Consider the following 57,671-nt stretch of genomic DNA (forward strand, 5'->3'; position numbering starts at 1 on the left):
TATGTTTAAACCTTTATTTTCATTGTGAAGTGTTAAAATGAAATAGCCTTCTTGCTTTAAACCGCTTCCGATTTTCTTTGCTAAAGACTGTTCATTTTTAATTACCAACACTTGCTTCACCTATAGTTCACCTCTACTTCATTACATAAAATAATTTATTACAAAAAAGAATATCGGATTTATAAATCTTAAATTCCTAAAAAAGTATTATAATTCAACTTATAAGGATAAATTTGAGATATTTCGCAATAAATATGTATAAAATGCATTGGATATGGTTTAACGTCGCGACACCACCCTCATTTGTGTATTAGGCATCTTCTTCATGCTGGCATGAATTAATCAAATCCGCTGGAATGCGAAAAAGTGGACATGTGGATTCTAGTCTACTTCCACAATATCGATAATGATTATCATTGTCAATTAAAATCAGAACCACTATTGTTTCATAATTCGTCGCTATGGCGGGCTATCCACGTCTTTGATGATTCTATCCACGAATTGGGCAGGGCTATCCACGTTTTTGATGGTTCTATCCACGAATTGGGCGGGGCTATCCACGTCTTTGGCATCTCTATCCGTCGCTTTGACGATTCTATCCGTCACCTTGGCTCTTCTTTCCGTCACTTCGACTATTCTATCCGTCGCTCTGACCATGCTATCCGTCACTTCGACCGCTTTCCGTCGTTCTGACTATTCTTTCCGCCGCCTCTGACCTTACTTTCCGTCGCTTCTGCCACTCTATCCGTCGCTGTGACCTTACTTTCCGTCGCTTCTGCCACTCTATCCGTCACTTCAACCACTTTCCGTCGTTCTGACTATTCTTTCCGCCGCTTTGACTACTCTATCCGTCGTTCTGGCCATACTTTCCGTCGCTTCTGCCACTCTATCCGTCACTTCGACTGCTTTCCCTTGTTCTGACTAGGTCGAAATTTTTCAAAACCATCACCAACTTTTTTCCCCTTCATATTCTATAGAATCAGATCGAATTTTGAGGGGGAAACGTATGGGGATTGAATTCACAGCTCTCCATTGGATTTACGTTGTTTTTATTGTCCTTATCATTGGATTTATGGTTAAACGTCGCGATACCACCCTCATTTGTGTACTAGGCATCTTCATGCTTGCAATCTTTGCTACAGGCGATTTAACTGCATCCATTAGTGGTGTTTTTAACAGTTTTATTTATGCCATTACAGAGCTGTTGTCGATCATTCTTATTATTTCTATTATCGTTGCCATGAGTCGGGTGATGATGACTTCTGGTATTAATGAGGTCATGATTGCTCCTTTTACAAAAATCATTAAAACACCTGCACTCGCTTATTGGACGATTGGTCTGTTAATGATGTTTATTTCGTGGTTCTTTTGGCCATCACCCGCTGTAGCACTGTTAGGGGCCGTTTTATTACCTGTTGCTCTACGTGCTGGCTTACCAGCACTTGGAGTGGCGATGGCGATGAATTTATTTGGTCACGGAATTGCTCTCTCGAGTGATTTTGTTATACAAGGGGCTCCGAAGCTGACTGCTGACGCTGCTGGTATTCCAGTCGGTGAGGTAATGTCTGCTAGTATCCCTCTTGTGATTACTATGGGCGTTGTTACTACGTTGGTCGCCTATATTTTATTGCGACGTGATATGAAGCGTGGATCACTAAATCTATATGCTACAAACGATACAAATGAAGACGTAGAACAAGTAACTGCTGAAAACCTGCTGACACTCGGGCAAAAACGCTTTTTCGCAGTACTTATTCCAATCGCCTTTGTACTCGATGTCATTGCAATGTCTATATTAAAATTACAAGGTGGAGATGCAACAGCTTTAATTGGAGGGACAGCTGTCTTTATCCTACTGTTGCTTTGCCTTGTATCTCACAAAAAACAAGGGCTTGAAAAGACAACAAGCTATTTAATTCAAGGATTCCAATTCGGTTTTAAAGTGTTCGGACCGGTTATTCCTATTGCAGCTTTTTTCTATCTAGGAGATTCCGGATTTACACAAATTATTGGTGATTACTTACCAGCCGCTTCACATGGTATCGTCAACGATCTCGGCGTAGGTCTAGCTGCGGTAGTTCCATTAACGAAGGGAATTGCAGTCGTCACTTTAGCAGTCGTTGGCGCCATCACAGGCTTAGATGGTTCTGGTTTCTCAGGTATTTCCTTAGCAGGTTCCGTCGGTAGTTTGTTCGGTAATGCTATTGGTGGCGGTACTGCAACTTTAACGGCTTTAGGACAAATAACAGCGATCTGGGTTGGCGGAGGAACAATCATTCCCTGGGCATTAATCCCGGCTGCTGCCATATGTAATGTTAGCCCCTTCGAGCTTGCAAGACGTAATTTACTGCCCGTAGCTATTGGTCTTATTGTTACAACCATTGTGGCGGTGTTTTTAATATAACATTATAAAAGCAGGGAACTCTTTTAGTGGTTTCTTGCTTTTTCTTCTTCCACACAATTCCAATGGTATAATTTAACTATATCAATTTAAAAAGTAGGTGATTTCAATGAAAATTTCCTATTGGTGCGGAGATAAAATACGGTTAAGAGCGCCCAAGCCAGAGGACATTCATATGTTTGAAAATTTAGATGATGATATATTAAAAAACCATGACTCCATCGCTTTTCCTCGGACAAATCAGCAAATTGAAGTATGGATCAATGAAATATCAAAAGGGGCATCTACAGAGAGTGATGATTTTTACTGGATTGCGGAGGATACTTCGAACAATGTCGTGGGGACAATTGAGGTTTCTGGATGTGATGCAAAGAATGGGACCTTTGATTATGCTATAACGATATTTCCTTCATATAGAGGAAAAGGATATGCAAAAGATATGATTTTAACCATTTTAAAGCATTATTTCTTTGAACTTCGCTATCAGAAAGCAACCATTTGTGTTTACTCCTTTAACGCATCTTCTATAGCTCTACATAAAAAACTACGATTTGTGGAGGAAGGCCGCTTAAGGAATATGATTTATACAAATGGTACCTTTTACGATGAAGTTTATTTTGGAATGACTAAGGATGAGTTTACTAAAATACACTCTAATTAATAAGAGATGGCTTCTGTACTTTGCAGAAGTCATCTCTTTCTCTCTTAACGCTTACAATAATATTTAAGCAAATTTTCATGAAACATCTGTTGTAGTTGATGTTCGCTAATACCTAAAACATAAGCTTCACACATTATTTGTTCGACTTTTATAGAAATTTGTTGAAGGTCAACCAACTTTGCTTCAGCGGATTTCTTAACAATTGCTTTTGAGTTAGGTTTTATAGCGATTATTCCCTTCTTTTGAAGCTCCTTATAGCTTTTATGAACGGTATGAAGATTGAGGTTTGTTTCAGCCGCTAAATCACGAATGGAAGGCAGTGGATCACCATTTTGCAAATTCCCACTCGCTATTTCAAACAGTAGTTGCTGGATTAACTTCTCATCAATTTCGCCTTGGCGTAATTGCGTCCGGATTTTGAATTATGCCTGCATAATTCATTCCTTTTAAAATCCGTGACATCCGCCGGAGGCTGTATCTTCATTCAGTAGGTGTTTGGACACCCACTGAATGAAGATACAAAGGAATGTTACTCTTTGGATCTATTTTTACATTCAATTGTTTACGTATCCTTTCAAATTCTTTCCTTCAAAAAACATTTTATAGATTACTGTAATTGTACATAGAGTTACAATTACCAAAATAATTAGGGCTGTCATCGCTGGAGAAATATTAATAGCAAGCAAGCTAAAATGGAGAAGCCCAACAATAATCAATAATGGTAATCCATATAGCAGGCTTATTAATACTGTAGGATTTGATTTTATTGCCTCTGATGGATTAGACCATTCAAGTAATGGATGCTTTCTATCATAAAGCGGAGACAATAAATTATAAGTAATGACTAATAGTAATGTAATCAATAAATGCAGTCCCGTTATAAAATCGACTCTACCAAATAGCATGTAAATGATATAGCTTATTACAACCGATATTGTGCCGATGCTTAATGAAGTCACAACTTTTGCCAGATAAATCTTTTGTGGATCGAATGGTAATGTCATGCTTGATGCATAGTATTTCCCCTCTCTTGAATAGGGAGTTCCACTAATATTGTTCATACAACTCAGCAACAACACCATATAGGCAAATAGAAAAGATTCATTGTTCACAATCCATTCAACCTTTAAAATACTCGACTGTACGAGAAAAATGATTGTACAAATAGGCGTTAAAATGATCCCTAAAATAGCTTGCATTTTAAAGTATGGTTCAGACTGGATAATCCAATATTCACGTTGCAAATAATTGACCAAACTGCTTTGAATATCTCTCCCCCAAACTTTAGTCGTTTTTTCTACTCTGCTGACAAGCAAGCCATGTTCATAATACTTAGACGCGATCATTTTTATAATTGCTTTAAACAATAAATAACATAGTGCGAATAAAAAGATAAAACTAATTGCCGTATTTAATGACAAAAGTGTCTCCACTAATGACTGTTGCATTACAAAACGATAACCTATTTCTAGAAAATCAGAAATTGAAGCACTTAAGGATGATATTGTTGAAACATCTAATTTCACTAAAACAGTGCTGATTGCATGATGATTTTTTATTAAAAAGTACAGTATTGGGCTTATTCCAATACCTACTATAAGCGTCATCCTAACAAGCAGATATACGGATGTATTAGTAAATACACTGCGAAAATGATTCAAAATGGACAACACAAATAGAAGGAACAATACAATTAAAACGTTCATGACAAGTAAAAATGCAAGTGATTTTAGAGCAACACCTAGCTTAAACTCTATCAGGAATATGAAAAATGTAGGTATTGATAAAATACTTACCGCCATTATCGGTAAAGTTACCCCACTTATAATTTTCGACATTACAACCCGCTTCGCTGAAATGGGCAAATGAGCCAATATAGCAAAATCACTTTGACTAAACACTACCGAAATGGCAAAATACGAAATCAATAAATATGTCACACCATTTGAAAGAAGAACATTGTAAAATAAATACTCCTCTGGGGTCGCTATGAAATAGATAATGAAGGTAAGTACAAAATACTGAACGGCTACATAAATAAATGCAATAATTAGGAGTACTTGAATTACTGGCTGCTTTGGCTTTGCATAAAAGGATGTTAAAAAGAATTTGATTAATTGCATATTATCCTTCATTAGCTTGTTTCTCCATAAAAATAGTCTCTAAGCTTCCATCTACTAACAAACTCTCAACACGCTCATGCAAGACAATCTTCCCATCTTTTAAAAATGAAATGGATTGACAAATTTTTTCGGCAACATCTAATAAATGAGTGGAAAAGAGAACGGTCCCACCATTTTCAACGTACTCTTTCATGCAATTTTTAAAAGCAACGACAGCAAGTGGATCCAATCCATTTAATGGCTCATCCATAATTAGGATAGGCGGACTAATTGTAAAAGCAGTAATCAATGCCATCTTATGAAGCATTCCATAAGAATACGTTCCCATCGGTTTATAAATACTTTTTTCCATCTCAAAGACATTAATAAAGTTTTTTAGTTTTTCATCATCAGTCTTTTCATACAGCTTCAAAACAAAATGCATCCAATCATATGCAGCTATATTTGGAAATACATGAATTGTATCCGGTATAAAATAAAACTGCTTTTTATATTCGAGTGACTGTGATTTCGCAACATCATTAATCATTATTTCCCCGCAATTTTGTTCTACTAATCCAGCAATACAATTTAATGTCGTTGTTTTACCTGCACCATTCCCACCAACAAACCCCAGTATATCTCCCTTTTCAATATTTAAATCTACGCCCTTTAAAACCTCATGCTGGCCATACGATTTCTGTAAATTTTGTATCGATAACAAATTTTTTCACCTAATTTCATTTAAAATTTCTTTTTCGCAATGAAACTTTGCATAGTAACGATCATCAATACAACTAACAGCAGCGTTACTACAATATTGATGCCAACCCACGATCCCACATCACCCGACATTAGAATATTTGTTGCATACATACTATTACTAGCAGGATTAATAACGTCTATAAATGGATGTAGACCAGCGATAAAACGACAAATTAATAGGCTAACGATACTTATTAGTGCTATAAATGCAGGACTATTAAAAAATGTACTCATCATCGCAACAAACGTTATGATGAATAATAGCCAAACACAATAAAATGCAAAAGCCCACATAGCTTGCGTCATAGGAACAGTAGTAAATAAATACGCTGAATAGCCATAGGACACTGCATAGCCAAGAGCCATACATATAACAGCCAAAATATAATGGATGATGATTTTACTATTTAAATAAGAAGATATCGATACTGGCCTTGTTAGGATAAATGCCATCATGCCATTTGCTTTTTCTCCTTGAATAATGCTCATAGTGGCTACGACCAGAATAATAATGCCCAACTGATCAAACTGAGAATTTAATGTTGAGGCAAGTACCGCCTGTCCCACCGGCTTTGCCATCGTAGGATCAATTATTATACCTTCAATACCACCCGCTGATTGTAAAATAACAGGTAAATAATACATCATAATCGGCTGAGTTAGCCCTAGTAAAATAAATACGATTGGGAGCCAAAATATTTTAAATTCCCTTGCCATTTGCTGTACTTCTTTTTTGCTTAATGCCATAAAAGCACTCATTCTCTTACACCACCAATTCTAAAAATATTTCTTCTAGATTGTCTTGAATACCAACTTCAAATTTAGTAAACATCACTTTTGAATCCAGTCCGTGTTGTATTAGTCGATTAGCATCTGTTTCCAAATTTTTAACGTGAATTTTGAAGCCATCTCCACAGTTTTCGATTTTCTTCACATAAGATAATTGTTCAAGCATTGTTAACCACTGAAAATCTGCCTTACGAATCATTAGGAAGATAGCTGATTCTTGATGGCGTTTAAGTAACTCTGACTTTGTAGCATCTTCTATTTTGTGACCATTTTTAATCATCACAAAACGCTCACAAATTTCCTCCGCATCGCTCAATATGTGCGTTGATATTAAAACTGTCGTTTCATTTTTGATCTCTTTTAATAGATTTAACACCTCTCTTCTCCCTATTGGATCTAGCGCTGATACCGGTTCATCCATAATCATTAAAGCTGGCTTATGCAATAATGCTTGTGCGATGCCAAGGCGTTGCTTCATACCACCTGAAAATGTTCCGACATGAACATGTGCTTCTTTCCCTAGACCTACCTTTTCTAAAAGTAATGGAATTTCTTTCTGCAATTCACTTTTTGCTATGCCAGAAAGTGTTCCCATAAAGGACAATGTTTCAAATGCTGTCATCCATGAGAAAAAATTAGGATACTGAGGTAAGTAACCAATTTGATTTCTCATAGATGAAATCTTTTGACCATCAAGCAGAATTTCCCCTTTGTCTGCATTCAGAATGTCGGCAATGATTTGAATTAACGTGGATTTCCCCGCTCCATTTGGTCCAATTAATCCAACACACTCATTAGCATCAATGACCATCGAAAAATCATTCACAGCCGTTTTTTGTTTAAACTTTTTCGTAATATTATTAATTTCTAAGCGCACGTTTATTTACATCCTTCCTACCAATAATGAAGTATAAAACAGAACCAATTGAATTAAAGAACAAAATAATAATTGTCCACATAAGTATGTTTTCTCGCGTATCTCGGTGCCGATATAAATCGAATAAAGCAACAATGATTAGAACAAATCCTACGAGTATAAATGGCAAAATGATTGGAAGTATACTTGCCCAATCCAGTTGTTGTAAATCATCGAAACCATAGTGTAATTTCATTCCTATAACCTCCATTCATTATCATTATCGATAATGATAACAAAAGGCTGTAAAAATTGCATTACCTTTTTACTGTACATCTTAAAAAAATTTCTTTAATATATTTTATGATAATGTTCTCACATTGATAACATTTGATTTCTTTCCTTGATACCATCTCATTTTTTCTAATAGGAGGATCGGTTTATGCGTAATAAAGCAGAGGTATTAATGCACCCTGTGAGAATGAAAATTTTACAAGCTCTGATGCACGATAAAGAAGAAGGCTTAAGCACTTTGGAGATGATTTCTGTTATTAAGGATGTACCTCAAGCCACTTTGTATCGCCACATCCAAATTTTAGTAGATGAAAACATCATAAAAATTGTGAAAGAGCGAAAAGTACGTTCTGTTACAGAAAAATTTTATGCAGTAAATGAAGGAGCAGCAAAACTTAGTAAGGAGGATTGGACACAACTAACTATCAAACAAAAATTAAATTACGTTTCCTACTATCAATTAGCTTTGCTATCTCAATATCAAAATTATTTACATTCAATTGATGAAGAAGATCTTACAGATTTAGCAACTTTTTCATTTATTGATTTAACGTTAACGAATGATCAATTCAAGAACTTTGAAAATGAATTAAACGATTTAATAAATAAATACTATAATATGGCCGACTCTAATAAAGAGATTGATACTGAGACAAAAACAATAGCTATAAATATTATTCCAAAACCTTAAGTATTATTTTTACGTAAAGAAATGGAGAAGATTTATGAAAAGAAGAAAGTCAGTTGAAAACACACGAAAATTTATCATGATTATAATTGGTGCCATCATCGCAGCATATGGACTAGAAGCGGTATTAATTCCGAATGATGTCATTGATGGTGGCGTGACGGGGCTTAGTATTATGGGCGCAACCCTCTTTGGTATTCCATTAGGCGCACTGCTCTTTGTATTAAACATTCCGTTTATTTTTATTGGCTACAAACAAGTAGGTAAAACTTTTGCATTGATGAGTACTGCTGGGATTGCAGCTCTATCTATTTCCACAGTGCTTATGCACGATGTTAAAACAATTTTAGGTCCGAATGATCCACTATTAATTGTTTTATCTGGTGGTATGCTACTAGGTGTTGGGATTGGGATTGTCTTACGTAACGGTGGCGCTTTGGATGGCTCTGAAATTTTAGCCGTGTTACTTTCACGTAAGGTTCCGTTTTCAGTCGGGGATATTATATTATTTATTAATGCCTTTATTTTCTTAGGGGCAAGCTTTATTTTTGGCTTAGAGAGCGCACTGTACTCAGCTTTAACATACTTTATTGCGAAAAACGTTATCGATATTATCCAAGATGGTTTAGAAAAATCAAAAGATGTTCGTGTTGTCAGTGCAAAATCAGAGGAAATTGGTGATGCGATCCAAGCTCGTTTAGGACGTGGTGTTACATATACAAAAGGGCGTGGCGGTTTTTCCAATGAACCAACTGATATATTAAACTGTGTTATTAACCGTATGGAAGAAAATAAACTTGTATCGATTATTAAAGATATTGATGAAGGTGCCTTCATAGTTATTTCTGATGTTTCAGAGGTACGTGGTGGGAACTTCAAAAAACGTGATATTCACTAAAGTCTACTACTCACTATCCAAATACAAAAACGCACATTGCTAAATGATTTTAGTAGTGTGCGTTTTTATTTTGGCGAATGCTATTTTTTATTTTTTAGCCTTTCTTTTAAATCATTAAAGTCTTTGATTACATCTTCCATTGATAATTTTTTAACTAACGAAATTCCCTTTTGAATCGATTTAGATGCTTCTTCAAATTTATTTGCTTTGATTTGGGCATCTGCAAGGCAATACCAATAAAACCAGGCATCCATTTCTAAAATTTTTTCTTTATAAAATTTTTCGATGATTGGATAGTATTTGCTATATAGCTCTTCATCATAAACCAGCTTTTCACCATTCCATTTTAGTACATCCACTAAATAACTATCGCCAATATACATTTGCCAAATTGCTAAACCAACTTTTTGTTTTCCATTCACAAAATCCATTTTATGATAAGGAACATCAGCAATCTTTTTGAATGAATTATTGATCCATTGGAACACTTGAAGTTCGCTACCCATTGCTGCACCAATTGTAACACCAAATAAATATTCTTTTGTGCCATCACCAGTAATATCTACCAAGCCTGAAAAATCCAAATCGACTCCTTGCATTGTTGTTTCCCAAATCTTTCGCCAATCCGTATTGTGTTTTTTTAGCACGATTGATCCAAACTGAGAAGGAGATGGTTGATTTTTTGCTTTAACTTCAAAAGTAAATATAATTTCTTTCTGTCCATCGTGGTCAAAGTCATAGAGTTGAATTGGGAGTGTGGAAAAAGGATTTTCAGGGCTTTTAAGTGACGCATTCAATGGCATAAATCTGCTTACAATTTTCATTAAGTCTTCTTTCTGGTTCTCGTTAGCGTGAACAAATAACGGTCTACAGCAAACTGCAAAAAGTAGCAATAATGTAAGCAGCACTATTTTCCTCATCAATATGTCTCCTTTTTACAGTCAGATATAACTTCTAGTATTGACGTAATTAGAAAAGAAATTCTTGAATAAACTTGCATAGTAGTTCTGATAACCTCAATATTGAAAATACCCCTTTGAACGTAAATAAGGTTGAAATAGCATAGAAATCAATACAATTTCTCACATAGCTGTATCGCTGTGCAAACTTAGTCCAAAATCTCGACAACAAACCAAACAGAGATAGTTTCGCCATACTTCATGTCGTAGGGTAGGACAACAGCAGCATATGGAATTTGCACCCTCAACAGAATCATTGGCTACATTGTTGCTGTGCTAGGTGTAACTTTCCCCACGTGCAATCGCTCAAAGATTTGGATACACAGTCATTGCCGCTACACATACTAGCAACAACACATACTCAAAAATACCGACTTGATTTATTTAGGCAATGACGAAGTACAATCAATTGCGTTAAAATATATTCTAGAGACGATTGATGCATGTGATTATCATCATTTTGAAGGGTTATATCCACCATTTTGACGGTTCTATACTTCATTTTGACGGGTCTATCCATCAAATGAAAGATTCTATCCATCACTTTTAACATCATGATATAAAAAAGGAGACATAAATGGACTTATTTATCGCAAGTAATCGTCAATTACCTATCCGTTATTACGTCAATGAAGCGATTTGGATTCGTCGCGGTTGCTTAAGTTTACTTCAATTAACACTGCCCTTTTTTGTAGAAGTAGAAATAAAAGACCCACATCATTTATTGAAAATTACAGAATATGTTCAAGAAGTCCAACAACAATATCGCTATACGGAAATTCAAATTGTTATTAAGGACAAAAATATTTTTATGCACTTACAAAAGAGCCTCCCCCACTCTAATGCCAATCATATTCTCACTATTGAGCAACTAATTCGCCCATAAAAAAAGGTAGCATGCTCTAATGCTACCTTTCTATTTTTTATAAAGCTGTAACAGGAAGTTCGATGATAAATTGCAACATACCATCCTTGTACTTCGCGTCAATTTTGCCACCATGTAGTTCTACAATGCTCTTAGCAATAGCAAGTCCAAGCCCCGAACCTTCCGCTACACTTGTTCTGGATTGATCTTTTTTATAAAATCTTTCGAATAAGCTCGTTAGCTCCTCGGATGTAAATTCATTACTTTCATTTGCAACACAGATTTGAACATTATCTTCTTTTCTTTCAAGAGAAACAAAAATCTCACCGTCACCTGTACTATATTTAATAGCATTCATTAATAAATTATCAAAGACCCTAACAATTTTTTCAGAATCTACTGTAGCAAAGATCCGCTCCTCCGAGAAATTTTTAATAAATGTACGCTGGTTCTCCTCCGCTTGCGGAATCAACTCCTCAGTTAATTGATCGAGAAGTTCATTAATACACACCTTTTGTTTCTCAAGGACAATGCTTTCATTTGTTAGCTTCGTATATTCAAATAAATCATCAATTAGGTTTTTTAACTGTTCGGATTTTGAAAAAGCAATCTTTAAATACTCATCATATTGCTCCTTCGTGTCGTACCTTTCATCTCTTAACAATCGTAAATAGCCCATAATTGAGGTAAGAGGTGTCCGTAGGTCGTGTGATACATTTGTAATTAATTCATTTTTTTGTTTTTCAATCCTTCGTTCCATTTCTATATTTGTCATAATTGCTTCAGCCATATGATTTACATTGTCTGTTAATACAGCAATCTCATCTTGCCCTTTTTTCTTAATGCGATAGGCTAAATTTCCTTTAGCGATTTCCATAACCCCCTCCGCTAACACCTCAATTTGATTCATTTTTCGTTTCGTTATGTAGAAGAATGAAAATGTAAAAACAACAATTGCACTAAATAATGGGATAAGGCCCTCAGTCGAACTTGCGATAACCATCCCCTCAGGAATACCGCTGACAAACAAATATAAGTTTTTATCTTCTATAGTTAAAGGATAAAATGCAATGAATTCTTGCCTCAATTGCTCGATTGCTGGTACCTCATAATTATTGAGTGGGTGGTTAATCGCAAAGTCCATTACATTCCGAATCTTATAATGCAAATTGATTTGTTTCTCTTCCACTTGCTTTGTTTTGTATAAAACCTTTCCGTTCTCATCGGTAACGATTACTTTTAATGCACTTTGTTCCATTTCAAATTTAAGATTTTCTGATTCAATCATTTGCTGTAATGCTTCTAAACTATTTTCATTGCTGGCTAGATCTGCGGCACGCTGCGCTTGATCATTTATTTCCTGCATCCCTGGACTATAATCAATCCTAACTGCCGGGTTGATATTCAAAGCAAACGAAAGTGATGCTTTTGCTCCAAGTAAACCTAAAAATGCACAAAGAATAAAAGTCGTCAATAATTGAATTCTAATGCTTCGCCGAACTTTTGTTATGGCAGTTACAATGAACATTTTTAGTTTGTTTAATAAGAAAAGTAATGGCTTAATGATCTTTCTCAATTTTATAACCTACTCCCCATACGGTTTTAATATATTGAGGATTTCTTGGATTTGTCTCAATTCTTTCTCGTATTTTTCGTATATGTACCATTACCGTGTTTTCAGACTGAATAGCCTCTTCCTTCCAAACCTTTTCATAAATTTGTTCAGCGCTCATGACTATGCCTTGATTTCTTGCAAGTAACTCAAGAATTGAAAACTCCCTTGGCGTTAGCTTTACCTTTTCATTGTTGACGATTACTTCATGTGTGTCGGTACTGATTCGCATTTCACCAATTTCTATCTCATTTTCATTCATCCTATCTAGTCGATTCATTTTGATATATCTACGAAGCTGAGATTTTATGCGCGCAATTAGCTCTAAAGGGTTAAAGGGCTTTGTTACATAATCATCTGCCCCTAATGACAATCCAACGATTTTATCCATATCCTGAGACTTTGCTGACAGCATAATAATTGGCATCTCGGCTATTTCCCTTACCTTCATACACATTTCAATGCCATCCACGTTCGGCATCATAATATCTAGGACAATTAGATGTACTTTATGTTTCTTTAAAAGACTTAAGCCCTCCTCCCCATCACTTGCTTCTAAAACATCGTAGCCTTCATTTTTTAAATAAATAGCAATAAGATTTCTAATCTCTTTTTCATCATCAACGATTAGTATTGTTTCTTTCGTCATCTAATCCCACCAAATTTCAAAGTATTTTTAATTATCAGATTCACATTAATTAGACCCAGCACTATAACATGAGGTTGATTGTCGTTCCAACTTGGCGCTTTGCTTTCGTAACAGAGCAAAGCTGCCCGGGGGCGTTTAGTCTTCGCTCCAATCAACCTATTTCATGCAAAATATTCCTATTCATAATTACAATTCCTAATTTTAACTATTTTTTTATTTTTCGTATATAAAAATAATAAAACATTCTACGATACCGACTTTAATTTTCGTGTATAAATATAATAAAAACACCCTGCAATACAGACGAAAGCGCCAAAGTATATACCGTATTTTGTTGCAAGCATGGAAATACTTTCAATGTGTTTTCCAAAGAACAAACCAAGTGTAAAGTAAATCAATGTCCAAACAAAACCTGCTGTGTAGTAATACAAAGCGTATTTTTTAAACGACATGTTATTCATACCTACTAAGTATGGAAGTATATGTCTCACTATTGGTATGAAATAGCTTATAACTAAAGCAAAATGACCATACCTATCTATTAGTTCTTTTGATTGTAATAAATATTTAGCTTTTTTCTTTTTCACCAATTTATCAAGTATTTTATGGCCAAACACTTTTCCAAGGATAAATCCTAAGGAAAGTCCTGAAACTGCGCCAAAATAAGTTAGTACAAAAGCTTTCAACACACTCATTTTTCCTAACGATGATAAAAATCCACCACTCATCACAATCATCTCATCAGGAAGGGGCATACCAACGATTCCTAGCCATAAGCTGAAAAATAAAGCAAAATAACCGTATTGCTCAATATATGATAAAAGATCTTGTAACCCCATTTAACTAGCCCTCACATTTCCAAGTTTGCAGCTGAGCACATAGGCAGGTGGAAGGTTAATCCATACTTTTTCATGTGAAATATCCTCAAAATAATGTTGGATAAAGGATTTCCTAATAAGTGAATATTGGAATGTGATAAATTCTCCGTCCTCTAAGCATTCCTTTACATTTTGTAAAATACGTGATGAAATGGCAGGATTCAATGATGTAAAAGGTAACCCAGATACGACATAGTCAATTTTTTTGATATTTAATGCTGACATATATATGCATAAATTCTCAGCTGATCCATGTATTACGATTATACTCGGCTCATGTTCAAATTGTTCACGTAGCTTGTCACAAAAAACCTTATTATTTTCAATAAGAATTAACTTTGTTGACTGCTCTTTTCTTTTCACTAATTCTTTCGTAAATGAACCCGTACCCGGTCCTAGCTCAACAATACATCGGGCGTTTTCAAAACAAATTTGATCGACCATTTTTTTTGCTAATTTTTTAGAACTAGGTGAAATCGCACCTATCGTTTTTGGATGTTTTATAAATTCAGTAAGGAACGTTAACATACATTTTCTCCCCGATCAAAGTATTATTTGAATACTTTTAATATAAAGAGCATTTCTTAAAGATTTCCGAGGAGATTTCTTAAATTTTTCTTAAGAGTCCTAAAGTGAAACTTTAATCCGTGGGGGTTCTTTATCCCAACGGATTATTAGTCTTCACCAATCGGGCTTTTATGGACAGATAACCTCCCACCTCGTTGCATTGCTTTAATTCTTTGGTGGGAGTCTTGTACTTGACGCTTCGGTATAGATAAATTACCGACCGTTAAAGCGGGAGAAAAGGTTTTTAGGTCATTTGTTCTAATAATTATTTCCTTCACAAAATAGTCATACAATTGCTTCCAGTGGAATAGAAACCTATATAGGGAACAATTGATACGGAAAAATAAAGTGGGGTGTAAATGGATGCTTAAACTAAATAATGCAAAAGAATTGGTACTCGGAATGGTACAACATGACCCATTGTTTGTCGTAATACAAAAAAATACGCCATTAGAAGAAATACTCTACAATGACGACTATTTAGCGTATATTGAGGAAACAAATTATTATTCTACTTCAGAAGTCGCTAGCTGGTTTGAAATAACGGAAGCGAAGCTTCGCTATTACATTAAACCATTCGAACAGTATATTTTTGATAATGTTACGAATAGCCCAAACACTAATATTCGTTTGAACCTCCCTGCCATTTTAAGACTGCGTATGATTTTACTGCTAAAAGATGAACTACGTGTCAAAGGCTTAAAACTTTTATTAGGAATTGATGATAATGGTCAACTCATCAAACATCAAATAACTGCAACAACTATGGGTACTGATGATTTAGCCAATAAAGTTGATGTTCTCGGAAATGTTCTTCAGCAAATGATACAAACTGGGCTTTTTAATTTTCTTCCCAATGAAGAACATGGAGCCATGCAAGTGACGATCAATCAAGACTTTCTCGCACAAAAAATTCAATTAGTATCCTCGGAATCGAATCTTCAAGTAGAAGAAATTCAAAAAGAAACATCTGAACTTAAACAAGAAAATGAAAATTTAAAAAAACAAATATCCGAACTTCAAGAGGAGCATAGCGTAAAGGATATTGTTCAAAAAATTCGTGAGCGTCATATTGAAAATGAAATTGTGTCGACATTACGGACAGAAGCATTACAGCAATTTTCGATAGACAATAAGGCAGGCTATTTCAAAAAATTTTTCCGTTCCATTCAAATTGAGATGGAAAAGGAGCAATTTGTATTGAGCTATATTTCGAAGCACCTAGAAGAACGTTTAGAAGTAGCACTGAATAATTATTATGGAGAATAAATATCTTCAAGCTGTTATAACATGTAAAATTGTCATCACTTGGCGGAGAACATGAAGGAGTCTTTTTAAAGAAGCCATTCATGTTCTTTTTTTATATCGAATTAGCCTTTGGCCCCCACTGATTAGAGTTGCATTGTATAGTAATTTATTTTTTGAAAATTAGCCTTATAATCATTATAAAGAACAGTCGAAGGGGTGAAATGTATGGCCATGATCGAGGTCAATAATTTAACTAAAAAGTTTGGAGATTTTTATAGTGTACAAAATGTGGACTTACAAATCGAAAAAGGTGAAGTGTTCGGATTTTTAGGTCCCAATGGCGCAGGTAAATCTACAACAATTCGGCATTTAATGGGCTTCTTACAGCCTACACAAGGACAGTGTTTTATTAAAGGTTTAGATTGTCGCCAATCTACGGCTGACATTCAAACATTTGTAGGCTATTTACCTGGTGAAATTGCGTTTATCGATAAAATGACTGGACAACAATTTATCAAATTTATTGCCCAAATGCGAGGGTTACATGATTTAACAAGAGCTCATGAACTCATGCAATACTTTGAATTAAATGCCACTGGGCTTATTAAGAAAATGTCAAAGGGTATGAAGCAAAAAGTAGGTCTCATTTGTGCATTTATGCATAACCCAGAGATAGTCATTCTTGATGAACCGACAAGTGGATTAGATCCTCTTATACAAACTAAGTTTATCGATTTTATTTTAGCTGAAAAAGAAAAAGGAACGACAATATTCATGTCCTCTCATATGATTGAAGAAATTGAAAAAACTTGTGACCGTGTAGCGATCCTTAATGCTGGGAAAATTGTTGCAACAGAAACAATTGCGGACTTAAAAAAGCGAAAATCTAAAAAGTTTTTAATTGAATTTCAAAGCGAGCAAGAGCTATCTCGTTTTTTAAGCGAGCAACATACTATAGAACAGATCGGACCAACACAAGCAATTATAAAAGTTCAGGGTAATGTCCAAACATTACTTCATACATTAGCAGATTATAAAATTATCGACCTCGATATCATTTCACAATCACTTGAAGATATATTCATGCATTACTACGAAAGTGGAGGGAAAGAATCATGAACTTTACTTTGCTCAAACATGAGATGCTCGCTACTATTAAACTTTTTAGTATTATTCTCGCTGTATTAATGCTCTATATCATTAGTATTGTTTATATGTATAACCCTGAAATGAGCAATACTCTTAATAAGCTTACCGAAACAATGCCAGAATTGATGTCAGCATTTGGTATGAGTAACATAGGTAATTCGTTAATTGAATTTCTATCTACCTATTTGTATGGATTTTTATTACTAGTTTTGCCGTTAGTCTTCATTATTATGTTGGCAAATAAACTAGTGATGGGCTATATCGATAATGGTTCTATGGCATACTTAATTGCAACACCGAATACACGTTTTAAAATTGTCTTCACGCAAGCATTTTTTTTGGTTGCTAGCATCTTTATTCTGCTCACGGTAACAACTTTGATAGCCATCATATTTTCAGGGATTCTATTTCCAAATGAATTAGATTTAAGTGCTTTTTTGACATTAAATGGCGGTCTTTTTTTCTTACATTTTGCCATTAGTGGCTACTGCTTTTTAGTATCCTGCAGTAGCAAGGATTTAAGAACCTCTTATGCGTATAGTACAGGAATTCCTATTCTTTTTTATTTAATTCAAGCGCTTAGTAATATGGGTGGTTCTTTAGAAAAGCTTAAGTACTTCACGATTTACTCATTGTTTGCACCTGAAAAATTAATGACTCAAGATAGCTCGTCTCTTTGGATGCTAGGGGCATTGTTTGTAATTGGGATGCTATGCTATATGCTGGCTATTCGTGTTTTTGTTAAACGTGATTTGTATTTATAAATGCTAAAGGTAAAAATCTGCTTGCTTTCTTAGAGCAAGCAGATTCTTAGATTTAGAAATCTTTGTTAAAACTCATTGCTGCAAAGATGCCAAATTACCAAGGAAGCGCAATAATCGAAAATGAATCATGGCTAACTCTTCCACGTTTAAATTCTCATCGCCACTGTCTAACCACTCTTGAATAACACCTAAAATTGCGGAAGTTAAAAAAGCCTCAAAATATCGTTGAAATTCTGGATCAAGTCCTTCTTCCCGCATAACAGAGATTCTGTCCAAAATATGATTACTAAAAACTTTCTTCATCCTCTTGCTAAAGGCAGGACTCCCCTGCTCCCCTAAAATAATTCGGAAGGCTGTCGCATGCTCTTTAATATATTTAAACACCGCAATAAATGGCTGATAAAGTTGACCTAATTTTATCGTTTGAAAAGCATCTAGTGGTTGCACGTTTTTTACATAGCTTTCTAGTTCATTTAATAATTCTTGCTGCAAATCCTCCATCACTTCAAATTTATCTTTATAATGTAGATAAAAAGTTCCTCGATTAATGTTTGCAGTAGTAGCTAAATTTTTTACTGTTACCCTTTCAAAACCTACTTCTTCTATTTGTACAAGTAATGCATTTTTTATAGCTCGTTTTGTTTCAAAATTCATCATATCGTGAATAGACATTTAGAACCCCCATTGAATTATCACTTATTCCGTTTGTATTTAGCAATGTTGTTAGATAGTTACCTCAATGATTACAACAAGGTCAAAAAGTAGTAGTCATTACAGCATTTACCTTATTTATCGGCATTCTTCTTAGTTATTTCCATTAATTGAATTTAGTAAAATGGCTATTTTAAAAATCCTTAAGTGTCTGAGGGAAAAATGTAGCACCGAAATGCACATCCGTACTTATCACAGAAACCCCAAAATAAACCAATACGATTCATTTAAATTAGCATTAGTCCATTTTTTGATTGATTTAGGTAGTCTGATTTTACCTTGCTCGAAAACGTAGAAATCCAAAATCACTTAACACTTTTTAGTTATTTGTTTATTGTAATTACCAATTCACTACCTTAAAATTTCAGGTATCAACACTGTGTTTAGTAAAGGAGAGATGGTTAGATGGGAAACAATGCAATTTCACTCAACTCCATTGAAAAAAAGTTTCATCAAAAACAAGTAATTGCCCCGCTTTCCTTAGAAATTCCAAAGGGACAGCTAATTGGCTTACTTGGCCCTTCAGGCTGTGGGAAAACGACATTAATTAAAATGATTATGGGAATGATCAAGCCCGATAATGGTCATATTCAAGTGTTAAATTATACAGTCCCCCATAAGCAATTACTAACGGATATCGGCTATATGGCACAATCTGATGCACTGTATTTGGATTTAACCGGTGAAGAGAATCTTCATTTTTTTGCTAAGCTTTATCGATTATCAAAAAAAGAGCGTGCGGAACGTGTAAATTATGCTGCAAGCCTTGTTCATTTAACGGATGATTTAAATAGTAAGGTGTTGAATTATTCTGGGGGGATGAAACGAAGATTATCCCTTGCAATTGCCCTTATCCAAAATCCAAAGTTGTTGATTTTAGATGAGCCAACTGTTGGTATCGATCCCGTATTGAAAAAAGAAATTTGGCAGGAGCTAATTCGTTTAAAAAACGATGAGCAAAAAACAATTTTAGTAACGACACATGCAATGGATGAAGCCGAGCGCTGTGACCAGTTGGCTATGCTACGTAATGGTCAGATCATTGCACATGGAACACCACATGATTTGAAAGCTCATTATCAGGCAAAGGATTTTGATGAAGTGTTTTTAAAGGCTGGAGGTGAAGCACTATGAGAATCGGCGCAATTGTCACAAGAATAATGCAGCAAATGATACGCGATAAACGTACACTTGCCTTATTATTTTTTGCCCCTCTTCTTGTGCTTTCGTTAATGTATTTTGTTTTTAATAGTAATGAACCTGACATGACACTAGTCGTATCAAATGGTCCTGTATCACTAATTGAAAAGCTTGAAGAAGCAGATTTTCATGTTATCGAAAAAAATGATTTCAATATCGCCAATTTAAATGATGAAAAATATGATGGCTGGTTAGCTTTTCAGCAAAGTCAATTGAAGCTCACTTTATTAAATGATGATCCGTCAACAGCCAAGGCTTTAAAGATGAAGCTTTCTCAGGTTGTGCAGCCTGAACAATCTGCAATGATGAAGTTGACGACTGATTATGTATATGGCGATGAAAATACCGCTATTTTTGATATTTTCAGCCCGATGCTGACAGGCTTCTTTGTTTTCTTTTTCGTCTTTTTGATTACAGGGATAGCGTTGTTAAAAGAACGAACTTCAGGGACTTTGGAACGCTTACTAGCGACACCGATTAAGCGTTCTGAAATTGTAGCTGGTTATATGATTGGCTATGGATTGTTTGCTTTTATTCAAACGACTATTATTGTAGTATTCGGGGTTTATGTCCTTGATATTGTACACGTCGGCTCCATTTGGCTTGTGCTACTAATCAATATTATCGTTGCACTTGTTTCATTATCATTAGGAGCTCTGTTATCAAGTTTTGCTGCATCAGAGTTTCAAATGATGCAATTTATCCCGCTTGTCATTGTGCCGCAAATTTTCTTTTCAGGTATTTTCCCACTGGATAATATGGTGGAGTGGCTGCAAAATATTGGCCGAATTATGCCACTATACTATGCCGCTGACGCGTTGAATGGGGTTATGTATAAGGGTTATTCCTTTAGTGAAATTCTAGTAGACTTAGTGATTCTTGCTTGCTTCGCTCTTGTATTTATGACATTAAATATTGTAAGTCTAAAAAAATATCGATCATTATAATTGAAACGGTTCTGCTCAAAAAAATTGGGCAGAACCTTTTCATTATAAATTAGGACCCATCAGTATAACGTGGAGTTGATTTTCGTTCCGGCTGGGCGCTTTGTTGTTGACGCTTCGCTTTCGCACAGAGCAAAGCTTCCTGGGGACGTCGGGGCAACAGAATGTTGGTCACGAAGGCGTTATCACAGGATGTGATGATTTTAGCCTTCTTTCCTCTATTGCTGATCCCCAAGGAGTCACCCAGCCTCCACTCCAATCAACTAATATATATACATTTACACAAATATCATCTTCAACATCCGAAACTTTCTCCAAAAATAAATAAATAAGGTAAATTACACCAAAATTCTATTAGCAAAAGTACTAATATTCATCTATACTATTTTACAGATAATGGTCTTGAATTTCGCAAGTACGGACATATAGAAACGAAAATGACTTACAAAAAAAGCCTAAAAAAGGTGTGTAAAGATGAATACGATTATGGAAATACAGAACATCTCTAAACAATATAGAGGTAAGACAATTTTAGAAAGTGCTACATTTTCTATTTGTGCCAATCAAATTATAGCCCTAGTAGGAAAGAATGGGTCCGGTAAGAGTACTCTTCTAAAAATCATTGCGGAATTAGTGGATGCTGACAGTGGTTCTATTGTAAAACATCGACAATCTTTAAAAATTGGCTATGTGCCAGAAGTGACTCCTTCACATATTTTATTTACACCTGAAGAATATCTTTATCATATGGGTAGGATTCGAGGGATGACCAAAAAACAACTACAGCAAAAAATAAATGAGTTACTTGAATTATTTCATTTACAAGAAGCTCGGAACACTCGGATTGTTAATTTTTCTAAAGGTATGAAGCAAAAGGTTATGATTATGCAAGCAATGCTTGAAGACACAGATCTATTAATCTTAGATGAACCGTTATCAGGACTCGATCCTAAGGCCCAAAGTGATTTAGAAGAAACACTTTCAATTTTAAAGTCCAAGGGGTTGAGTATCGTTTTAACATGTCACGAAACAAAATTACTGCAACATCTTGTTGATACCGTTCTTGTTATTCAAAATAGTAGGGTCATTCAAGTGGAATCATTCAATGAAAATGATATACCGAAAAATAAATTAATTTTCGAAATTTCAAGCGCGAAATTATTAGATAATCTATTCCCTTTTCTTGAAATTCAACAACAATGTCTTTTAAACAATGGTTGTCATGAGGTAATTGCCGTTATGAAGAACGAAGATACAGATCAAGTATTATTGGATCTCCTTCACAAAAAAGCTTCTATCAAGCAATTAACCCCTATCAATCAGAAGGAAGAACAATTTTATACCCATTTTTAAGGAGGATTAGACGTTGTTATGACAAGTTTATTGCGCTATCAATTTTTCAATTATGTAAGGACCTATCAATATGTTCCACCTTTTTCAATTTTCATTTTATGCCTTGTTGTAAATTATTCCTTTGTACCAAATCCAATATTAGATAGTTATTCGTTTACAGCTATCATTCTATTTTTTCTAATGGGATGGTTTACAATTACACTATTTCACGCTGAAGATGAAGGCCAAAAAGTAATTACAACACTTCATGCCAAAAGTCGAACGCAATATAATTTAGGAATTTTTATGATTTGTGTACTAATTGGGTTTTTCTTAAGTTGGGTATCAGTAGTCTACCCTACTCTTATTGGCGCCTTTGGAGAAAAACCAAGATTGATACATCAATTACTAGGATTCCTCTCACATTTTAGTCTATCTGTACTAGCGATTGCACTTTCAGCTATATTTACGAGAGAACTCGTTAAAAACAAGCAAAATACTTGGTGGGGTGTACTTGGCATCTTAATTATTTCTGTCGTGATTGCTACTTTAAAAGAAACAATTCTTCAGATCAAGGGACTCATTTGGCTACTTCCCCCTGTCCGTTTTTCATTGGAAATGATGGGCTCAGAAGACTCTATAAAATCAATACCAAACAGTTTTTATTGGCAATTTGCTTGGATTTTCGTCTATTCGACCTTTGTCATCATGTTGTTCTTCCTCCTTTCGAATCGAAAAAGGAGATAAATTTCTAAAGAAGGAGAGTTCTTATGGTTAATAAAACAAGGGTGCTAATTATAGAAGATGAAGGTGATATTGCAAATATCATAAAGGACTATTTAAGCGTTAACCACTTTGATCCCCATATCGCTAGAACTGGTCATGAGGCACTCCATTATATGAAAGAAATCTCTCCTGACTTTATCATTCTTGACCTTTCTCTCCCTGATTGCGATGGAATCGAATTATGTCGCCAAATTCGTGAAAATAGTAATGTTGCTATACTAATTTTAAGTGCTCGGAACAGTGATACTGATAAAGTTCTTGGTTTAGGCTTCGGTGCGGATGATTATATGACAAAGCCTTTTTCTTTAAGTGAGCTTGTGGCAAGAATAAACGCCCATTTACGGAAACAGGATAGATGGCTGCAGGACAATGCGAGCCAGATGGATATTATACGAATCGATCATATGGAAATCAATAAAAATGAGTATACTTTTTCCTGTGATAAAAAGCATGTTCCTCTATCTGCAAAAGAATTTGAGCTACTATTTTTTCTAATGAAATATCGTAATCAGGTTTTCTCCAAAAATCAGTTACTCGATGCTGTTTGGGGCTATGACGCATATGGTGATGAAAATACGATAACCGTTTACATTAGGCGTCTACGCGAAAAAGTTGAAAACGATCCATCTTGTCCTATTTATATTCAAACAGTTTGGGGCGTTGGCTATAAATTTACTACTCAAAACCATTCGTAGGAGAGCACAATGTATTTAAATAATTGGATGAAGAGATGGTTGTGGGCGATTATCTCTCATGAGTGTTGTGGTAGCCTGTCTTGGTTGCTGGGTATCTACGAAAATTATCGCTAAAACCTCACCGCGAATTTTACTTGTTGACTAAAAAATGCCCCCTGATCTACTTATGTAGTGGGGGCGATCATTTTGATATAAAGATGGTCTTTAATCAAGCTAGTCTTTTAATTTATTTATTTTCTTATATATCATCACTTTTGACTCTAAAAAAGCCAAGTTTAAAGAAGCGACAAACAATACTGGTTGGGCAATATTTCGTGCGTTAAATGATGATAACACTATATAATAAAAGAAATTCAAACTAGATTGGATGTGATGACATGGAAACTGTTCATATTCCTATCGATGCTGAACAAATTATTAGCACCTCTAGTAAAGGCGATCAATCGAAATGGCGTATCGGCAACATGTGGTTCAAGCAAAATGCACGAGGTTCCTTTTGATATCGAAAGGAATTCAACTTTTCATTACTTACAATGATTAAATTATTTGATATCTGTAAAAAAATCTTCTTCAGAAAAGACCGCAATATTGTTTCTTCTAAGCAGGGAAGTTGTTACGCCCATGCCAACTAATTTTGTACCATTGAAATCCCCATTGTAAATCATTGCACTGCCACAGGATGGACTATACTCTTTTAAAATAACCTTAGTCGCACCTAGTTCGAGTGCTTTTTTTAATGTTGCATATGCGCCCTTTAGATAGAGCTCCGTTACATCACGGCCGGATTTTTCAACCACTTTCGCTTTTCCATCAAGAACGTCTTCACCATCTCCACCAACAATTTCAGCGGGCTCACGAGGCGTCGAAAAACCTCCCATAAGTTCAGGGCATACAGTCACCGCCTTATTTTCTAACACAAGCTTTTGAATTCTTTCATCTAAACTATCTTTTCCGTTATATCGTACCTTTAATCCCGCTAAGCAAGAACTTATTAAAATCATATGCGCACCTCATTTTTTCGTAATATTGTATAAGTAAAACTTTAGCTCATTAAAAGAGTCTGTCAACAGCTATTACATAACTTGCTTACTTGACCTACTCTATTCTCTTTTTAATGAACAACCGATGCAGGTCAGTTATCCGTTATCGTCATGGATGCTATGATTTCAGGCTAACATCCTATGTGAACTCCTTTCCGATTCCACATCGATTACTATAATAACAAACGGATTAAACAAAAATTGACTGGCTTAAGTCCCGTATAAATACCGAACTCAAACCAGCCAATTCTCTACATCAACCAAACTCAAACTTTAAGGTTTTACTACCTCATGATTATGACCCTCAAAGTCTATTCTGTAATTCCCAAAAGTTTCTTTTCTTTCTTCTGAGCTTAAATCTCCAAATCTATTATAACCAAAAATGTAGATGCCGTTACCATCTATTTTCCAGTTATATGGATTTGCTAAAGTATCAAAACCATAGTAAAATCCTGGCTTACCTAAATAATCAGAAACCCACTGCCCATTTTTAAGCGTTGCATACTTTAAATTACTCGTTTCATGAGCATTTACTACACCACGCTCATATCTTGTTAGGTAATAGACATTATTCTGATAAGTTTTCACAGCCTTAATCGGTGCTTTTTCAATGGCTACTCTTGAAATGTCTTGTCCATCCACATAATATAAAATAAATTCTCCCGTAGTGGCATAAGCGTAGTCCAAATAAAAATTGCCCCTATCTGTTTTAAACCACAAATCTCCTAACTTAACCACATTTTTATCCTCTACAAACTCCTGATAAACAAAGGGTTCGAAATAAGAAAAATCATTGCTATAGAATAATTGACCTTTTTCTTTAATCACTGCCATAAAACGATCACTATAGACGACAGATTTTCCTTGATATAGCAATTCACAGAGGCGTACTAGATTAAGATTTTCAAGCTCTGTAGCATTTACATCCCTTATAATGATCAAACTATACGGTTGTATGACTTCATTCTTTAAATATACTACTTTTTTATCAAAGGCCTCACCAATATATCTTAACGGAATATAGGTTGAATTATGATAAAGGTTTGCAGCAACGTCCATTTGAATATGTTTCCCATTAACAGCAATAGCCTTGTCCCCTATTTTCAAGGTTATTGATTTATCTGAATGTTTAATAGTTATGGTATTATTTTTAGCGTTAAAATCTACTTTTGCACCAAAGCCTTCAGAAATAAAGCGAAGTGGCACTAAGGTTCTCCCATCTTTTACAATTGGTTGTACTGCGGAAACCATATTACCATTTATAAATGCTTTTGTACTTTGAGGCGACATAATGATACTGTTTTTAAGATCTTTTTCTGTAACATCAAAATACTGTTTACTAAGATTTGCTGCTTGAGCAGTTTGACTAAAAGGCAAGATCAATGAAAAAGTTAATAATGTTATAATAATTTTTTTCCTCATTCTATTCTCCTCTCCTCAACGATGATTTGCTTATTTTAGAGATGCATATACGTCAGCATTACCAATATAAGATTTATCTACATTATATACCTTTTTCATCAGGAATTTCCACGAGCAATAGCCATTCCTCAATAGTTACTTTACTGTCCGTTGTAAAAGAAGCCTAGGTATTCGAGCTGTTTATATATTCTTGGAAAAAACAATACAGTAAATATTTTTTTGGGAGATAATCATATGAAAAGAGCCCATACTCATGCGTTACTACTACCCCTTTTACTGTCTAGATAATACAAAAACTCGTAAACGCGACAGTGCGTTTACGAGGCATAAATTATTTTATTGGGTGTGTAAATCTCATTTTGCACATCGACCAGTTAAATAGGCCGCAGCTTGACTAATTGAAACCTGTGAAATTGCCACTATTTTTTCTGTTGTGCTTGCTAATCCTTTGGCAAGCATCTCTATCATTTTTGAACTATAGTAAAAAACGTGCAGGTTCCTCTAAATAGCCTGCTACACTACGCATAAATGCATTTACTGGCTCGCCATCAATAACACGATGATCAAATGTGCAAGACAGTGTCATTGTATGGCCAATTTGTATTGTATCTTCTACTACGATTGGTTCTTTTACAATTTTATGAGTGCCCAGGATTGCTACTTCAGGATAGTTAGTAATCGGCGTCGCAAATGTTGCCCCGTCCTTTCCTGTACTAGAAATCGTAAACGTACTACCTGTTAAATCTTCTACCGTTGCTTTTTTAGAAAGAGCCTTTGCCAATAAGCTTTCTAGCTCCTCTGCAATTTCAAAAATACTTTTTTTATTTGCATGCTTTATCACTGGCACAAGTAGACCGTCTGAAGTAGCAACTGCAACGCCAATATGAATATAAGGTAAAATCACAAGTGCTTTTTGATCTTCATCTACCTTGGCATTAAACTGCTCATGTTCCTGTAAAGCTGTAGCAACCGCCTTTACAAAAAAAGGTAAGTAAGTTATTTTTTTGTCCTTCATTTCCGGCAGCTGTTGAATACTTTTTCTAAAATCCACTAATTTCGTTACATTAATTTTTTCCATTCCTGTACATAATACTGCTTTAGAAACGGCTTTTTGCATATTTTCAAAGATTGCTTTGCGCAAGCCACGAATAGGGATGATTTTATTTTCATTAACTTCATCTTCACTACGTTTTGACTTGTTTTGTACTAGTGCTATCGGGGACGATGATTGTTTAGCATGTCTATCTAAATCACATCGCAACACCCGTCCGTTTGGTCCACTGCCCTGTATTTCTTCAATATTAATGTCCATAGTGCGCGCTGCTTTTCTAACTGAAGGAGCTGCCTTCACTCTTCCTAATACTGAAAATTCAATCTTCTCTTTCGGCATACTCTCCACTTTTTTCTCTCCAAGTGGCTGTGTTTGCTGGGGTGGTGACAAATCTGAGGTTTTACTAAATTGACAAAGCAGACTACCTACCGTAATGGTATTTCCCTGCTCGCCTCCAAGCTTCTCAATCACCCCTGTAATTGGAGCTGTAATTTCTACAACGGCTTTATCAGTTTGAACCTCTACTAAAGGCTCATTAATCGCTACTTTTTGCCCTTGCTTTACAAACCAGCCAACAATTTCTGCTTCATGTAAACCTTCCCCTATATCAGGGAGTAAAAAATCATACATTACTATCCCTCCCTATTCTTTCATGACATTTTGTACTGCACTAACAATGCGCGCTACGGTTGGCATCCATTCTGCCTCAATGCTCGATACTGGGAACGGTGTATCATAACCTGTGACACGTAAAATCGGTGCGTGCATAGCATACATACAGTTTTCGGCAATAACTGCTGCGATTTCCGCCCCTACACCGCCTGTTTTTGCCGCTTCATGAACAACGACTAGTCTGCCAGTTTTATCTACCGACTGAATGATGGTTTCATAGTCAATAGGTGCGATTGTTCGTAAATCAATAATTTCCACAGACACACCCTGCCCTTGTAATTGCGCTACTGCCTGTTTAACCGTTACGACACTCGGACCATATGTAACGATGGTCACATGCTCCCCTTCTTGAACAATCGACGCCTTACCAATTGGCACTTCATAATATTCTTCTTGTACTTCCTCTTTTATCGTTCGGTATAGCTTCAACGGCTCTAAGAACAATACTGGGTCTGGATCTTTAATCGCCGCTGCGAGTAACCCTTTAGCATCGGAAGGCGTACTTGGCATGACTACTTTTAAACCTGGTGAGTGTAGAAACAATGCTTCTAAACTATCTGAGTGTAATTCAGGTGCATGAATCCCTCCTCCGTACGGTGCTCTAACAACCAGTGGCACGGTAACTGTGCCTTCCGTTCGAGAACGAAGGCGTGCGGCCTGTCCTACCATTTGATCCATCGCCTCATAAATAAACCCTAAAAACTGTATCTCTGCTATTGGTTTAAGTCCTCTAGTGGCTAAACCTACTGCAGCTCCGATAATTGCAGACTCAGCAATCGGTGTATCAACTACACGCCTTTCTCCAAAACGTTCCATGAGCCCATCTGTCACACGGAAAACTCCACCATTTTTCCCGATATCCTCACCGAGACAGAGGATTGTTTCATCATTTTCCATTGCTTGGGTTAAGCATGTATTGATTGCCTGTACTATTGTCATCTCCATCATTACACCTCTCCTCTTTGTTGCAATTGTCTTACTAAGTTTTGAGGCATTGTTTCATACGTTGCTCTTAGTACTTTTGGAATCGTTGTCTTTTCGATTGTAAGTGCCTTTTCATAGGCTTTTAAAACGATTTCTTCGCAGTCATTTAACAGCTCCTCCTCTTGCCTCTCATCCCATAGCCCAGTAGTAATAAGAAATTTTTTCATTCTTTCTATAGGGTCATTTGTCAGCCATTGCTCAACTTCAGCTTGGTCTCTATATTTCGTCGGATCGTCTGCAGTTGTATGCGGTCCTTGGCGGAATGTAACAGCTTCAATCAGCACAGGCTCTCCATTTTTAGCTTTTTCTATAGCAAGCTTCGTTGCCTCATAAACTGCTAATACGTCATTGCCGTCTACTCTAATTCCTGTAATCCCATAAGCCAACGCCTTCTGTGCGATTGATTGGCTAGCGGTTTGTTTATGAATTGGATTACTAATTGCCCATTGATTGTTTTGAATAAAGAAAACCACTGGTAATTTATATACACCTGCAAAATTTAATGCTTCATGGAAATCGCCCTCAGAGGTACCTCCATCACCCATATAAGCAACCGAAACACTATCTTCCCCTTTATATTTACTAGCCCATGCCCCACCTACCGCATGTAAAAATTGCGCTCCAATAACGATTTGAATAGGAAAAATAGATAAATCAGTTAAATGCTGCCCAGCCATCTTACCCATTGTGTAACAAAAGAACTTATCGATAGGCATCCCGTGAACAAATGAAGCCGCAATATCTCGGTAACTAGGATAAATCCAATCATTCGAATTCAATGCGTAAGCGCTTCCAACCTGTGCCGCTTCTTGCCCTCTAATTGGCGGATATGTTTTTATTTTTCCTTGGCGTTGAAATTTCAATGCAATCCCATCAAAGATTCTTCCTTGTACCATATGTTTATACATTTCGATACATTGCTCATCAGTGGCAGTTCTTTTAAAGAAAGTTTCCGAAAGCGAACAATCTTCCTCCAAAACTGACGCGGTGTCAATTTTTAAACATGATTGATTTAACCACATTTCAACTCCGCCCTCTAAACATGACTGATTTAACCACATTTCAATTCCTCCCTTTATAACATTATTTTAATTATAAATAAGAAATAGACGCCGCGTCATTAGCTAATTTTGTTATTATTTAGCATTTCTTCGCTTTGAACAGAATTATTTAAACAAACCAAATGTATACATTGTTGCCACATCACGCGCAATTTCCTCAATTGGAATGTCTGTTTTGTCCAAAATAATTTTCCATAAATACCGCTCTGCAATGTAATACAACGAACTCGCAATAACCTCCGCATGATAATTTTCATTGCGGATCAGCCCTAGCTGTCGAACAATTTCTACGTTGGCAGACACCCTCCTAATAAATTGATCCGTGATTGATTCCCATTTCTCCCCAATTAACGGTGACACACCTTTTGCTTCATGTATCAATCTAAATATTTCCTTATTTTCAACTGCCAAGGATAAATAATTATATATATTTTTAAACGTAAAATTAAAAGCCTCTTGCTTATTTTTAGGTGTATAATTTAGCTCTGCAATTTTATAGAATGGGCTCATAACATCCTCAACTAAAGTTGCCAAAACTTCCTCTTTCCCTAAGTTAAAATGAGAATAAATCGTCCCGTAACCTAGCCCTGCTTCCTTGGCAATTAACTTGATCGTCGTTTCCTTATACCCATTTGCTAAAAAAACATTTTTTGCCGCTACTAATATTTGTGCTCTCGTTCGCTCACGCTTATCCACCTAATATCCTCCTCCCATGTTTTCGTTTAACTAAACATAATAAATAATTTCTTTTATAGTCAACTTTTAGCTAGCGTTCACTCCAAAACCATCTATTTTACTTTCCTTTCCTTTCAACATAAAAAAACCGGTGAGGTAATTGCTTACCTGAATTATTTTTTAAGTAAAAACAAAAGCCAGAAATCCCTAATCGAATTTCTGGCTTTTCTTATTTAAGGACTGGATTGAGTTTTGATAGGCAATACATTGTCTAAAGTGGCCTGCCGTTTAACCGTGATCCATCTTCCACATAACATGACAATCAATGCAAAAAATACAATGACTCCTGCAAAGACAAGCGCTGCCTTATAGCTACTATAAACCGCCACAAGCTGGCCCGCGATGATCGGTCCGATAATTTGTCCAAAAGCATAAAACGTTGTTAACAATGATACGACTGGACCGCTTTGCGTTGGGAATAGCTGACGTGCATAAGAGGTCGTTAACGTTACAATGCCTACAAATGTTAAGCCGAATAAAAATGACGATAATAATACGCTCCATACTGTTTGTGAAAATACTGGTAATAAAATGCCTACTACTTGCAATACGTAGGCGATAAACAAAATTTTGATGGCAGAGAATTTTTCTAATAAGACAGTCCAAACAGGTGCTGACGGGATAGCCGCTACCCCAACAATAACCCAGCTATATGAAGAGTATGCTTGTAGTGAAGGAATATTATGAATGATATCAACTAAAAAAGTACCTGTAATAATATAGCCTAACCCCTCAAAGCCATATGCGACGATTAGCCATGGCATAAAGCCCTTTGTCATTTTTGTATCAGAGGATTTTATGGTTTTCACACTATCCTGCACATGCAAATCTCTCCAAAGTATATATGTCGTCACTAAAAAAACTGCAGATAAAATCCCTAAGCCTATCCATGTACCTTGCCAAGCAAAACGTGCTTCAATAGCAGGGACTAATAAACCTGAAATAGCAATTCCTAATCCAATGCCACCAAATAAATAGCCTGACCATTTTGTAAGTGAATGCTTTGCTAAATAATCCATAATAATACTACATGTTAATACAAAAATTAGTCCCCCTGTAATGCCCGCAATCAGACGAAGCACAAGCCAAATACTATATATTCCAATGATTCCCATAAGAACAACAGAAAGGACATTCAAAACAACACTTAACAATAAAAAGTTCTTTTTTTGGCGATTGATAAATCCTGCCCACAATGCACCAATGAAATAGCCAATATAATTACTCGATGCTAAAAATCCTGCAACTTCAAACGAAAACCCGACATCATGACGCATAAATGGCAAAATTGGTGTAAATGCAAAGCGGCTAATCCCCATAGCCACTACAAGTAATAGCACCCCACCAAATAAAATTCCGATGTGTTGTCGATTCATTTTGTCCCCACCCCCAAAAAACTTGTTGTAATTAAAAGGATACAGAGTAAAAATTAATAAATCTAATATATAATTTATATAAAAGGATAAATAATTCTTATATAAGGTGGGATACATAATGAATTTACATGCTCTTAGATTATTCACAAAAGTAGCCGAGCTCAATAGTGTTTCGAAGGCCGCGCAAGCTCTAATGATTAGTCAACCTGCCGTAACCATTCAAATGAGAAATCTGGAAAAAGAACTAGGCTTAACTCTTTTAGAATCAAAAGGTAGAGGAATTACCTTAACACAAAATGGAGAATTTTTATTTAAACAAGCCCAGCGATTATTTGATTTAGAATTGGACATTGAAAACAAATTAGAGCAATTAAAAAACACAGGTAATGAAGAATTACAAATTGCTTCTACCCATGTTCCATCCCATTTTTTATTACCAAAATGGCTCGCAAAATATAAACAAGCCTATCCGACAACTAACATCCACATAAAAACGGCTAATTCCCAGCAGGTTATTGAAGAATTGCTTCACTATAAGGCTGATATGGCTTTTATCGTAAAAGAGGATGGCCATCATCCAGATATTAATTATCAATTTCTCATGAATCTCGATTATTGGTTTATCGTCCCATTTGGCCATCCGCTGGCAAATCAGAAAGTGACATTAGCGGAATTAATGCAGCAGCCATTTGTTTCACGAGAAGATGGTAGCTCAACAAAAGAATATTTAAATGCTTTATGTAAAGTTCATAAAATCCCACCACCGAGAGTAGGGCTACAACTGGACGGTATCAATGAATCCATTCACGCCATTGCGGCTGGATATGGTACGATGTTAGCTCCTTCCATAGCGGCTTCTAGCTTTATTCAACGACAGCAAGTAGCGCGAGTTTTTATAAAAGACGTCGACATTCAGCGTCCTATTTATCTTTGCACAAGAAAAAATGAACAAAATACCTCTTCGACCTTTAATACTTTTATTAACATCATCAATGACTCCATTTCATAACAGTCATTTTTTAAAAGCTTGAACTACACAAAATTTGTACAACAACGAATTGAAGTGTAGTCTTTTTAAAATTTGTAACTAACTATATCTCAATGTCTCATCACCAAAAGTTAGGGATTACATTTGTTAAAACGTATGCTTTGTATATAAGTTGATTGGAGTGGAGACTGGGCGACTCCTCGGGGATCAGCGATAGGGGAACGAAGGCTAAAACCATCACATCCTGTGATAACGCCTTCGTGACCAACATCGTGTTGGCCCGAGACCCTGCAGCGAAGCGAAGCGGCTCATCGGACGCCCCCAGGAAAGCGCCCAGTCGGAACGGAAATCAACCACACGCTGTGACAACGAACCATCTTAATGCTTGTAAAAGCTGTAAAAAAATAGTGAATACCGTTTAAAAATCCTGCAACAAAACTATTAATATTCGTTTTTTTGTAGACGAATCAGTTTCAATGACCTATAATAATCCATACATTCATCAATACACGAACATTAAGGTGGTTTTTATGACTGAATATACGTTAATTTTCAAAGGGACAGCTTTTTCAAGTAAGTCTCCTACTGAAGTACAAATTTTAAAGGATTATTTATTCTTCATTAATGCTGATGGGATGATTGCGAAAATAGTAGCTCCTGAGCATGCGGATTATCAAAATCTACTAACTACATATCAACACAAAGAAAATTTTCATCAATTAGCCAATGGACAATACTTCTTACCAGGCTTTGTCGATTTGCATGTACATGCACCGCAATGGGCACAAGCTGGAACTGCATTAGATATTCCACTTTATGATTGGCTGAACACATACACCTTCCCTATCGAATCCAAATTCTCCGATTTAGAGTTTGCACAAGAGGTCTATGAAGATTTAGTAAGTACTCTGCTTGCCAATGGAACTACTACATCGCTTTATTTTGCAACTGTCCATAAAGAAGCAAGCCTGCTATTAGCGGAAATTTGTGCTAAAAAAGGTCAACGTGGTCTAGTTGGAAAAGTGGTGATGGATGATCCTGAACAAAATCCAGACTATTATCGAGATGCAAATACTCAAACTGCACTTAAAGATACAGAAGAATTTATTTTAGCAGTGAAGGAATTAGCCAATTCAACGAAACAAGGTGTTTATCCAGTTATAACGCCACGCTTTATCCCAAGCTGCACAGACGATGCTTTAAAAGGTTTAGGAGAATTAGCTGCAAAATATGATACACATATTCAATCTCACTGTAGTGAAAGTGATTGGGAGCATGGTTACGTAAAGGAACGTTTTAAGAAAAATGATGCCTTTGCCTTACATGACTTTGGTCTCTTAGGCGATAAATCTGTGATGGCACATTGTAATTTCTTAAATGATGATGATGCACAGTTATTTGCTGAAACAGGCACTGCGATTGGCCATTGTCCAATTTCTAATGCTTATTTTGCAAATAGCGTCATCCCAATTGCCCGTTTCCATGCAAAAGGCGTTGATATCGGATTAGGGTCAGATATTTCTGGCGGTTTCTCACCTAGCCTATTCGATAATGCTAGACAAGCAGTCATGTCATCTAGAATGCTAGAAGACGGTGTCGATACCTCTCTTCCTGCTGAAAAACGTGGTGTCCCAAATTCACGTATTACGATTAATGAAGCATTTTATTTAGCAACAGCAGGTGGCGGAGAAAGCTTGAGTCTACCAATTGGTCGATTACAAGAAAGCTACACGTGGGATGTACAAATCATCGATACTAACATACCTTCTGCAAAACTTCCTATTTTTGATAGCAAGGAAGATTTACAGGATATCTTCCAAAAAATTATGTATCTTGTGCGCCCTGAAAATATCCGTGAAGTATGGGTACAAGGAAATAAGGTTCACGCTAGAGCATAAATAAAAATTCTAAATTTACAATTTTGAGGTGTACATCTTAGTGGAAACGCAACATAACAAATTAGCTAACGATAAAAAGAAAACTCAGCAGTTAACAGTTTTACCAGATGAAAAGGTATCACTCGGTCAATCCGCCCTACTTGGTTTACAGCACGTCATGGCGATGGATGTCTACGTAGTTCCTTTCTTAATTGCTATGTTAATCGGTTTACAATCAGGTCAATCAAGCGCATTGATACAATCGACCTTCATTGCGGCAGGGGTTGCAACGATTATTCAAACTCACTTTTGCATGAAGTTACCGATAGCACAAGGTCCTTCATATGTTCCAATCGGTGCAATTGTAGGTATTTATGCAGCGAGTGGTAGTGGAGATCTTGGTTGGAGTACTGTGCTAGGAGCAAGTTTAGTCGGCGCCATCTTAGTTATTATTTTAGGTATTACAGGTATATTCAATAAAATCGTGAAAACTTTCATTCCGCCAATTGTCGGTGGGACAATTATCTTTGTAGTAGGTCTTTCATTAATGCCTGTAGGTTTAAGTAATAACATTTTTAATGCTGCAGGAGCATCCATTAACCAAAACATCTATTTAGCTCTAATTTCAGCTAGCGTTCTAATCCTTTGTGTTATGCTAGGTTCTGTTTTTAATAAAAAAGGCCGCGTATTTCGTATCACATCAGTAATTATCGCTTTAGTCGCAGGTTGTATTGCGGCAAATATTATGGGTGTTTTAGATTTATCAGCAGTGTCACAAGCAAAATGGTTTAGTATGCCTCAAATTCCAATCGCAGATTTTAGCTTCACGTTTAATTTTTCAGCTATCATTACAATGGTCATTATTTATATCGTCCTAATGGCAGAAACAACAGGTACATGGTTTGCCGTGAGTAACGTCATCGATAAACCATTAACTGAAAAACAAATTAATCGCGGGGTTATCGGCGAAGGAATTGGTTGTTTTATCGCATCATTATTAGGCTCAACTCCTGTCACTGGCTATTCAACAAATGCAGGTGTGATATCGATTACAGGTATCGCAAGTCGCCGTGTTTTTATTGCTGCAGGTTTTTGGTTTATTCTATTCGGCTTCTCTGGTAAACTAGCTGCTCTTATTTCTGCCATTCCATCAGCAGTTATCGGTGGTGTATTCGTTATCGTTTGTGGCATTATTGCAATCAGTGGTTTACAAGTAATGAAAAATGAAAACATTGGTGAAAAGGAAATGTATGTAATCGCAGTACCAGTGATTTTAACATTAGCTCTAACATTACTTCCTAAAGATTTCTTATACTCATTACCAACAACAGTTCAATACTTATTCGGTTCTCCAATAGCAACAGCTGCTATAGTAGCCATCGTATTAAATAAAATATTACCTAATGTGAAATAGCTTTTTAACTAAAATGCACAATACTCCTACTCTGTTAGGAGATTGGGCATTTTCTTATTTAAATTATTTTCTGAAATTTCTGTCCCAACCCCTTTTATTTTGTTATACTTTAGCAAAAAGGTAGGGATTAATATGGTTTACGACGTAATTATAATTGGTGCAGGATCGATGGGTATGGCGGCGGGCTATCATTTAGCGAAAGCAGGAAAAAATGTCTTGATGCTTGATGCCTTTAATCCTCCTCACGAAGAAGGTAGTCATCATGGTGAAACAAGAATTATTCGCTTTGCGTATGGTGAAGGCGCTAGCTATGTCCCTTTTGTCAAAAGAGCGGGTGAATTATGGAAGGAGCTTGAAACGTTAACGGATGAAGCTTTATTTTTACAAACAGGCGTAATGAATGTCGGTGAAGAGACCCATCCTTTTATTCAAAATGTAAAAACTAGTGCTAAGCTCTACGATTTATCATTAGAGCAGTATTCAGCATCTGAGGCAATGAAAAAATGGCCTGGATTATCCTTACCAGAAAACTTTGTTGCTTGTTTTGAGCCTACTGCTGGTGTCCTTCGTGTAGAAGACTGCATTAGCGCTTATAAAAAATTAGCTATCGAGGCAGGGGCAACCTTACATACAAATGAAAAAGTGCAGAGCATCAAAGCTGGTGACATTGTACGTGTTCAAACAGCTAATTCTATTTATGAGGCAAAACATTTAGTCGTAACGGCCGGTGCTTGGGCGACTGAGTTACTACAAACAATGGGCATCACGATCCCTGTAACACCGACGCGAAAAACATTTGCATGGTTTGAGGCAGAGGAGCAACTGTATCGTGAAGATGTTTTCCCGGCCTATTGTTTTGAATTTGCAGATTCCATGTACTACGGTTTTCCAAGTATTGATGGAACCGGCCTGAAGCTTGGCAGACATGATGGCGGTGAGGCTATCAATCCAAACGATCCGCTTCGCCCATTCGACGAACAGGATGCAATAGATTTAGAAAACTTTATCAACCATTTTATGCCTCAGCACGGTGCACTGAAATTCGGAAAAACATGTAAATATTCGATGACACCAGATGAGGATTTCATTATTGATTTTTTACCTGAGCATCGAAATATTATCATTGCAGCAGGCTTCTCAGGACATGGTTTTAAATTCAGTAGTGCCGTCGGTGAAGTACTAGCGGATTTAACGCTAAACGGAAAAAGCAAGCAGGATTTATCACTCTTTAAGCTTAGTCGATTTAAGACAGACTGACACCTTGCTTCTTTGAACTCCTCCACTTAATGCTCTTACTACAGTGTGCGAATTACTGCGATAAGACTGCCATAAAGGCAGTCTTATGCTATTCAAGAAAACTTATCGTTTCATTATCTTTTTGAAGAAATAGATGAACGCATCCAACAAAACACCATATATTACCCCAAACACAATCCACACGATATAGCTAAAGAACGTAAAATCATTTGCAACCATATACTCTCGTACAGTTGTCGTGATGGAGCAGCCACATAAATACAAAATCAACCGTGAAAAACGTCATCAAAAATCCCTTATCATCTTGACCTATCCAATGTAAGATGCAAATACCAATCATCATGATAACAACCCAAGTAGTGAAATTATTAAATGGCGCTGGAGCAAAGCGTTTTCCAGCTAAAATCAGCGTAATGGGAAGCATAAAAAGAGCAAGTATACCAATTGTTGACAGCGAATAAATCCATATTTGGTTGAGGGCGAAATTGCCACAAGACCTGGATCTCTCAGACGGAGTTCCTCTATTACAGTGGGTGTTTGGAACCCACTGAAAGAAGTTAAATCTATTTATGGATTGTATCCCTTTCCAAAGTAAAATTAGGTATAATGCATTATAATCAATACATTCAAAACAATAGTCTATTGTTATCAAAGGAGGTAAGGGATTGGTAAGTATTTTAGTAGTAGATAACCATAAAGCTGTTGGTGAAGGTATAAAATTATTGTTAGAACAAGAAGGAAATTTCCATGTCACGGTTGTAAGGACTTATGAGGAATCTTTGAATGCTCTCTCACAACAAACATTTGATATATTTTTATTTGATATAAGCATGCCTTTTTTAAAGGATCCAGGATTATTAAAAATATTAAATTATGATGTAATTAAAATTATCTACACGGGTCACGACATTGAACCTTTCTTCGATATATTAGTAGAATCAGGTGTTTCTAGCTTCGTTAGCAAAACAGCATCCACAGAAAATCTTATTGCGGCAATACGCTCCGCTCTAGATGGGAATGCTATGATGCCAGTGCAATTATTACAACAATTAAAAGTAGTCGATAGCCAAAAGAACAAAATGGAACTAATGAATCAGTTAATCCAATATGACCTTCAAAAAAATGAACTAGCCTTGCTTCAATTAGTGGCCGCTGGCAAAACAAATAAAAAAATAGCAGAAAAACTATTTGTCAGTTTACGCACAGTCGAATATCGTTTAACAAAGATTTTCAAAAAACTACAAGTACATTCAAGAATAGAAGCTGTTGAAAAAATTAGGGACATTGGATTGTTATAAAAAACCGAATATGAGGTGGATTTTTCTATTTAAAAACCGCCAAAAATAAAGGAGAACCGAGGAAAATATTGCGGTCAAATTGTGGTTTATTTGTGGTCATACAGTTTCATTAGATTTTTTTATCTATGTAGTAATATTTTTCATAGTTTATGCATTACTCGACATTAAAAATTTGCATACCCTTATTTTGCAGAGAGAGTAGTGTAAACTACTCTCTTAAAAGTTTCAATTAACACTTGATTGCAAGAACGTTATGTCTGTCACCAGAAGGCCAAAGAACGTTTCTTCATCGACTCACGGTATTGCTCTGTTGAGATTGGCAATGCTCTATTTGTTTGGTAATCCATAATAACACCATATTTTCGAACAACATCCATTTGATTAATTTCACCTTTGTTATACATCTGTTCAACTTCAATTGGATCTGTTTCCAGCCATCTATGGCGATTTTTGCGAATATAATCGCGTTCTTTTACCGTTGCCGCCATATCAATTTCGAAAGCATCCATGTCACGGTCTATTTCATGGATGACTACGCCATAATCAAGCTTTGCACGCTCAATTGAAACATATTCATCAATAACATCCTCTAAAACAGCGTTTACATCTCGTGCTAATGGGTCACCCAAACCACCACCCCCTGCTGATGGACGTGTAAAGGAATCTCCTTTCTTCAACTCAACATTGGAGAAAATCGTGCCTAAAAATTTTTCATCCTTTTTGTGTGGATTTAAAATAGCCCCCTGCGCGATAGAAGGTAAGCCGCCCATAATCCCCCATGTAATGGAACGAGAACGATCACAGCAATAGGACATCACTGTTTGGTTTACATTCGTTAAAACGCCTCCCTTTTCTACACCACAGCCACCACGGTATTTACCTGGACCAGCAGAGTCTATAATGATTTCATGCTTCGTCGTAACAACTGGTGACAACCGCTCTTGCCCTTCGCACGGTTGAACACTCAAACCTACTCCGAACACTGGTGAGGTAGTATTCGCACCATCACGGTCAATACGTCCACCATGTCCCCCCGCCATCCAGTCATACCACATAAAATATTCACTACTATCTCTCCGCTGATCATACCCACCTATTAATAAATACTCTAAATTAAATGAACATGCGATAGCGCGTTCAGGCATAATATTTGACCATAATTCAAAGCAAGCATTCATAATTTTTTCAAACGCTCCTGAGCAATAGCCAGAAACAGCTACTGGGCTAGGTGCGTTGACAACGGAGTTTTCAGGAAGGAATATTTTTACGACGCGATAAAATCCTGAGTTCAGCGGAATCTCTGGGAAAAATGTTTTCGTTCCTGCATACGTACCAGAAAGTGCTGAGCCAAACCCTGCATTTAAAAAACAGCTAATATAAGGATGTGAGTCACTTAAATCATAAGCTATTTCATCTTCCGTAATGGTCATTTTCACACGAATTGGGATGAGGCCATCTCCTAATTGTGGATCCATATCGATATAGTCCACCGTTTCCCATTGTCCTTTTGGTAAAGCTTTAATTTTCGCTCTCATTAATCGTTCTACATAATTTTGTACTTCCTCAAAAGCTACTAGCACCGTATTTATACCGTACTTATCAATCATTTCCCTGAGTTGTTTCTCCCCAACTTTCGCCGCTTCCACTTGAGACCGCAAATCTCCAATACGTTCTTCAGGAATACGCATATTCATAACAATAATCTTCACAACATCGGTTAAATATTGACCTTTACTATAAATGCGGACAGGTGGGATTCGTAGTCCCTCCCCGTAATGTTCCTTAGCTGTAATATCAAAAGAACCTGGGTTAGAGCCACCGACATCTGCCCAATGTCCATTTGTTTGCATGAGTGCAATTAGTTTGTCATCATGGAACACCGGTAAAATTACACGTACATCACTGAAATGTGTACCTCCACGATAAGGATCATTTACTAAAAATACATCACCTGGATGGATATCATCAGCGAAATCCTCTAAGACAGCTTTTGCCGTTAAATGCAATGTCCCTACGTGAACGGAAATATCTTGCGTTCCTTGCATAACGGTATTCCCCTGTGCATCGCATAATGCACAGCTAAAGTCTCGATTATAAATTACAAACGAGTAGCATGTACGCAGCATTTGTTCAGCCATTTGATCCACTAAATTAACAAAACCGTTTTTTAACACTTCAAATGTTACAGGGTCTAGATTTTTAACTTTGGGGTTCGTTTCCAATTTCGTTGTACTCATCGCCCATTCCTCCTTATCGTGAATTAGTTCACCGTAATAATAATATTTTTATAGGCATCTACTTCCGCAGTAAATCCTGGTGGAATTACAGTCGTCGTATCCAGCTGATCGATAATGGCTGGACCAGCAAATTGTGTGTTAACAGGTATTTTATCGCGGTTATAAACGTTTGTTTCTATATATTTACCCTCAAAATAAACAGGACGTGTTTCTTTAAAAGCATCCTCCAGTGAGCCTTCAGCAACATATTGCGGGAAATTAGGCTTTGGTACGGTTCCTATAGCCGTTACCCGTAAGCCAAATATTTCTACGGTTTGATCCTTATCAGAAAATGCAAATTCTCTTTCATGCTCTTTATGGAATGCTTCCAAAATAGCATCTAAGGAAGTTATTTGATCGGATACGAGAACAGCTAGAGATCTCCATTGTCCCTTATAACGAAGATCTATATAATTCGTTAATGACGATGTGTTTTCTGCTATTCCTTCCTCTTCTAATAACGCTTTTGCCTCTTCTCTCAATTCACTAAATTGATTTGTCAGTTCCTCTACACTTACTTCATCTAGTTTTTTCACATACGTTTTAGAAATATCATGGCGTACATCTACTAGTAAACATCCCATTGCTGCTGCAACACCTGGATGCGTAGGAATAATGACTTTTGGGATGTTTAAATCTTTTGCCAAATAGGCACCGTGTAATGGGCCTGCACCACCAAAAGCTACTAGTGCGAAATCACGTGGATCATAGCCTCTCCGTACTGATATTAAGCGAACTGCATCACTCATATTGGCGTTTGCAACTTCTATAATGGCACTTGCCGCTTCTTCAACTGATTGGTCGAATGCATTTGCGATTTTTGTCACAGCATCTCTTGCTGCTTCTTTATTCAACTGCATCGTCCCATCCAACAAATCCACACCTAGACGTCCTAACACTAAATTTGCATCTGAGTTAGTGGGCTCCGTGCCTCCTCGGCTATAGCAAGCTGGGCCTGGTACTGCCCCTGCACTTTGTGGTCCATTTCGTAAAGAACCTCCTTCATCTTGCCAAGCGAGGCTACCTCCACCGGCTCCAATTGTTAATATTTCAATGCTCGGGAAACCAATAGGATAGCCATATTCTATCGACCAATCCTTTGTGATTCGTATATCCCCCTTATACATCAGTGAAATATCTGTACTTGTACCACCCATATCTAAGCCAATGGCATTGTCAAATCCACACAACTTTGCGATATGCTTACTTGCAATTGCGCCTGCAGCTATCCCGGAACTTGCCAATCTAGCAGCATAGCGGGGAACTGTACTTGAAGTCATGACACCGCCACCAGAGTGTAATACTAATATTTCATCGTCATAACCTTTTTTCTGCATTTCATTGCTTAATTTACTAATGTAATTACTCATAATTGGCCCAAGAACGGCATTAATAATCGTTGTACTCATACGCTCATGCTCAAAAATTTCCGGAAGCACCTCACTTGAAATACAAACATAGATATCCGGTAATTCTTCTTTTAAAATCTTTTTGACTTTCGCCTCATTTTCCCCGTTCACATAGGCATTGATGAAACATACTGCAATGGATTCAGTTCCCCGACGTTTTAATTTTTTTGCTAATAAACGGATTTCCTCTTCATCAATAGCTTGAAGAATATTTCCTTCATAATCTATTCGTTCTGTCACTTCAAAGCGATCCCGTCGTTGAATATAAGGTCTTGCAGTATCTTTATATGTGTCCCAAATATCTTCTTTCGTCCCTCGACGGATTTCGATGACATCTCTAAAGCCCTCTGTCGTAATAAGAGCTGTTTTTGGCAGCTTACGCTCAATTAACGCATTCGTTCCAACTGTTGTGCCATGAGAAAAAATTTTAATGTCCTTGCCATTTAATTCTGCTTTTGCTACTCCATTTAAAATTCCTTGCTCCGGATTTGCAGGTGTCGACGACGTTTTTGTAACAAATACTTCTCCCGTCTCTTCATTAAAAACAAATACATCTGTAAACGTTCCACCGACATCAATTGCTAAACGACTTTGTGTCATAGCTCTACCTTCTTTCGTTTAATAAATTTAAAACCCAAAAATTATCTTTATAAAGTTAATGCCTCGAGCGAATGCCCAGATTTTTTTAAAAGGTATTGCGTACAATTTGAGAAAAATCTGGGTCATTACACCGAGGCATATGTGACGTATATTTATTTGTCTTCTATTTTAAATTTCTTTCACGACTCGCTTTTTGTGCCAATCGTAATGGTTTTAAACGTTGTAAAGAACTCTTTCGCCGCTTGCCCCTGCTCACGGGCACCCGTACTTGAGTTTTTCACTCCTCCAAACGGTGCTTGAGGTTCTGCTCCACCTGTTTCATCATTAACCTGTACAAGTCCAACTTCACTACGGTTAATAAAATCAAATGCTTTCGGAATGTTATTTGTATAAATAGAAGCACTCAATCCAAAATTAGAATCATTCGATAATCGAATCGCTTCTTCATAATCCTTTACTTTGATGACGGCTAAAACTGGTCCAAAAATCTCTTCATGGGCAATCGACATCTCGTGTGTTACATTTGTAAAAATTGTTGGATCAATATAGTATCCTTCTATCATACCTTTTGTAGGACCTCCGCCAAATACAAGCTCCGCACCCTCAACTTTTGCTTTTTCAATGGAGGATAAAATAGAATCATATTGCCCTTTGGATGACACAGGCCCCATCGTGACACCAACTTCAATTTTTTTAGCTTCTTCGATTAACTGCTCCAACACCTTTTCATAAACTGCTTCCTCGATGTAAACTCGACTAGTTGCTGTACAACGCTGTCCCGTTTGCTTCATCGCACCTTCAATCGTTAATTTTGCAGCTTGATTTAAATTGGCATCAGCTAAAATGATCGCTGCATTTTTGCCTCCAAGTTCGAGTTGAATTTTTTTATTAGTAGATCCAGCAGTATCTAAAATACTTTGACCCACACCATTTGAACCTGTAAATGTAATCGCCTTTACTTCAGGTGCCTCCAATAATACCTGCCCCACTTTTGAACCACGGCCTTGCACAACATTTAACACTTTTTTCGGTAAGCCTGCCTGCTCAAATAATTCTCCTATTAATTTGCCGGTTAAAGCGCTTTCAATAGAAGGCTTCCAAACTACTGTATTGCCATACACTAATGCAGGTGCAATTTTCCATAGAGGAATAGCGACAGGGAAATTCCAAGGAGTTATAGCAGCAACGACACCAAGTGGTACCCGCATTGTGTACAATAGTTTCGCTTCATTGGCAGAAGGTAACACCTCACCTTTTGCCCGCATCCCTTCTTGTGCATAATAACGTAAAATGGAAGCGCCACGTTTCACTTCACCAAGCATTTCATTTTTCGTTTTACCCATTTCACTCGAAGCTATTTCGGCTACTTTATCAATATTTTTCTCAAGCAAGTCTGCTGTCACACGTAAAATTTCTCCACGTGCAACAGAAGACGTATTTTTCCAACCTTCAAATGCTTCCTGAGCTGCAACGATAACTTCTTTCGTTTCATCTATTGTCAAAAGCTCAACTTGACCTATACATTGAGATGGTTTCGCCGGATTAAATTGTTCGCGTATTTCTCTAACGATAGTTGTCATAAAACTCCTCCTTCAAATAATGATCGTTTACACTGACGTCAATTTTTTTCAACAATTGTTTTACGTATATGGTCAAATGTCTCGTCTAAAATACGTAACATTTCATTAAGCTCTACTTTTGATAGAATGAGAGGTGGAGAAAAAACAACTGTATCTTGATCATACGTGACCGTTCGTAGGATCAATCCTCGTTTCATCGTCTCCTGTACAAAGATCGGACTAAGAGCAGTCTCAAACAATTCACCCGTCTCACGGCTCTTCACTAATTCAATGGCTCCAAGTAATCCAAGCGTACGCACACGGCCGATAAAGCTATATTTTTCTTGCAGTGCTCGGAATCCTTCTAACAAGGCTTTCCCCATGTTTGCAGCATTTTCAACGAGATTTTCTTGCTCAATGATTTCTATGTTTTTCAGTCCAACTTGGCAAGCAAGTGCATGACCACTGTAAGTATATCCGTGCATGAATGTCCCTTTTGAAAGCTCACATAAATCTTGATGAATTGTTTCGGATATCGCCACACCACCAAGTTGAACATAACCACTTGATACGCCTTTAGCGAAAGACATCATATCTGGCACTACCCCGTAATGTTCCATACCAAAGAATTTCCCTGTACGACCGAATCCCGTAATAACTTCATCTGCAATGAATAAAATACCGTACTCATCACAAATTTTTCGCACTTCTTTAAAGTAATCTTTTTGCGGAATATTAACTCCCCCTGCCCCTTGTACGGGCTCAGAAATAAATGCCGCCACAGTCTCAGGACCTAATGCTTCAATCGTCTCACGTAAATTACGTGCAGATTCGCTGTAAACATAGTGGAAATCAGGGGCGTGTGAATTGGTAAAGTCACGAAATGCTTGTAAGCCTGTCGCACTTGTAGCCCCCATAGCTACACCATGGTATGAATGTGTACGAGAAATAATTTTTTGACGCTCTGGCTGCCCTTTTAGTAACCAGTAATGACGTGCTATTTTAATCGCTGTATCATTCGACTCTGAGCCGCCTGAAGTGAAAAATACAGTATTTAAGTCTCCCGGCGTTAAAGAAGCGATTTTTGTCGCTAAACGGATAGCTGGTTCATTGCTAAATGATGCGAAGCAGGAACTAAATGCTAATTTAGAGATTTGCTCCTTCGCCACTTCAGCAATTTCTTTACGGCCATGCCCGATATTTACATTCCATAAAGAAGACATGCCATCAATGTATATATTTCCTTCTATATCTTTTAAGTAAATGCCATTCCCCTCTGTAAAAATGGCTGCAGGACCTTGTGTTTGTTGTTGCTCGATCGACGTTGTTGGGTGTAGAAAATGTTTTTGATCTAACGTTTTTAACTCTTCTTTTAGTTGAATTGTCATAAATGCCAACCTCTTTTCGTTTATAATTTCATACATTTTTTTAATAGCAATTCTCATGCCAACTGATGAAAAAATTCTTTTAACAAAAAAATATTGTTACATTCATAGCGTGGGGTTGATTTCCGTTCCGATTGGGCGCTTTGTTGCTGCCGCTACGTTAGCACTTCGCTTTCGCACAGAGCAAAGCTTCCTGGGGGCGTCCGATGAGCCGCTTGGGGCAACAGGATGTTGGTCACGAAGGCGTTATCACAGGACGTGATGCTCTTAGCCTTCGTTCCCCTATATGCTCGCTCCAGGGTCTCGGGCCAACACGATGTTGGTCACGAAGGCGTTATCACAGGATGTGATGGTTTTAGCCTTTGTTCCTCTATTGCTGATCCCCAAGGAGTCGCCCAATCTCCACTCCAATCAACTTATATTCATGGCATACGTTTTAACACATCTCATCCCTTACTTTTGATGATGAATCGAAGCATTACAAAGCAATTAATTTTACTTCACAGCAACTGCAATAAAATGAAAAAGAGACACTTTTTTTGTTGAAAATGTCCCTTTCTTCTAAATCTATTAACATATTAATGATGCATTACATCATTTTCCTTGTATGAATTAGTGAGCATTGCAATATTACTAGTTATTGTGCATAGATGAAATTTTGATGCAAAAATACATCGCTAGTCCTTATATGAAATTTGTTTCGTTAATTGCAACTTTTGTATTTTACGTACTAATGTTGATTGATCACAGCCAAGTGATTTAGCAGCCTGCCGGATACTTGAAAATTTTGATAGAGCTTCCTTAATAATCTGCTTTTCAAACGCCACTACTTGCTCCTTTAACGTACCGCTAAACTTCGGGGTTACATTTTGTTCCTGGATGTTTTGTATTTCTAGAGGATTTTCTAAATCACGTATTATAATTGGGTTACTATCTAACTCTTGTTGCACAATATACGCTGTTATTTCTGGCTGCGTTGCTAGCAAGCAAATACGCTCCACCATATTTTTAAGTTGACGTACATTTCCTGGCCAATCATAACACTCTAATATTTTCATTGCAGATGATTCGATTGTTCGATGGATACCATATTTTTCTTCAATGACAGCTAAAAAATGGTAGACTAGTGGGATGATATCTTGACGACGATATCTTAAAGGAGGAATTTCAATCGGGATAATATTTAAACGATAATATAAATCCTCACGAAAATTACCTTGCCTCACCATTTCAGCTAAATTTCGATTTGTCGCAGCAATTATGCGTACATCAATTGGAATAGGCTTTCCACTACCTAAACGCTGAACCTCAGATTCTTGGAGGACACGTAATAATTTCGCCTGTAGTAGTAAGGGCATCTCTCCAATTTCATCTAAAAACACTGTACCACCAGACGCAATCTCAAATAACCCTGCCTTACCACCTTTTGCTGCACCCGTAAATGCTCCTGCCTCATAGCCAAAAAGCTCAGATTCTAATAAATTCTCAGGGATTGCACTACAGTTAATTGTTAATATTTGCTTATCGTTACGCCGGCTATTTGCATGAATAAGCTTTGTAATCTCTTCTTTACCTACGCCCGATTCGCCACCAATTAATACAGTTGAGTCTACCTCTGCAACTCTCATAACCCGCTTTACAACCTGCATCATTTCTGAAGACACAGCGATTAAACTACTTTTTGTTGTTTCTTTATTATGTAGGGCATGTAGCTTATTCTTAAAATTCTCATTTTGAACTTCTAATTTTTTTACTTCTTTCTCTAACAGTTTTAATTGTGTCATATCACGTGTAATTGCTACTACGTATTGTAATTCACCGTATTCATCAAATATTGGCTTACCAGAAACTAAGAAACATTTTCCATTGATAAACGTCTGCAAAATCGTTACTTTTTCTTTTGATTCAATTACTTTCATCGAAATAGAATCACTCATTAATCCTTCAGCGATAACGTCTTTGGCATATCTCCCCATTAAATCAATGCCAACAATTTCAATATCAATATCATTTTGAAATAAAATTTTGCCTTCGCTATCGCATACTGTAACCCCATCGGATATGGAGTTTAATACTTTTATGGACAATGGGTTCATAAAATCTATATAGCTATACTGCATGTATGGTTTTGCATAAAATAAGGTACCTTGCGAAGTTTCTAAAACATGAATAAAATAGTCTTCTACCTCAAAGGTTTCCGCCCCTTTACTATATTTTTTTATTATTTTTTCAAGAAGCTCTATTTGAATATCACTTTTAATCATTACCTCATCATTTTTTACAATAAAAAAATGCTCATCTTTATGTAGTTGAGTTATCGACATCTAGATCACTCCCTCTCGAACTTTAAATCTTTATCGATTAACAGTTGTACTGGTTTTATAAACCCTTTTTCCTAATTAACACAGCTTATCCATTCATACAAAAAAATCCGCTCTTTCTACGGGGCATCTATACGCCGCGAAAGAACTTAAAGCATCCTTTAAGTTCTTTCGCGGCCTGATATCTCGCAGGAATATCGCGAATTTTTTGTATTTTATAGTATTCTACTCTGAGGCTAGCTTTTCCTCTATTTGCTCCGCAGGTCTTGTCGACAGCTTTCGCATTATCATGAACAACACAACTGAGCCAATTAATACTAATGTACTTAAATAAAATTGTGAACGTAAAGATTCGATGAGAGCCTGGCAGAAATAAACGACTGTTAATATACCAATTGTGACATACGATAGATATGGAAATAGCCACATTCTAATCGATAATACCTCATCTGAAACTTTGTCATAATGTCGTCGGAAACGAATTTGTGAAATAGCAATGAAAATATAAACTGCAATCATTAATCCTCCAACGCAATTCCCCAAAAAGTAGAAAATAACCTCAGGTGAAATGAAGTATAACATCGCACAAATATACGCAACCACCGTACTTCCAATAACAGCTGGAACAGGCACACCTCGATGATTTTTAATTTGCGAGAATATTTTTGGTGCATCGCCTTGACGCGACATTTCTAGTAACATACGTGAGCTCGTATAAAGAGCGGAATTTAAAACTGAAATTAATGAAATAAAAATGACTATTTGAATAAGTTGTGCAGCAATTGGAAGCCCTGCCATTGTTAAAATATTTGCATAAGGAGCTGCCAACATTTTTGTATCATTCCAAGGTATAAGTAAAACCATAATAGCTACTGAGCCTACAAAAAATAAACCTAATCGAAAGACAACATTGCGAATGGCACGGACAATATTTTTCGCTGGATTTTCTGACTCTGCTGCCGCGATGGCTGCAACCTCAGCTCCACATATCGAGAATATAACAAAGACAATTGCCGTAAAAATTGGGACAATGCCATTTGGTGCAAATCCACCAAATTCCGTTAAAATACCTAATCCCTTCGGTTCAGAATTTGGCCAAATCCCTAAAATCATGGCTATACCAACAATTAAAAATACAATAATAGCCGTAACTTTAACGAAGGAAAGCCAATATTCAAATTCACCAAATGATTTTACTGAATAAATATTAACGATTGTCATCAATAACGTTATGCCCACGCTTCCAAGCCATGTTGGTATCATCGGAAACCAATTATGCAGCATTCCCCCTATGAGTGCTGCTTCTAGCCCCACAATAAATACCCAGCTTGCCCAATAAAGCCAACCTACTGTAAACCCTGCCCATGGACCAATATACTTCCCTGCATATGAAGCAAATGAACCTAACTCTGCCGAACCTCCTGATTTCCTTCCTAATACGATTTCTCCAGCTGCCATTTCCCCAACCATTTGCATGATCAGCACTATGAGTAAGCACGCAATCGCGTATGAAACCACCGCTGCAGGGCCGGTACTTAAAATATTTTTTCCTGTCCCAACGAAAAGTCCTGTACCAATAACCCCGCCAATGGAAATCATTGTAATATGCCGTGTTTTCAGTGATTTTTGCAAAGTTCCCATTAAACCACCCCTTTGTGTTTTATGTAGACATTTACTAGCCCCTTTTCTCTACTTTAATGTCTACAGTTTAATGAGCAATTCTGATGCCAAACCTATCTAATTATCAAAAATTTCAATTTTTTTTATTTACACCGATTATTGTTGCCGAAAATTGTCTTATCACAAAAATTCAGGGATAAGGATGTTTGGACACCCGCTAAAAAGAAGTTAAAACGTATGCCATGTATACGTTGATTGGAGTGGAGGCCGGACGACTCCACAGGGATCAGCAATAGAGGAACGAAGGCTAAGTGCATCACATCCTGTAATAACGCCTTCGTGACCAACATCGGTGCTGCTGCCGCTACGTTTGCACTACGCTTTCGCGCAGAAAACATCTGTTGGCCCGAGACCCTGCAGCGCAGCGGGTAGAGGAACGAAGGCTAAAACCATCACATCCTGTGATAACGCCTTCGTGACCAACATCGTGTTGGCCCGAGACCCTGGAGCGAGTGAAGCGAGTGAAGCGGCTCATCGGACGCCCCCAGGAAAGCGCCCAGCCGGAACGGAAATCAACCTCACGCTATGCTGATGAGCTTTAAATTTATTTAGTTAGGTAAATCTAGGGTCTTTTCATATGCGATTTTCAAGTTTTGATGCAAAAATACATCAATAACTATTCTTTTACATCATCTATCCTATCCATATACCCGATTAAAGGAACTCATAATATTCATCTCTTCCCTGTACTTCGCTACTGTTCGTCTGGATATTTGAATCCCTTCCGCACTCAAAGTATTTTTAATTTGCTGATCAGTTAAAGGCTTTTGTTTATCTTCTCCCTCGATCAACTGTTTGAGCCGCTTTTTAATATACATAATGGAATCCATTTTTCCAGAAATATTCATTACTCCTTTTGTAAATAACGATTGTAAAGCATACACACCATGAGAGGTTTTTATATATTTCCCACGCACTGCTCGGCTAATCGTTGATACATGTAGACTTAAATTATCCGCTACATCTTTTAACCGCATAGGCTTTAATGCCTCAATACCTTTATGGAAAAATTCTTCTTGCAATTCCACTAGCAATCTAGCTAATTCGTACAGAGTTTTATCACGTTGTTCAATTCCTTGTAATAATAAAAGTGCATCTTTCATTGTATCTTTGAAATATGCTTTACAATTCGGATCATTTTTTAGTATTTCAACATACTGTTTATCGATAGAAACGATTGGTAAATATCCACGATTTAATTTAATCAGCCATTCCTCTCCTAATCTTTCTACTTCGACTTCTGGCATGACATATGGTATCGCTTCGAATTGGTCTCCTATCATCACTGGATTTAAATTCTTTATATAGTCGACCGTTTTCTTCACTTCATGTAGAGACGTTTTATACTTTTTACTTAACTGTTTAATAGCCTGTGCAGCCACTAGCTCTAAATCCGTTTCGATAAATTGAGAGGCCAATTTTGGTGCAAGCCCATCACTGTCTACCTGAATGAGTAAAAACTCCTTATAATTACGCGCCCCTACTCCTACTGGCTCGAAAGTCTGAAGTAAGTCCACTAATGCCTCTACATGCATAACATCCGTTTTACATCTATTAGCGACAACTTCTAAATCAACATCTAAAAATAGACGTTCATCTAAGGATTGAATTAAAAACGTTAAGATTTTTAAATCTATAGAAGATAGATTTTTATGCATAGGTACTTGTTCCAATAAAAACTGCTCATAGCTTTCTTTTACAGCAAACGTCATCTCAATCGGGTCAAATGAATGATATTGAGGCGCATAATATTGCGCGGAATAACTCTTATCGGAATAGCTTGCTAATTGCATAATTTCCTCATAATGCATTTTCACCTTTGCATCCGTGACAGTTAACAGTGGATTTTCGTTAGCCTTATCATAAATATACTGTTCTAGCTCATTCGTAGTATATTGCAGTATTTCCAAATGCTGTACTAATTGTGGTGATAAAACTTGCATTATTTTTTGGGAAGTTTCGATAGCCATTTGCATACCCCACACCTCCAAAACAGAATTTTCTACATAGTAACATGTTTATTCTGTATTTTTCCATTTTTTAATCAATATTTTATTTTTTATACATAAAAAGCCCGGGATGATATTTGTTAAAATGTATATCATTTTACAAGTTAATTGGAGTGAAGACTGGACGCCCCCAGGAATGCGCCCACTCGGAACGAAAATATCAACCTCATGCTTTGATGATAAGCATTCAAGTGGAAATTTCTGACAGATTTTGCCCTATCACCGAAAGTTTTGGGATGACATTTTGCTAAACCGTATGCAGTATATATAAGTTGATTGGAGTGGAGGCTGGGCGACTCCTCGGGGATCAGCGATATAGGAACGAAGGCTAAAAGCATCACATCCTGTGATAACGCCTTCGTGACCAACATCGTGTTGGCCCGAGACCCTGCAGCGAAGCGAAGCGGCTCATCGGACGCCCCCAGGAAGCTCTGCTCTGCGCGAAAGCGAAGCGGCAGCGGCAAATGTTTTAACTGTGCGAAAGCGAAGCGGCAGCAACAAAGCGCCCAGCCGGAACGGAAATCAACCTCACGCTTTGGTAGTAAGACTTAAATCTTCATCACTCCCCTGTAAAATTTTCTAATAATTCCAAAAAAGTAATTGACTACACTTGTAAGTGAACATAAAATACACATATACGGTAATAGTTACCACATTACGGTAAAACTTAAGGAGTGATCAAATGTTTCATTTACCAACTGTGCAGTTTACACAAGAACAGGAGCAATTTCGCTTAGATGTTCGAACGTTTTTACAGGATGAATTAGCAAAAGGAACCTTCACGCCAAAATGTGATTCTTGGCTTAGTGGAGATGATCCTGAATTCTCTAAATTAATCGGTCAAAAAGGTTGGATTGGCTTAACTTGGCCTAAAAAATATGGCGGCCAAGAGAGAAGTACTATCGATCGATACATTTTAACAGAGGAATTTTTAGCCGTTGGTGCTCCAGTTGCTGCACATTGGTTTGCCGATCGCCAAACAGGACCCCTTCTTTTACGTTATGGAACAGAAGAGCAACGTGACTATTTCTTACCTAAAATTGTGAAAGGTGAATGCTACTTTGGCATAGGGTTGAGTGAACCGAATAGTGGTTCTGACCTCGCTTCGGTCAGCACACGTGCTGAAAAAGTAGATGGCGGATGGATTGTCAACGGTCAGAAAATATGGACGAGTAATGCACACCTTTGCCATTATATGGTTACCTTAGTACGTACTAGTCCTTTTGATGGGAAAAGTAAACATGCTGGGCTCAGTCAGTTGATTGTCGATTTACATGCAGAAGGTATAAATGTTGTTCCTATCAAATTTTTAACTGGTGAACATCATTACAACGAAGTGTTCTTTGACAATGTTTTTGTACCTGACAATATGGTTGTTGGAGAGGTCGGTAACGGCTGGGCTCAAGGATTAGCAGAGCTTGCCTTTGAACGCAGTGGTCCAGAGCGAATATTGAGTACTTTCCCATTAATCGATGAGCTTATTCAAGAGTTAAAGCGCCAAAATAATTTAGACGGGTTACAGCAAGCGTCTAAAATAGTAGCTCGTCTTTGGGGTTTACGTAATTTATCAATTGGCGTAGCTCAACTTCTAGAATCCGGTAATGGTGATGATGTATCTATTCCTGCAGCACTTGTGAAGGCACTCGGTACGAAATTTGAGCAAAGTATTCCTGAAATCACACGCTTAATCGTACAGACTTACCCAACGCTTGACGCGCATCGTAAAATCGATCGCTTTATGGCTGAATCCATTTTACATGCACCAGGTTTTACTATTCGAGGAGGAACTTCAGAAGTACTGTATGGCGTTGTAGCGAAAGGGGTTATAGCACAATGAGTGAAATGAGAGACATGATCGTTGATGTTGTAGAGCGTATGTTAAAAGAAAAAGTTGATAAAGATTTAGTGGATACAGTGGAACAAGGTAATTGGGCACCAGAACTATGGGAACTGTTTAAAGAAAATGGAATGACTGCTGTAGCCATTACAGAAGAAAATGGCGGTGCAGGTGGCGACATAGAGGATTTATTGAATATCGTTCGTTTAACTGGAAAATACGCTGCGCCGATTCCATTTACAGAAACAACATTTGCAAATTATTTATTGCAGTTTACGCAGTTACAAATAATTGAGGATTTGGCTACGTATATGCTTTGCCCTAACCAAGCCTTTACGTTAGAGAATGGCAAATTAACAGGAGAGGCGATTCAAGTCCCTTGGGCACGTCATACAAAACACCTAGTGACACTTGCCCATAGTACGGAAGGTACACATCTTGTAGAAATAGATTTAAGCCAAGCTGAAATTAAGCTAGGTACGAATTTAGCAAGTGAGCCGCGTGATACCGTGATATTCCATCATGCTACGGCTTCACAAGTATCTGCTGTGTTATCTCCTGATAAGGTACACACTATAACAATACTCAATTCTGCGTTTCAATTAGCACTGATGACTGGTGCCATCGATAAAATAAATGACTTAACTATTCAATATACGAAAGAACGTGAGCAATTTGGTCGACCGATTCATCGCTTCCAGCTCGTTCAACAGCATATTGTAAATTTAGCAGGTGAAACGGCGATTGCTCTTGCAGCATTTAATAATGTTACAGAAGCCCTTCAGATGAACAGTCAAAATAGTGAGGTTGCTTATGCTTGTATTCGTTTTGAAGAAATTATTCAAGCGGTGACAACAATTGCGCATCAAGTACACGCTGCAATTGGTACAACTCACGAACATAGTTTGCATCAATTTACACGCAGACTTTGGTCATGGCGCGATGAAGGAGCCAGTACCTCTTATTGGACTCATTTTGTCGCAACACAATTATTGGAAAATAGCGGAGATAGCCTATGGGGCTATTTAACTTCGTTCAGCGCAAGCTCGCCACTTCTTAAAGTGGAAGGATAAGGACGGCAATAATACAAAGTTTGAATTAATCGAAAACTACTAATGACATGATAAGGAGTGTTATCAATGACTGATTTACTTTTTGAAGTGCAAGACCATGTTGCCACAATTACATTAAATAGACCTGAAGCGTACAATGCTTTTAGTGAAGAGATGATCTCTAAATGGATTGAAGCCCTTGAAAATGTCCGTGATTCAGAGGATATTCGTGTCGTTATCGTAAAAGGGAATGGAAAATCATTTTGCGCTGGCGGTGATATTAAAGCGATGCAAGCCGGTGAAGGATTTTTCCAAAGCGAGGACGATATCTCTTCAACAGGTTTAGCGCGTAAAAATTCTCTTTGGAAAAAGATTCAGCGTATTCCCCTTCTCCTTGAAGAAATTGATAAACCCGTTATTGCACAGGTACATGGATTTGCAATGGGCGCAGGACTTGATATGGCCTTAATGTGCGATATTCGGATCGCTGCAAAATCTACAAAGATCTCAGAAAGCTATATTAACGTTGCGATCGTGCCGGGCGACGGTGGCGCTTATTATTTACCAAAATTAATCGGCATCGATCAAGCATTGGACATGTTCTGGACAGCTCGTGTATTAACTGCTGATGAAGCGAAAGACAAAGGTGTTGTAACATTTGTTGTAGAAGACCAAAATCTTGACGAATACACATTGAATTATGCAAAGGAATTAGCAAGTCGTCCAACTACGACATTACAATTCATTAAGCGTGCTGTTTATCAAAGTCAACGGATGGATTTACGTAGTGCCCTTGATTACATTTCATCACAAATGGCGATTGTAACAGAGCTAGATGATTTTAAAGAGGGTGTAAACGCAGTTGTAGAAAAACGTAAGCCTGTTTATAAATGACGTGTTTAGGAGGAAGAACAATGCAACCTCTTGAAAATATTCGAGTGTTAGATTTATCTCGTGTTTATGCTGCCCCTGCCGGCTCCATGATGTTGGCAGATTTAGGAGCAGAAGTTATTCGTATAGAACATCCAAATGGCTCTGATAGCATGCGTGATTGGGGGCCATTTGTAAATGGTCAAAGTACGTATTATTTATGTGCCAATCGCAATAAAAAATCGATTACATTAGATTTAAAGACAATAGAAGACAGAGAAAAATTTAAAGAACTTGTCAAAGATGCTGATGTCGTACTCGAAAATTTTAAGACGGGTGACATGGAGCGAATGGGGCTAAGCTATGAGGAATTAAGAAAAGTGAACCCTAGAATTATTTATTGTGCAGTAACAGGATTCGGTCAAACTGGTCCACTTGCACATGAACCAGGCTTCGATCCAGTTATTCAAGCAATGAGTGGTTTAATGCATGTCACTGGTTCAGCTGAAGGAGAGGCGACAAAAGTTGGTGTCCCTATTGCAGATATTTTAACCTCTAATTATGTTGTCATTAGTATTTTAACCGCTTTACGAATGCGCGATCAAACAAATACAGGGCAATTTATTGACTTAGCTTTATTAGACGTTCAGATGAGTAGTTTAGCAAATGTAGCAAGCGCGTATTTAAATACAGGCTTTATCTCAGAACGTCTAGGAAATCGTCATAATAATGTTGCGCCATATCAAGTATTTCACTGTGAGGATGGTCCCTTAATGATTTGCGTCGGTACAGATGGACAATTTAAAAAGTTTTGCACAATGTTGAAACGTGAAGAATGGGCTAATGATCCACGTTTTTTAACAAACACGATGCGCAAGCAACATGAAGCGGAGCTAGTTCAGATGATTACTGACATTACTATGACAAAAACACGGGATGAATGGATTACCCTATTACAACAATACAAAATTCCAGGTGGACGTGTGAACACCATTGCTGAAGCACTAGAGCAACCTCAGTTCATTGCACGCGACATGATTGGTGAAATAGAGCACGAACAATATGGTACGATCAAATTCATCAAAAGCCCGATAAAGTTCTCTGATTTACCTATTCAATATAAATTAGCACCACCGATACTCGGAGAACATACGAACGAATTCCAAAAGTCCACTCTACAAAAATAAAATTGCGCTATAATAGAGGTAAAATGTATTGATAAAGATAAATCCTCCGGCATATGTCGAAGAGAATTTTATTACGTAGGTGACGGGATGAATCAAGAGATTTTCGAAAAAAACTATACAATGTCATCGCTGCACAAAGCTATTAAAGTGTTAAAAGCTTTTTCAAAAGATGAACCTAGCCTTTCCCTCACTGAGTTAAGTAAAAAAACAGGGATCAGCATTTCTAGTTTGCAGCGCTTCGTTTCAACCTTTGTGTACGAAGGCTTTCTTCACAAAGATGAGCGTACTAAGCGCTATCAATTAGGTCATTCACTTCTTTATTTAGGAAATTTAGTAAAAGAAGAATCCAGTCTTATTATTGTCGCAGAACCTATTTTAAAAAAGCTAAACGAAGAAATAGGCGAAAGTGTTTCCATGAATATTATTGACGGATTGGAGAGACGGTGTATTTTAAACTATGATTCAACATATCCGCTTTCAACGAAAATGTTTGTAGGT

52 protein-coding genes and 2 pseudogenes (2 of these 54 cut by a window edge) are annotated in these 57,671 nt (G+C 37.0%); 27 read left to right on the forward strand and 27 right to left on the reverse strand.

The genetic code is table 11. The features are described from left to right. On the reverse strand, window positions 1–120 hold the 5' end (the start) of the coding sequence (locus ACQKMI_RS07005; protein WP_427487910.1) for a response regulator transcription factor. Its footprint begins 558 nt before the window's first position; the window shows 120 of its 678 coding nt (coding positions 1–120); the start codon lies at window positions 118–120; its stop codon lies beyond the left edge, outside the window. Between the two features lie 252 nt (window positions 121–372). Between ACQKMI_RS07005 and ACQKMI_RS07010 the strand changes: the two genes are divergently transcribed. From ACQKMI_RS07010 to ACQKMI_RS07020, 3 genes are all read left to right on the forward strand, one after another. Further along, the gene (locus tag ACQKMI_RS07010; RefSeq protein WP_427487911.1) at window positions 373–693 is read left to right on the forward strand and encodes a hypothetical protein; all 321 of its coding nucleotides are present in this window, start codon (window positions 373–375) and stop codon (window positions 691–693) included. A 313-nt stretch (window positions 694–1,006) separates the two neighbouring features. Next, window positions 1,007–2,404, forward strand: a complete 1,398-nt coding sequence (locus tag ACQKMI_RS07015; RefSeq protein WP_427487912.1) for a hypothetical protein — start codon at window positions 1,007–1,009, stop codon at window positions 2,402–2,404. Window positions 2,405–2,510: 106 nt separating this feature from the next. Beyond that, entirely contained in the window at window positions 2,511–3,062 is a 552-nt protein-coding gene (locus tag ACQKMI_RS07020; protein WP_427487913.1) for a GNAT family N-acetyltransferase, read from the forward strand. Window positions 3,063–3,106: 44 nt separating this feature from the next. On the opposite strand, the gene ACQKMI_RS07025 is transcribed toward ACQKMI_RS07020, so the two are convergent. The 6 genes from ACQKMI_RS07025 to ACQKMI_RS07050 all read right to left on the reverse strand — a co-directional run bounded on the left by ACQKMI_RS07025 (window position 3,107) and on the right by ACQKMI_RS07050 (window position 7,830). Then, window positions 3,107–3,478, reverse strand: coding sequence for a GntR family transcriptional regulator (locus tag ACQKMI_RS07025; RefSeq protein ID WP_427487980.1), 372 nt, complete (start codon window positions 3,476–3,478; stop codon window positions 3,107–3,109). Window positions 3,479–3,616: 138 nt separating this feature from the next. Next, a complete protein-coding gene (locus ACQKMI_RS07030; protein WP_427487914.1) occupies window positions 3,617–5,197 on the reverse strand; it encodes a hypothetical protein in 1,581 nt (526 codons plus the stop codon). Further along, the gene (locus tag ACQKMI_RS07035) at window positions 5,187–5,888 is read right to left on the reverse strand and encodes an ABC transporter ATP-binding protein (protein ID WP_427487915.1); all 702 of its coding nucleotides are present in this window, start codon (window positions 5,886–5,888) and stop codon (window positions 5,187–5,189) included. Before ACQKMI_RS07035 ends, ACQKMI_RS07030 begins: the two co-directional genes overlap by 11 nt. Window positions 5,889–5,908: 20 nt before the next feature. Continuing rightward, a complete protein-coding gene (locus tag ACQKMI_RS07040; protein WP_427487916.1) occupies window positions 5,909–6,688 on the reverse strand; it encodes an ABC transporter permease in 780 nt (259 codons plus the stop codon). Between the two features lie 4 nt (window positions 6,689–6,692). Continuing rightward, window positions 6,693–7,595 carry an ATP-binding cassette domain-containing protein gene (locus ACQKMI_RS07045; RefSeq protein ID WP_427487917.1) on the reverse strand — a complete coding sequence of 301 codons (903 nt, stop codon included), beginning with the start codon at window positions 7,593–7,595 and terminating at the stop codon, window positions 6,693–6,695. Next, complete coding sequence (locus tag ACQKMI_RS07050) at window positions 7,579–7,830, reverse strand: PLD nuclease N-terminal domain-containing protein (RefSeq protein WP_427487918.1); 252 nt, start codon at window positions 7,828–7,830, stop codon at window positions 7,579–7,581. The genes ACQKMI_RS07045 and ACQKMI_RS07050 overlap by 17 nt, the downstream gene beginning before the upstream one ends. A gap of 186 nt (window positions 7,831–8,016) precedes the next feature. Here ACQKMI_RS07050 and ACQKMI_RS07055 point away from each other — a divergent pair, with 186 nt between their 5' ends. Together ACQKMI_RS07055 and ACQKMI_RS07060 are read left to right on the forward strand one after the other, a co-directional pair. Beyond that, the gene (locus ACQKMI_RS07055) at window positions 8,017–8,559 is read left to right on the forward strand and encodes a transcriptional regulator (protein ID WP_427487919.1); all 543 of its coding nucleotides are present in this window, start codon (window positions 8,017–8,019) and stop codon (window positions 8,557–8,559) included. Window positions 8,560–8,593: 34 nt separating this feature from the next. Beyond that, the gene (locus tag ACQKMI_RS07060; protein ID WP_427487920.1) at window positions 8,594–9,454 is read left to right on the forward strand and encodes a YitT family protein; all 861 of its coding nucleotides are present in this window, start codon (window positions 8,594–8,596) and stop codon (window positions 9,452–9,454) included. 80 nt (window positions 9,455–9,534) lie between these two features. On the opposite strand, the gene ACQKMI_RS07065 is transcribed toward ACQKMI_RS07060, so the two are convergent. Beyond that, complete coding sequence (locus ACQKMI_RS07065) at window positions 9,535–10,374, reverse strand: hypothetical protein (RefSeq protein ID WP_427487921.1); 840 nt, start codon at window positions 10,372–10,374, stop codon at window positions 9,535–9,537. Between the two features lie 616 nt (window positions 10,375–10,990). Between ACQKMI_RS07065 and ACQKMI_RS07070 the strand changes: the two genes are divergently transcribed. Then, on the forward strand, window positions 10,991–11,299 hold the full coding sequence (locus ACQKMI_RS07070) for a hypothetical protein (RefSeq protein WP_427487922.1): 309 nt from the start codon (window positions 10,991–10,993) through the stop codon (window positions 11,297–11,299). Between the two features lie 37 nt (window positions 11,300–11,336). Here ACQKMI_RS07070 and ACQKMI_RS07075 read toward each other — a convergent pair whose 3' ends face one another. From ACQKMI_RS07075 to ACQKMI_RS07090, 4 genes are all read right to left on the reverse strand, one after another. Next, window positions 11,337–12,854: an ATP-binding protein gene (locus ACQKMI_RS07075; RefSeq protein WP_427487923.1), complete on the reverse strand. Its 1,518-nt coding sequence runs from the start codon at window positions 12,852–12,854 to the stop codon at window positions 11,337–11,339. Beyond that, window positions 12,838–13,539: a response regulator transcription factor gene (locus tag ACQKMI_RS07080; RefSeq protein ID WP_427487924.1), complete on the reverse strand. Its 702-nt coding sequence runs from the start codon at window positions 13,537–13,539 to the stop codon at window positions 12,838–12,840. The genes ACQKMI_RS07075 and ACQKMI_RS07080 overlap by 17 nt, the downstream gene beginning before the upstream one ends. Before the next feature lie 245 nt (window positions 13,540–13,784). Further along, the gene (locus ACQKMI_RS07085; RefSeq protein ID WP_427487925.1) at window positions 13,785–14,378 is read right to left on the reverse strand and encodes a DedA family protein; all 594 of its coding nucleotides are present in this window, start codon (window positions 14,376–14,378) and stop codon (window positions 13,785–13,787) included. Next, window positions 14,379–14,945 carry a class I SAM-dependent methyltransferase gene (locus ACQKMI_RS07090; RefSeq protein ID WP_427487926.1) on the reverse strand — a complete coding sequence of 189 codons (567 nt, stop codon included), beginning with the start codon at window positions 14,943–14,945 and terminating at the stop codon, window positions 14,379–14,381. Window positions 14,946–15,347: 402 nt separating this feature from the next. Between ACQKMI_RS07090 and ACQKMI_RS07095 the strand changes: the two genes are divergently transcribed. From ACQKMI_RS07095 to ACQKMI_RS07105, 3 genes and pseudogenes are all read left to right on the forward strand, one after another. Beyond that, entirely contained in the window at window positions 15,348–16,253 is a 906-nt protein-coding gene (locus tag ACQKMI_RS07095; protein WP_427487927.1) for a hypothetical protein, read from the forward strand. A 210-nt stretch (window positions 16,254–16,463) separates the two neighbouring features. Continuing rightward, window positions 16,464–17,373: pseudogene (locus ACQKMI_RS07100) on the forward strand (ABC transporter ATP-binding protein). Further along, a complete protein-coding gene (locus tag ACQKMI_RS07105; RefSeq protein ID WP_427487928.1) occupies window positions 17,348–18,145 on the forward strand; it encodes an ABC transporter permease in 798 nt (265 codons plus the stop codon). The pseudogene ACQKMI_RS07100 and the gene ACQKMI_RS07105 overlap by 26 nt, the downstream one beginning before the upstream one ends. Window positions 18,146–18,217: 72 nt before the next feature. Here ACQKMI_RS07105 and ACQKMI_RS07110 read toward each other — a convergent pair whose 3' ends face one another. Next, window positions 18,218–18,817: a TetR/AcrR family transcriptional regulator gene (locus tag ACQKMI_RS07110; RefSeq protein WP_427487929.1), complete on the reverse strand. Its 600-nt coding sequence runs from the start codon at window positions 18,815–18,817 to the stop codon at window positions 18,218–18,220. Between the two features lie 444 nt (window positions 18,818–19,261). Here ACQKMI_RS07110 and ACQKMI_RS07115 point away from each other — a divergent pair, with 444 nt between their 5' ends. The 6 genes from ACQKMI_RS07115 to ACQKMI_RS07140 all read left to right on the forward strand — a co-directional run bounded on the left by ACQKMI_RS07115 (window position 19,262) and on the right by ACQKMI_RS07140 (window position 24,313). Then, window positions 19,262–19,990: an ABC transporter ATP-binding protein gene (locus ACQKMI_RS07115; RefSeq protein ID WP_427487930.1), complete on the forward strand. Its 729-nt coding sequence runs from the start codon at window positions 19,262–19,264 to the stop codon at window positions 19,988–19,990. After that, entirely contained in the window at window positions 19,987–21,003 is a 1,017-nt protein-coding gene (locus tag ACQKMI_RS07120) for an ABC transporter permease (RefSeq protein WP_427487931.1), read from the forward strand. The genes ACQKMI_RS07115 and ACQKMI_RS07120 overlap by 4 nt, the downstream gene beginning before the upstream one ends. Before the next feature lie 483 nt (window positions 21,004–21,486). Beyond that, on the forward strand, window positions 21,487–22,353 hold the full coding sequence (locus tag ACQKMI_RS07125; protein ID WP_427487981.1) for an ABC transporter ATP-binding protein: 867 nt from the start codon (window positions 21,487–21,489) through the stop codon (window positions 22,351–22,353). 18 nt (window positions 22,354–22,371) lie between these two features. Next, entirely contained in the window at window positions 22,372–23,079 is a 708-nt protein-coding gene (locus tag ACQKMI_RS07130) for an ABC transporter permease (protein WP_427487932.1), read from the forward strand. A gap of 23 nt (window positions 23,080–23,102) precedes the next feature. Next, window positions 23,103–23,813, forward strand: a complete 711-nt coding sequence (locus ACQKMI_RS07135; protein ID WP_427487933.1) for a response regulator transcription factor — start codon at window positions 23,103–23,105, stop codon at window positions 23,811–23,813. A gap of 377 nt (window positions 23,814–24,190) precedes the next feature. Further along, window positions 24,191–24,313, forward strand: coding sequence for a hypothetical protein (locus tag ACQKMI_RS07140; protein WP_427487934.1), 123 nt, complete (start codon window positions 24,191–24,193; stop codon window positions 24,311–24,313). Window positions 24,314–24,355: 42 nt separating this feature from the next. On the opposite strand, the gene ACQKMI_RS07145 is transcribed toward ACQKMI_RS07140, so the two are convergent. Beyond that, the gene (locus ACQKMI_RS07145; protein WP_427487935.1) at window positions 24,356–24,814 is read right to left on the reverse strand and encodes a DUF523 domain-containing protein; all 459 of its coding nucleotides are present in this window, start codon (window positions 24,812–24,814) and stop codon (window positions 24,356–24,358) included. A gap of 201 nt (window positions 24,815–25,015) precedes the next feature. On the opposite strand from ACQKMI_RS07145, the pseudogene ACQKMI_RS07150 reads away from it, so the two are divergent. Beyond that, window positions 25,016–25,130, forward strand: a pseudogene (locus ACQKMI_RS07150) (IS3 family transposase); the annotation flags it as partial. Here the strand turns inward: ACQKMI_RS07150 and ACQKMI_RS07155 are convergent. The 6 genes from ACQKMI_RS07155 to ACQKMI_RS07180 all read right to left on the reverse strand — a co-directional run bounded on the left by ACQKMI_RS07155 (window position 25,127) and on the right by ACQKMI_RS07180 (window position 32,154). Then, entirely contained in the window at window positions 25,127–26,275 is a 1,149-nt protein-coding gene (locus ACQKMI_RS07155) for a copper amine oxidase N-terminal domain-containing protein (protein WP_427487936.1), read from the reverse strand. The pseudogene ACQKMI_RS07150 and the gene ACQKMI_RS07155 sit on opposite strands and share 4 nt — an antisense overlap. A gap of 475 nt (window positions 26,276–26,750) precedes the next feature. Then, window positions 26,751–27,956 (reverse strand): dihydrolipoamide acetyltransferase family protein, encoded by a 1,206-nt coding sequence (locus tag ACQKMI_RS07160; RefSeq protein WP_427487937.1) that lies wholly within the window; start codon window positions 27,954–27,956, stop codon window positions 26,751–26,753. A 12-nt stretch (window positions 27,957–27,968) separates the two neighbouring features. Continuing rightward, window positions 27,969–28,946, reverse strand: a complete 978-nt coding sequence (locus ACQKMI_RS07165; RefSeq protein ID WP_427487938.1) for an alpha-ketoacid dehydrogenase subunit beta — start codon at window positions 28,944–28,946, stop codon at window positions 27,969–27,971. After that, window positions 28,946–30,043 (reverse strand): pyruvate dehydrogenase (acetyl-transferring) E1 component subunit alpha, encoded by a 1,098-nt coding sequence (gene pdhA, locus ACQKMI_RS07170; protein ID WP_427487939.1) that lies wholly within the window; start codon window positions 30,041–30,043, stop codon window positions 28,946–28,948. Before pdhA ends, ACQKMI_RS07165 begins: the two co-directional genes overlap by 1 nt. Window positions 30,044–30,148: 105 nt before the next feature. Beyond that, window positions 30,149–30,739: a TetR/AcrR family transcriptional regulator gene (locus ACQKMI_RS07175; protein ID WP_323650475.1), complete on the reverse strand. Its 591-nt coding sequence runs from the start codon at window positions 30,737–30,739 to the stop codon at window positions 30,149–30,151. A gap of 212 nt (window positions 30,740–30,951) precedes the next feature. Further along, window positions 30,952–32,154: a YbfB/YjiJ family MFS transporter gene (locus ACQKMI_RS07180; protein ID WP_427487940.1), complete on the reverse strand. Its 1,203-nt coding sequence runs from the start codon at window positions 32,152–32,154 to the stop codon at window positions 30,952–30,954. Between the two features lie 118 nt (window positions 32,155–32,272). On the opposite strand from ACQKMI_RS07180, the gene ACQKMI_RS07185 reads away from it, so the two are divergent. The 6 genes from ACQKMI_RS07185 (at window position 32,273) to ACQKMI_RS07210 (ending at window position 38,988) form a co-directional block, all read left to right on the forward strand. Next, window positions 32,273–33,163, forward strand: a complete 891-nt coding sequence (locus ACQKMI_RS07185) for a LysR family transcriptional regulator (RefSeq protein ID WP_427487941.1) — start codon at window positions 32,273–32,275, stop codon at window positions 33,161–33,163. Window positions 33,164–33,672: 509 nt separating this feature from the next. Then, on the forward strand, window positions 33,673–35,040 hold the full coding sequence (guaD, locus tag ACQKMI_RS07190) for a guanine deaminase (protein ID WP_427487942.1): 1,368 nt from the start codon (window positions 33,673–33,675) through the stop codon (window positions 35,038–35,040). Between the two features lie 40 nt (window positions 35,041–35,080). Next, on the forward strand, window positions 35,081–36,433 hold the full coding sequence (locus ACQKMI_RS07195) for a uracil-xanthine permease family protein (protein WP_427487943.1): 1,353 nt from the start codon (window positions 35,081–35,083) through the stop codon (window positions 36,431–36,433). 132 nt (window positions 36,434–36,565) lie between these two features. Beyond that, window positions 36,566–37,690 (forward strand): N-methyl-L-tryptophan oxidase, encoded by a 1,125-nt coding sequence (solA, locus tag ACQKMI_RS07200; RefSeq protein WP_427487944.1) that lies wholly within the window; start codon window positions 36,566–36,568, stop codon window positions 37,688–37,690. A 323-nt stretch (window positions 37,691–38,013) separates the two neighbouring features. Continuing rightward, the gene (locus tag ACQKMI_RS07205) at window positions 38,014–38,151 is read left to right on the forward strand and encodes a hypothetical protein (RefSeq protein ID WP_427487945.1); all 138 of its coding nucleotides are present in this window, start codon (window positions 38,014–38,016) and stop codon (window positions 38,149–38,151) included. 204 nt (window positions 38,152–38,355) lie between these two features. Next, a complete protein-coding gene (locus tag ACQKMI_RS07210; protein WP_427487946.1) occupies window positions 38,356–38,988 on the forward strand; it encodes a response regulator transcription factor in 633 nt (210 codons plus the stop codon). Between the two features lie 260 nt (window positions 38,989–39,248). On the opposite strand, the gene ACQKMI_RS07215 is transcribed toward ACQKMI_RS07210, so the two are convergent. The 7 genes from ACQKMI_RS07215 to rpoN all read right to left on the reverse strand — a co-directional run bounded on the left by ACQKMI_RS07215 (window position 39,249) and on the right by rpoN (window position 52,194). Next, window positions 39,249–41,225 carry a hydantoinase B/oxoprolinase family protein gene (locus ACQKMI_RS07215; protein WP_427487947.1) on the reverse strand — a complete coding sequence of 659 codons (1,977 nt, stop codon included), beginning with the start codon at window positions 41,223–41,225 and terminating at the stop codon, window positions 39,249–39,251. 23 nt (window positions 41,226–41,248) lie between these two features. Next, window positions 41,249–43,273 carry a hydantoinase/oxoprolinase family protein gene (locus ACQKMI_RS07220; RefSeq protein WP_427487948.1) on the reverse strand — a complete coding sequence of 675 codons (2,025 nt, stop codon included), beginning with the start codon at window positions 43,271–43,273 and terminating at the stop codon, window positions 41,249–41,251. Between the two features lie 179 nt (window positions 43,274–43,452). After that, on the reverse strand, window positions 43,453–44,853 hold the full coding sequence (locus ACQKMI_RS07225; RefSeq protein ID WP_427487949.1) for an aldehyde dehydrogenase family protein: 1,401 nt from the start codon (window positions 44,851–44,853) through the stop codon (window positions 43,453–43,455). Between the two features lie 38 nt (window positions 44,854–44,891). Further along, entirely contained in the window at window positions 44,892–46,220 is a 1,329-nt protein-coding gene (locus ACQKMI_RS07230) for an aspartate aminotransferase family protein (protein ID WP_427487950.1), read from the reverse strand. Between the two features lie 674 nt (window positions 46,221–46,894). Beyond that, window positions 46,895–48,541: a sigma-54 interaction domain-containing protein gene (locus tag ACQKMI_RS07235; RefSeq protein ID WP_427487951.1), complete on the reverse strand. Its 1,647-nt coding sequence runs from the start codon at window positions 48,539–48,541 to the stop codon at window positions 46,895–46,897. Window positions 48,542–48,763: 222 nt separating this feature from the next. Next, window positions 48,764–50,179, reverse strand: a complete 1,416-nt coding sequence (locus tag ACQKMI_RS07240; RefSeq protein WP_427487952.1) for an amino acid permease — start codon at window positions 50,177–50,179, stop codon at window positions 48,764–48,766. Between the two features lie 677 nt (window positions 50,180–50,856). Further along, window positions 50,857–52,194 carry an RNA polymerase factor sigma-54 gene (rpoN, locus tag ACQKMI_RS07245; RefSeq protein ID WP_427487953.1) on the reverse strand — a complete coding sequence of 446 codons (1,338 nt, stop codon included), beginning with the start codon at window positions 52,192–52,194 and terminating at the stop codon, window positions 50,857–50,859. A 715-nt stretch (window positions 52,195–52,909) separates the two neighbouring features. On the opposite strand from rpoN, the gene ACQKMI_RS07250 reads away from it, so the two are divergent. From ACQKMI_RS07250 to ACQKMI_RS07270, 5 genes are all read left to right on the forward strand, one after another. Next, entirely contained in the window at window positions 52,910–54,064 is a 1,155-nt protein-coding gene (locus ACQKMI_RS07250) for an acyl-CoA dehydrogenase family protein (protein ID WP_427487954.1), read from the forward strand. Further along, window positions 54,061–55,137, forward strand: a complete 1,077-nt coding sequence (locus ACQKMI_RS07255) for an acyl-CoA dehydrogenase family protein (RefSeq protein WP_427487955.1) — start codon at window positions 54,061–54,063, stop codon at window positions 55,135–55,137. The genes ACQKMI_RS07250 and ACQKMI_RS07255 overlap by 4 nt, the downstream gene beginning before the upstream one ends. A gap of 66 nt (window positions 55,138–55,203) precedes the next feature. Next, window positions 55,204–56,010, forward strand: a complete 807-nt coding sequence (locus ACQKMI_RS07260; RefSeq protein ID WP_427487956.1) for an enoyl-CoA hydratase/isomerase family protein — start codon at window positions 55,204–55,206, stop codon at window positions 56,008–56,010. 20 nt (window positions 56,011–56,030) lie between these two features. Beyond that, window positions 56,031–57,173 (forward strand): CaiB/BaiF CoA transferase family protein, encoded by a 1,143-nt coding sequence (locus ACQKMI_RS07265; protein ID WP_427487957.1) that lies wholly within the window; start codon window positions 56,031–56,033, stop codon window positions 57,171–57,173. Between the two features lie 87 nt (window positions 57,174–57,260). After that, window positions 57,261–57,671, forward strand: partial view of an IclR family transcriptional regulator gene (locus ACQKMI_RS07270; RefSeq protein WP_427487958.1) — the 5' portion only. It continues 357 nt past the right edge of the window; the window shows 411 of its 768 coding nt (coding positions 1–411); it begins with the start codon at window positions 57,261–57,263; the stop codon falls past the right edge of the window.

It is taken from the genome of Lysinibacillus sp. NPDC097214 (genome assembly GCF_050277945.1).
GTDB classification, from domain to species: Bacteria; Bacillota; Bacilli; order Bacillales_A; family Planococcaceae; genus Lysinibacillus; species Lysinibacillus xylanilyticus_B.

Excerpts from the sequence above, each read along its gene's own strand:
- ACQKMI_RS07010 (WP_427487911.1), top strand. The coding sequence starts at position 373 with ATGTGGATTCTAGTCTACTTCCACAATATCGATAATGATTATCATTGT.
- ACQKMI_RS07015 (WP_427487912.1), top strand. The coding sequence starts at position 1,007 with ATGGGGATTGAATTCACAGCTCTCCATTGGATTTACGTTGTTTTTATT.
- ACQKMI_RS07020 (WP_427487913.1), top strand. The coding sequence starts at position 2,511 with ATGAAAATTTCCTATTGGTGCGGAGATAAAATACGGTTAAGAGCGCCC.
- ACQKMI_RS07030 (WP_427487914.1), bottom strand. The coding sequence starts at position 5,197 with ATGAAGGATAATATGCAATTAATCAAATTCTTTTTAACATCCTTTTAT.
- ACQKMI_RS07040 (WP_427487916.1), bottom strand. The coding sequence starts at position 6,688 with ATGAGTGCTTTTATGGCATTAAGCAAAAAAGAAGTACAGCAAATGGCA.
- ACQKMI_RS07050 (WP_427487918.1), bottom strand. The coding sequence starts at position 7,830 with ATGAAATTACACTATGGTTTCGATGATTTACAACAACTGGATTGGGCA.
- ACQKMI_RS07055 (WP_427487919.1), top strand. The coding sequence starts at position 8,017 with ATGCGTAATAAAGCAGAGGTATTAATGCACCCTGTGAGAATGAAAATT.
- ACQKMI_RS07060 (WP_427487920.1), top strand. The coding sequence starts at position 8,594 with ATGAAAAGAAGAAAGTCAGTTGAAAACACACGAAAATTTATCATGATT.
- ACQKMI_RS07065 (WP_427487921.1), bottom strand. The coding sequence starts at position 10,374 with ATGAGGAAAATAGTGCTGCTTACATTATTGCTACTTTTTGCAGTTTGC.
- ACQKMI_RS07070 (WP_427487922.1), top strand. The coding sequence starts at position 10,991 with ATGGACTTATTTATCGCAAGTAATCGTCAATTACCTATCCGTTATTAC.
- ACQKMI_RS07080 (WP_427487924.1), bottom strand. The coding sequence starts at position 13,539 with ATGACGAAAGAAACAATACTAATCGTTGATGATGAAAAAGAGATTAGA.
- ACQKMI_RS07085 (WP_427487925.1), bottom strand. The coding sequence starts at position 14,378 with ATGGGGTTACAAGATCTTTTATCATATATTGAGCAATACGGTTATTTT.
- ACQKMI_RS07090 (WP_427487926.1), bottom strand. The coding sequence starts at position 14,945 with ATGTTAACGTTCCTTACTGAATTTATAAAACATCCAAAAACGATAGGT.
- ACQKMI_RS07095 (WP_427487927.1), top strand. The coding sequence starts at position 15,348 with ATGCTTAAACTAAATAATGCAAAAGAATTGGTACTCGGAATGGTACAA.
- ACQKMI_RS07105 (WP_427487928.1), top strand. The coding sequence starts at position 17,348 with ATGAACTTTACTTTGCTCAAACATGAGATGCTCGCTACTATTAAACTT.
- ACQKMI_RS07110 (WP_427487929.1), bottom strand. The coding sequence starts at position 18,817 with ATGTCTATTCACGATATGATGAATTTTGAAACAAAACGAGCTATAAAA.
- ACQKMI_RS07115 (WP_427487930.1), top strand. The coding sequence starts at position 19,262 with ATGGGAAACAATGCAATTTCACTCAACTCCATTGAAAAAAAGTTTCAT.
- ACQKMI_RS07120 (WP_427487931.1), top strand. The coding sequence starts at position 19,987 with ATGAGAATCGGCGCAATTGTCACAAGAATAATGCAGCAAATGATACGC.
- ACQKMI_RS07125 (WP_427487981.1), top strand. The coding sequence starts at position 21,487 with ATGGAAATACAGAACATCTCTAAACAATATAGAGGTAAGACAATTTTA.
- ACQKMI_RS07130 (WP_427487932.1), top strand. The coding sequence starts at position 22,372 with ATGACAAGTTTATTGCGCTATCAATTTTTCAATTATGTAAGGACCTAT.
- ACQKMI_RS07135 (WP_427487933.1), top strand. The coding sequence starts at position 23,103 with ATGGTTAATAAAACAAGGGTGCTAATTATAGAAGATGAAGGTGATATT.
- ACQKMI_RS07140 (WP_427487934.1), top strand. The coding sequence starts at position 24,191 with ATGGAAACTGTTCATATTCCTATCGATGCTGAACAAATTATTAGCACC.
- ACQKMI_RS07145 (WP_427487935.1), bottom strand. The coding sequence starts at position 24,814 with ATGATTTTAATAAGTTCTTGCTTAGCGGGATTAAAGGTACGATATAAC.
- ACQKMI_RS07155 (WP_427487936.1), bottom strand. The coding sequence starts at position 26,275 with ATGAGGAAAAAAATTATTATAACATTATTAACTTTTTCATTGATCTTG.
- ACQKMI_RS07160 (WP_427487937.1), bottom strand. The coding sequence starts at position 27,956 with ATGTATGATTTTTTACTCCCTGATATAGGGGAAGGTTTACATGAAGCA.
- ACQKMI_RS07165 (WP_427487938.1), bottom strand. The coding sequence starts at position 28,946 with ATGATGGAGATGACAATAGTACAGGCAATCAATACATGCTTAACCCAA.
- pdhA (WP_427487939.1), bottom strand. The coding sequence starts at position 30,043 with ATGTGGTTAAATCAGTCATGTTTAGAGGGCGGAGTTGAAATGTGGTTA.
- ACQKMI_RS07180 (WP_427487940.1), bottom strand. The coding sequence starts at position 32,154 with ATGAATCGACAACACATCGGAATTTTATTTGGTGGGGTGCTATTACTT.
- ACQKMI_RS07185 (WP_427487941.1), top strand. The coding sequence starts at position 32,273 with ATGAATTTACATGCTCTTAGATTATTCACAAAAGTAGCCGAGCTCAAT.
- guaD (WP_427487942.1), top strand. The coding sequence starts at position 33,673 with ATGACTGAATATACGTTAATTTTCAAAGGGACAGCTTTTTCAAGTAAG.
- solA (WP_427487944.1), top strand. The coding sequence starts at position 36,566 with ATGGTTTACGACGTAATTATAATTGGTGCAGGATCGATGGGTATGGCG.
- ACQKMI_RS07205 (WP_427487945.1), top strand. The coding sequence starts at position 38,014 with ATGCAAATACCAATCATCATGATAACAACCCAAGTAGTGAAATTATTA.
- ACQKMI_RS07215 (WP_427487947.1), bottom strand. The coding sequence starts at position 41,225 with ATGAGTACAACGAAATTGGAAACGAACCCCAAAGTTAAAAATCTAGAC.
- ACQKMI_RS07220 (WP_427487948.1), bottom strand. The coding sequence starts at position 43,273 with ATGACACAAAGTCGTTTAGCAATTGATGTCGGTGGAACGTTTACAGAT.
- ACQKMI_RS07225 (WP_427487949.1), bottom strand. The coding sequence starts at position 44,853 with ATGACAACTATCGTTAGAGAAATACGCGAACAATTTAATCCGGCGAAA.
- ACQKMI_RS07230 (WP_427487950.1), bottom strand. The coding sequence starts at position 46,220 with ATGACAATTCAACTAAAAGAAGAGTTAAAAACGTTAGATCAAAAACAT.
- ACQKMI_RS07235 (WP_427487951.1), bottom strand. The coding sequence starts at position 48,541 with ATGTCGATAACTCAACTACATAAAGATGAGCATTTTTTTATTGTAAAA.
- ACQKMI_RS07240 (WP_427487952.1), bottom strand. The coding sequence starts at position 50,179 with ATGGGAACTTTGCAAAAATCACTGAAAACACGGCATATTACAATGATT.
- rpoN (WP_427487953.1), bottom strand. The coding sequence starts at position 52,194 with ATGCAAATGGCTATCGAAACTTCCCAAAAAATAATGCAAGTTTTATCA.
- ACQKMI_RS07250 (WP_427487954.1), top strand. The coding sequence starts at position 52,910 with ATGTTTCATTTACCAACTGTGCAGTTTACACAAGAACAGGAGCAATTT.
- ACQKMI_RS07255 (WP_427487955.1), top strand. The coding sequence starts at position 54,061 with ATGAGTGAAATGAGAGACATGATCGTTGATGTTGTAGAGCGTATGTTA.
- ACQKMI_RS07260 (WP_427487956.1), top strand. The coding sequence starts at position 55,204 with ATGACTGATTTACTTTTTGAAGTGCAAGACCATGTTGCCACAATTACA.
- ACQKMI_RS07265 (WP_427487957.1), top strand. The coding sequence starts at position 56,031 with ATGCAACCTCTTGAAAATATTCGAGTGTTAGATTTATCTCGTGTTTAT.